45 protein-coding genes and 2 pseudogenes (2 of these 47 only partly in view) are annotated in these 57,671 nt (G+C 61.5%); 22 read left to right on the top strand and 25 right to left on the bottom strand.

What is annotated here, in order from left to right:
• The 6 genes from B3N48_RS17720 to B3N48_RS17745 all read left to right on the top strand — a co-directional run.
• Positions 1-2,822, top strand: partial view of a type VI secretion protein IcmF/TssM N-terminal domain-containing protein gene (locus B3N48_RS17720; protein WP_296185899.1) — the 3' portion only. Its footprint begins 1,102 nt before the window's first position; only the last 2,822 of its 3,924 coding nucleotides appear in the window; the start codon falls outside the window, past its left edge; it ends in the stop codon at positions 2,820-2,822.
• Between the two features lie 31 nt (positions 2,823-2,853).
• Positions 2,854-3,780, top strand: coding sequence for a type VI secretion system-associated protein TagF (gene tagF / locus B3N48_RS17725; RefSeq protein ID WP_296185902.1), 927 nt, complete (start codon positions 2,854-2,856; stop codon positions 3,778-3,780).
• Entirely contained in the window at positions 3,777-6,272 is a 2,496-nt protein-coding gene (gene tssM, locus B3N48_RS17730) for a type VI secretion system membrane subunit TssM (RefSeq protein WP_296185904.1), read from the top strand. Before tagF ends, tssM begins: the two co-directional genes overlap by 4 nt.
• A 163-nt stretch (positions 6,273-6,435) precedes the next feature.
• Positions 6,436-6,954: an Hcp family type VI secretion system effector gene (locus B3N48_RS17735; RefSeq protein ID WP_285424777.1), complete on the top strand. Its 519-nt coding sequence runs from the start codon at positions 6,436-6,438 to the stop codon at positions 6,952-6,954.
• A 101-nt stretch (positions 6,955-7,055) separates the two neighbouring features.
• Positions 7,056-8,156: a type VI secretion system protein TssA gene (tssA, locus tag B3N48_RS17740; RefSeq protein ID WP_296185910.1), complete on the top strand. Its 1,101-nt coding sequence runs from the start codon at positions 7,056-7,058 to the stop codon at positions 8,154-8,156.
• Positions 8,157-8,266: 110 nt separating this feature from the next.
• Complete coding sequence (locus B3N48_RS17745) at positions 8,267-8,695, top strand: DUF2628 domain-containing protein (RefSeq protein WP_296185912.1); 429 nt, start codon at positions 8,267-8,269, stop codon at positions 8,693-8,695.
• A 192-nt stretch (positions 8,696-8,887) separates the two neighbouring features.
• Here B3N48_RS17745 and B3N48_RS17750 read toward each other — a convergent pair whose 3' ends face one another.
• Entirely contained in the window at positions 8,888-9,580 is a 693-nt protein-coding gene (locus tag B3N48_RS17750) for a hydrolase (RefSeq protein WP_296185914.1), read from the bottom strand.
• 653 nt (positions 9,581-10,233) lie between these two features.
• On the opposite strand from B3N48_RS17750, the gene B3N48_RS17755 reads away from it, so the two are divergent.
• Positions 10,234-11,112: a LysR family transcriptional regulator gene (locus tag B3N48_RS17755; RefSeq protein ID WP_296185916.1), complete on the top strand. Its 879-nt coding sequence runs from the start codon at positions 10,234-10,236 to the stop codon at positions 11,110-11,112.
• Between the two features lie 51 nt (positions 11,113-11,163).
• Here the strand turns inward: B3N48_RS17755 and B3N48_RS17760 are convergent, their stop codons facing one another.
• Complete coding sequence (locus B3N48_RS17760) at positions 11,164-12,060, bottom strand: LysR family transcriptional regulator (RefSeq protein ID WP_296185918.1); 897 nt, start codon at positions 12,058-12,060, stop codon at positions 11,164-11,166.
• Between the two features lie 214 nt (positions 12,061-12,274).
• Here B3N48_RS17760 and B3N48_RS17765 point away from each other — a divergent pair, with 214 nt between their 5' ends.
• Positions 12,275-12,904, top strand: coding sequence for a hydrolase (locus B3N48_RS17765; protein ID WP_296185920.1), 630 nt, complete (start codon positions 12,275-12,277; stop codon positions 12,902-12,904).
• A 129-nt stretch (positions 12,905-13,033) separates the two neighbouring features.
• Here B3N48_RS17765 and B3N48_RS17770 read toward each other — a convergent pair whose 3' ends face one another.
• The gene (locus B3N48_RS17770; protein WP_296185921.1) at positions 13,034-13,936 is read right to left on the bottom strand and encodes a LysR family transcriptional regulator; all 903 of its coding nucleotides are present in this window, start codon (positions 13,934-13,936) and stop codon (positions 13,034-13,036) included.
• Positions 13,937-14,025: 89 nt separating this feature from the next.
• On the opposite strand from B3N48_RS17770, the gene B3N48_RS17775 reads away from it, so the two are divergent.
• Complete coding sequence (locus B3N48_RS17775) at positions 14,026-15,054, top strand: NADP-dependent oxidoreductase (protein ID WP_296185922.1); 1,029 nt, start codon at positions 14,026-14,028, stop codon at positions 15,052-15,054.
• An 82-nt stretch (positions 15,055-15,136) separates the two neighbouring features.
• Here the strand turns inward: B3N48_RS17775 and B3N48_RS17780 are convergent, their stop codons facing one another.
• On the bottom strand, positions 15,137-15,484 hold the full coding sequence (locus B3N48_RS17780; protein ID WP_296185923.1) for a hypothetical protein: 348 nt from the start codon (positions 15,482-15,484) through the stop codon (positions 15,137-15,139).
• 70 nt (positions 15,485-15,554) lie between these two features.
• Positions 15,555-16,433: a LysR family transcriptional regulator gene (locus tag B3N48_RS17785; RefSeq protein ID WP_296185924.1), complete on the bottom strand. Its 879-nt coding sequence runs from the start codon at positions 16,431-16,433 to the stop codon at positions 15,555-15,557.
• A 141-nt stretch (positions 16,434-16,574) separates the two neighbouring features.
• Here B3N48_RS17785 and B3N48_RS17790 point away from each other — a divergent pair, with 141 nt between their 5' ends.
• The 4 genes and pseudogenes from B3N48_RS17790 (at position 16,575) to B3N48_RS17805 (ending at position 20,052) form a co-directional block, all read left to right on the top strand.
• Complete coding sequence (locus B3N48_RS17790) at positions 16,575-17,198, top strand: glutathione S-transferase family protein (protein WP_296185925.1); 624 nt, start codon at positions 16,575-16,577, stop codon at positions 17,196-17,198.
• A 106-nt stretch (positions 17,199-17,304) separates the two neighbouring features.
• Positions 17,305-17,703 (top strand): tautomerase family protein, encoded by a 399-nt coding sequence (locus tag B3N48_RS17795; RefSeq protein ID WP_296185927.1) that lies wholly within the window; start codon positions 17,305-17,307, stop codon positions 17,701-17,703.
• A gap of 259 nt (positions 17,704-17,962) precedes the next feature.
• Positions 17,963-19,258, top strand: a complete 1,296-nt coding sequence (locus tag B3N48_RS17800) for an MFS transporter (protein WP_296185928.1) — start codon at positions 17,963-17,965, stop codon at positions 19,256-19,258.
• Positions 19,259-19,274: 16 nt separating this feature from the next.
• Positions 19,275-20,052, top strand: a pseudogene (locus tag B3N48_RS17805) (substrate-binding domain-containing protein).
• On the opposite strand, the gene B3N48_RS17810 reads toward B3N48_RS17805, so the two are convergent.
• The 4 genes from B3N48_RS17810 to B3N48_RS17825 all read right to left on the bottom strand — a co-directional run bounded on the left by B3N48_RS17810 (position 20,038) and on the right by B3N48_RS17825 (position 27,727).
• A complete protein-coding gene (locus tag B3N48_RS17810; RefSeq protein WP_296185930.1) occupies positions 20,038-20,946 on the bottom strand; it encodes a LysR family transcriptional regulator in 909 nt (302 codons plus the stop codon). The pseudogene B3N48_RS17805 and the gene B3N48_RS17810 overlap by 15 nt on opposite strands.
• A gap of 156 nt (positions 20,947-21,102) precedes the next feature.
• Positions 21,103-26,313 (bottom strand): DUF4011 domain-containing protein, encoded by a 5,211-nt coding sequence (locus tag B3N48_RS17815; protein WP_296185932.1) that lies wholly within the window; start codon positions 26,311-26,313, stop codon positions 21,103-21,105.
• Positions 26,314-26,708: 395 nt separating this feature from the next.
• Positions 26,709-26,963: a tautomerase family protein gene (locus B3N48_RS17820; RefSeq protein ID WP_296185934.1), complete on the bottom strand. Its 255-nt coding sequence runs from the start codon at positions 26,961-26,963 to the stop codon at positions 26,709-26,711.
• A 53-nt stretch (positions 26,964-27,016) separates the two neighbouring features.
• Complete coding sequence (locus B3N48_RS17825; protein WP_296185936.1) at positions 27,017-27,727, bottom strand: SDR family NAD(P)-dependent oxidoreductase; 711 nt, start codon at positions 27,725-27,727, stop codon at positions 27,017-27,019.
• Between the two features lie 79 nt (positions 27,728-27,806).
• Between B3N48_RS17825 and B3N48_RS17830 the strand changes: the two genes are divergently transcribed.
• Together B3N48_RS17830 and B3N48_RS17835 are read left to right on the top strand one after the other, a co-directional pair.
• Positions 27,807-28,691 carry a LysR family transcriptional regulator gene (locus tag B3N48_RS17830; RefSeq protein ID WP_296185938.1) on the top strand — a complete coding sequence of 295 codons (885 nt, stop codon included), beginning with the start codon at positions 27,807-27,809 and terminating at the stop codon, positions 28,689-28,691.
• Between the two features lie 211 nt (positions 28,692-28,902).
• Positions 28,903-29,049: pseudogene (locus tag B3N48_RS17835) on the top strand (amino acid permease); the annotation flags it as partial.
• A 102-nt stretch (positions 29,050-29,151) separates the two neighbouring features.
• On the opposite strand, the gene B3N48_RS17840 reads toward B3N48_RS17835, so the two are convergent.
• From B3N48_RS17840 to B3N48_RS17875, 8 genes are all read right to left on the bottom strand, one after another.
• Positions 29,152-31,776, bottom strand: coding sequence for a GAF domain-containing protein (locus tag B3N48_RS17840; RefSeq protein ID WP_296185942.1), 2,625 nt, complete (start codon positions 31,774-31,776; stop codon positions 29,152-29,154).
• Positions 31,777-32,039: 263 nt separating this feature from the next.
• Positions 32,040-32,978 carry an AraC family transcriptional regulator gene (locus B3N48_RS17845; protein ID WP_296185943.1) on the bottom strand — a complete coding sequence of 313 codons (939 nt, stop codon included), beginning with the start codon at positions 32,976-32,978 and terminating at the stop codon, positions 32,040-32,042.
• 22 nt (positions 32,979-33,000) lie between these two features.
• Entirely contained in the window at positions 33,001-33,834 is an 834-nt protein-coding gene (locus B3N48_RS17850; RefSeq protein WP_296185944.1) for an oxidoreductase, read from the bottom strand.
• A 92-nt stretch (positions 33,835-33,926) separates the two neighbouring features.
• Positions 33,927-34,835 (bottom strand): LysR substrate-binding domain-containing protein, encoded by a 909-nt coding sequence (locus tag B3N48_RS17855; protein ID WP_296185945.1) that lies wholly within the window; start codon positions 34,833-34,835, stop codon positions 33,927-33,929.
• Positions 34,836-34,871: 36 nt separating this feature from the next.
• Entirely contained in the window at positions 34,872-36,197 is a 1,326-nt protein-coding gene (locus tag B3N48_RS17860; protein ID WP_296185946.1) for an MFS transporter, read from the bottom strand.
• A 55-nt stretch (positions 36,198-36,252) separates the two neighbouring features.
• On the bottom strand, positions 36,253-37,044 hold the full coding sequence (locus B3N48_RS17865; protein WP_296185947.1) for an enoyl-CoA hydratase-related protein: 792 nt from the start codon (positions 37,042-37,044) through the stop codon (positions 36,253-36,255).
• 29 nt (positions 37,045-37,073) lie between these two features.
• A complete protein-coding gene (locus B3N48_RS17870; RefSeq protein WP_296185948.1) occupies positions 37,074-37,850 on the bottom strand; it encodes an enoyl-CoA hydratase-related protein in 777 nt (258 codons plus the stop codon).
• Positions 37,847-39,058: a CaiB/BaiF CoA transferase family protein gene (locus tag B3N48_RS17875; RefSeq protein WP_296185950.1), complete on the bottom strand. Its 1,212-nt coding sequence runs from the start codon at positions 39,056-39,058 to the stop codon at positions 37,847-37,849. Before B3N48_RS17875 ends, B3N48_RS17870 begins: the two co-directional genes overlap by 4 nt.
• A 259-nt stretch (positions 39,059-39,317) precedes the next feature.
• Here B3N48_RS17875 and B3N48_RS17880 point away from each other — a divergent pair, with 259 nt between their 5' ends.
• Positions 39,318-40,697 carry an NAD-dependent succinate-semialdehyde dehydrogenase gene (locus B3N48_RS17880; protein ID WP_296185952.1) on the top strand — a complete coding sequence of 460 codons (1,380 nt, stop codon included), beginning with the start codon at positions 39,318-39,320 and terminating at the stop codon, positions 40,695-40,697.
• Between the two features lie 257 nt (positions 40,698-40,954).
• Positions 40,955-42,082 carry a metallophosphoesterase gene (locus B3N48_RS17885; protein ID WP_296185954.1) on the top strand — a complete coding sequence of 376 codons (1,128 nt, stop codon included), beginning with the start codon at positions 40,955-40,957 and terminating at the stop codon, positions 42,080-42,082.
• A gap of 125 nt (positions 42,083-42,207) precedes the next feature.
• On the opposite strand, the gene B3N48_RS17890 is transcribed toward B3N48_RS17885, so the two are convergent.
• On the bottom strand, positions 42,208-43,128 hold the full coding sequence (locus B3N48_RS17890) for a LysR substrate-binding domain-containing protein (protein WP_296185955.1): 921 nt from the start codon (positions 43,126-43,128) through the stop codon (positions 42,208-42,210).
• Between the two features lie 207 nt (positions 43,129-43,335).
• On the opposite strand from B3N48_RS17890, the gene B3N48_RS17895 reads away from it, so the two are divergent.
• Positions 43,336-44,841 (top strand): aspartate/glutamate racemase family protein, encoded by a 1,506-nt coding sequence (locus tag B3N48_RS17895; protein WP_414704252.1) that lies wholly within the window; start codon positions 43,336-43,338, stop codon positions 44,839-44,841.
• Between the two features lie 82 nt (positions 44,842-44,923).
• Here the strand turns inward: B3N48_RS17895 and B3N48_RS17900 are convergent, their stop codons facing one another.
• On the bottom strand, positions 44,924-46,150 hold the full coding sequence (locus B3N48_RS17900; RefSeq protein ID WP_296185957.1) for an OprD family porin: 1,227 nt from the start codon (positions 46,148-46,150) through the stop codon (positions 44,924-44,926).
• Between the two features lie 227 nt (positions 46,151-46,377).
• On the opposite strand from B3N48_RS17900, the gene B3N48_RS17905 reads away from it, so the two are divergent.
• The 3 genes from B3N48_RS17905 to B3N48_RS17915 all read left to right on the top strand — a co-directional run bounded on the left by B3N48_RS17905 (position 46,378) and on the right by B3N48_RS17915 (position 51,012).
• Positions 46,378-47,310 (top strand): LysR family transcriptional regulator, encoded by a 933-nt coding sequence (locus B3N48_RS17905; RefSeq protein ID WP_296185959.1) that lies wholly within the window; start codon positions 46,378-46,380, stop codon positions 47,308-47,310.
• Positions 47,311-47,598: 288 nt separating this feature from the next.
• On the top strand, positions 47,599-49,044 hold the full coding sequence (locus tag B3N48_RS17910; protein WP_296185960.1) for a YfcC family protein: 1,446 nt from the start codon (positions 47,599-47,601) through the stop codon (positions 49,042-49,044).
• Between the two features lie 90 nt (positions 49,045-49,134).
• On the top strand, positions 49,135-51,012 hold the full coding sequence (locus B3N48_RS17915; RefSeq protein WP_296185962.1) for a CocE/NonD family hydrolase: 1,878 nt from the start codon (positions 49,135-49,137) through the stop codon (positions 51,010-51,012).
• Positions 51,013-51,082: 70 nt separating this feature from the next.
• Here the strand turns inward: B3N48_RS17915 and B3N48_RS17920 are convergent, their stop codons facing one another.
• From B3N48_RS17920 to metC, 4 genes are all read right to left on the bottom strand, one after another.
• On the bottom strand, positions 51,083-51,841 hold the full coding sequence (locus tag B3N48_RS17920) for an amino acid ABC transporter ATP-binding protein (protein ID WP_296185963.1): 759 nt from the start codon (positions 51,839-51,841) through the stop codon (positions 51,083-51,085).
• Entirely contained in the window at positions 51,838-52,488 is a 651-nt protein-coding gene (locus B3N48_RS17925) for an amino acid ABC transporter permease (RefSeq protein ID WP_296185964.1), read from the bottom strand. Before B3N48_RS17925 ends, B3N48_RS17920 begins: the two co-directional genes overlap by 4 nt.
• Positions 52,489-52,491: 3 nt before the next feature.
• Positions 52,492-53,316: a transporter substrate-binding domain-containing protein gene (locus tag B3N48_RS17930; protein ID WP_296185966.1), complete on the bottom strand. Its 825-nt coding sequence runs from the start codon at positions 53,314-53,316 to the stop codon at positions 52,492-52,494.
• Positions 53,317-53,419: 103 nt separating this feature from the next.
• Positions 53,420-54,571, bottom strand: coding sequence for a cystathionine beta-lyase (gene metC / locus B3N48_RS17935; RefSeq protein WP_296185969.1), 1,152 nt, complete (start codon positions 54,569-54,571; stop codon positions 53,420-53,422).
• Between the two features lie 117 nt (positions 54,572-54,688).
• Between metC and B3N48_RS17940 the strand changes: the two genes are divergently transcribed.
• On the top strand, positions 54,689-55,588 hold the full coding sequence (locus tag B3N48_RS17940; protein WP_296185971.1) for a LysR substrate-binding domain-containing protein: 900 nt from the start codon (positions 54,689-54,691) through the stop codon (positions 55,586-55,588).
• 24 nt (positions 55,589-55,612) lie between these two features.
• Here B3N48_RS17940 and B3N48_RS17945 read toward each other — a convergent pair whose 3' ends face one another.
• A complete protein-coding gene (locus B3N48_RS17945; protein ID WP_296185972.1) occupies positions 55,613-56,809 on the bottom strand; it encodes a GAF domain-containing sensor histidine kinase in 1,197 nt (398 codons plus the stop codon).
• A gap of 140 nt (positions 56,810-56,949) precedes the next feature.
• Positions 56,950-57,671, bottom strand: partial view of a Gfo/Idh/MocA family protein gene (locus B3N48_RS17950; RefSeq protein ID WP_296185973.1) — the 3' portion only. Its footprint extends 328 nt past the window's final position; the window shows 722 of its 1,050 coding nt (coding positions 329-1,050); its start codon lies off the right edge, out of view — the gene reads right to left on this strand; its stop codon occupies positions 56,950-56,952.

The raw sequence follows: 57,671 nt of genomic DNA on the forward strand, positions 1-57,671 counted from the left end.
AGACTGATCAGCAACTGACTCAGGTGTACGAAGACAATTTGGCGGAGTCCTTTGCGCTGCTGCCGGGGCAAGACGTTCTTGCCGTCGGCGAGACAAGCGGCAAAAAGGTCGGCGACCGCAGTTATTTCATCACCGACACCTTCCGCCGGGTCATTTTTGCCGATCGTGACCTGACCCGCTATCAATCGCGCACGGGTCGCGACACGTCGCTGAACCCGGCCGTGATTGCCTTGGCGGCACTGGCTGGCCTCGCCTTCGTTGGCTGGCAAGCGCTGGCGTTCAAGAACAACCGTACGTGGATCGCAACACTTGAACAGAACATCGGCGACCTGAACGCTGCTGCCGATCGTGATCAGCGCATGGCTGCCGGTGATGGCCTGGAACTGCTGCGAGATGAACTGACGCGGGTCGAACAATATCGCGCCAAGGGCGTACCGCTGACGTTGAGCGCAGGCCTGTACCGGGGTGACGATATCTTTGCGGCCGCCCAGTCGGCTTACCTCCAGCAACTGCGCACCCAGGCGCTGGAGCCAGTGGCATTGAACCTGCAAATGCAGATGCGCGCCTTCAATGGGTTTGCCGCGTCGATGGACCCGCAGAACGACGTGCCGGCCGCCGCCAGCAAGACGCCCGGCAAAGCCGGCAAGGGCCAGAAACTGATCGACCGAGGCCTGCAGAGCCTCGCCGGCAACGGGGCCAAACCGACGCTGAGCAGCATTCCGCGCAGCGCCGGGGACGCAGGCAATCGGCTCAAAGGCATGGCCAAAGGTGCCGTCGGAAAAACGCGCGACGGTGCCATGGCCGACCTGCGCAACCCTGCGACCGCCAGTGATGCGGCCGAGCTATCGGCGACCACCGGCGGGCTGTCGCTGTCCGAGGACATGCTGGCGCGTCTGGATGAGCAGCAAGTGGCATCGATCATCGAAGCCTACAACTCGCTCAAGCTGTACCTGATGCTGACGCAGCCCGATGCCCATCCGGACCCGGAATTCGTCAGTGCCGCGCTGCCGGTGGCCTGGGCCGACACCTCGACCGAAGCCAGCCCGGTCAGCGATCAAGTGATCGAGGACAACGCGCCAATGTATGTGCAGTTGCTCAAGAACGGTCAGGCCCCTGCCCTGCCGCGCAACGAACAACTGGTCGACAGCACGCGCAAAAGCCTCAAGTCGTTCATGATTTCCAGTTCGCTGGTTGACCGCGAATACCTGCGTCTTCAACTGGAATCCAGCCGCCAGTTCCCGGCCATCAGCCTCAACGATCTGGTGCCGATGCCCGGCCGCCAATTGCTGTACGGCAGTGAAGCGGTCCCCGCCATCTTCACCCGGCAAGGCTGGGACGGCTTCGTCAAACCGGAGTTGATCAAGCTGGTGTCGAGCAATCTGCGCAACGAATCCGACTGGGTGCTCGATGGCGAGGGCGGCGACAGCCTCGTGCAGAAAGCCAACTTCATGCGTGAATTCATGGCGCGTTACAAACGCGACTACGCACAGGTCTGGTACGGCCTGCTCAACGGTGTCGGCGTTCGGCATTTCACCGACATGGCCAACGCGACCGAACAATTGTCCTTGCTGAGTGACGTGCAGAATTCGCCGGTCAAGATCCTGCTCTCGGCAGTCAACGACAACACGCAGTGGGATCTGCCCGCTCCGCGCGAACCCCAGCAGCCGGGCAGCACGCCGGACGACACGTTCTGGGGCAAGGTGACCGGGCTGTTCGATGATCCTCAGAAGTCATCCGTGGCGATGCTCTCGCCGTTGCCGCCGGTGGACGACGGCAGCCTGGCGAAACGCTTCGAGCCCGTTTCCCGCGTGTTCGCTGCGCAAAACTCGGAGGGCGCCGACAGCACGATCATGGATCGCTATCTGGCGGCCCTGCGCAAGCTCAAGGTGCGGATGAACAACATTCAGCGCTCTCAAGACGTAGGCAAGAGCAGCAAACAGTTGATCAGTGAAACCCTGGAAGGTCAGCCGAGTGAGGTGACGAACGTACGCAATTACGTTGAAACCACCGTCGACACCAGCCAGGGCAGCCTCTCGGCTTCGCTGCAAAGCCTGTTCAGCCTGCCGATCCAGTTCGCCTGGGAAACCCTGCGCGACCCGGCGGGCCAGCAGATCGCTAAAGCCTGGGCGCAGCAGATCGCCAAGCCCTGGGAGCAGGTCATGGCCCACCGCTATCCTATCGCCGCTGGCAGCCGCAATGAAGCCTCGGTCAAGGACCTGCAGCGTTTCGTCGACCCCGAGTCCGGCTTGCTGCCCAACTTCAAGCGCAACGAGATCGGCAACCTCTCAGGCGGCGAAGGGCTGGGCATGAGCAGTGGCGCCAAAGCCGCGCCGTTGGTCAATCCAAATATGGTCAACAGCATCGACAAGGCCAGTTCTCTGGGCGAGGTCATTGCGAGCCTGTCCGACAAGGAAAACGGCTTTGAGATCATGCTGGAGCCGTCGGCTAACTTCACCGACATCATTTTCACTCTCGACGGTCAGGAACAGCACTACCGCAACGGCAAAACCAGCTGGAGCCGCTTCTCCTGGCCAGGCACCACCACAGCGCCCGGCGCACGCCTGGATGTTGTGACCCTGACCGGTGAGCGCGTCACCGTGTTCGACTACCCCGGGCGCTGGGGGCTGTTGCGGATGAACGACAGTGCTCGCGTCGCGGATCTGGATGGCATCCAGCAGCGGTTCAGTTGGGCCACCGCCAGCGGTCAGGTCAGCCTGACAGTGCGTAACTACGGTGGTGTTAAGCTGACTGACCTTGCCAACGTCAAGGCGCTGAGCGCGCTGAACACTCCAGTCAATGTTGCGGACGGGCGGACCAAGTGAGCCGGCATGCCTTGAACCTGAGGAGCGGCCGATGATCGGTTGCTTCGGAAAAATACCGGCCAGCGCCGACTTCGTGAGCCTGCATGGTGCCGCTGACGAGGCCTGCGAATTCGACGGCTGGCTCCAGGACTCGCTGGCGGCGATTCACCCGCGCGAGGACTGGCGCACGCTGTTCGATCGTCTGCCAGCGTGTTTCTTTTCCTACCGCGCGCGGTCGGGGAACTGGCTGCTGGGCGGACTGATCAGCTCAATGGACGCCAGCCAGCGACGCTATCCGCTGTTTATCTTCCAGACGCTCAAGGCCGCGGACACTGAACGCTTGATCAATCCGTTCACGCTGAGCGAGTTGTTTTGCGCGCAGATCAAACCGCTGCTGCACCTTGGTGCTCAAGGTGAACAGCCGAGGCTGCTGTTCGAAAAAATCAAGGCGCTGCGCCCATTGCAGGGCCAGGACTTCGCGCTGTTCCGCCAGGTGCACGAAAAGTTTTTGCGCAACTTCAACCTGGGTGACATCAGCGAGGCGCTGAAAAACGCCTATCCCGAGTTCATCACTCAGGCGGTGCTGACCCGATTGCATGCATTGCGTCGCCCGTTGCATCACGCCAACGCGCCGAGCGTCTGTTTGCCTTTGCCGGCCGAACGCGGTTTGAAAAACCCGACCGCCGATCTGTGGGTTGACTGGTTGACTCGGCTGAGCGCTAACCGGGTATCGCCACAGGTGAGCGTGCTGGCCGACGATTTCATGCGTCCGAAGCTGTTCTGCTTTCCGTCCAGAAGTGACCACAGCCTCTACGCCGTGCTGGCCGACAATGGCGCCAGCACCGGCCACTACGACGTGCTGGCGAACTTCGCGACGTTCGACGAACACCATCGACCGCCCGTATTTCCTGACGCCGAATGCCCCCTCTATGACGTCATCGACCGTATTGTCGACGCGCCGGATGTGAAGTCTGTATGAACAAGATCAAGTACTACTTTCTGCGCTATCAGCCCTACATTCTGGGGATCTGCTTCTTTCTGACGATCTTCTTGGTGTGGGCGATCGGGCGCGCGCTGGACTTCAATTCCCTGCACAGCCTGCTGGCCGGCATCGGCCTGTTCCTGCTGCTGTCCGCCGGTTATGTGCTGCTGCTCTACCGAGGTGCCTCACGGCACCACAATCTGGAAGGCCTGCTGCGCGATGACGCTGATCAGGCGGTGCTCAACGCCAGCCCTGCTGACCGCGAAGAGGTCAGCCTGTTGCGCGAGCGCCTGTTGCAGAGCATCGACCGCCTGCACACCAACAAACCGCGCGGCACCACCCGCCAGGACGCGCTCTATGCACTGCCCTGGTACTTGATCGTCGGGCAGCCCGCAGCGGGTAAAAGCACCATGCTGTATCAGTCCGGCCTGAATTTCCCTTACGCCGAACGTGAAGGCGCGCGTGTAGCAGGCTTGGGCGGTACGCGTAATTGCGACTGGTTTTTCAGCTCCGAGGCTGTGCTTCTGGACACGGCCGGGCGCTACATGAACAACCAGGAAGAAGCCGGCAAGTGGCGCGCGTTTCTGCAGTTGCTGCGTCAGCATCGCCAGCGGCGGCCGCTCAACGGGCTGATCGTGACGGTAAGTATCCATGACATCCTGCAGCGCTCATCGGAAGATCAGGAGCGCCTGGCCAAGCGTCTGCGCGAGCGTATCCAGGAAACCCACGCGTTGCTTGAAGTACGGTTGCCGGTCTATCTGGTCTTCACCAAGTGCGATCTGGTCCCGGGATTCAGTGCTTTCTACCGCCGTCTGGACGAAGTCGCCCGTGGCGAGGTGATGGGCAAGACCTTCACGCACAAGGATTACGAAAAGGCCGATTGGGGCCAGCGATTCGGCGTAGCGATGGACGAGCTGACCCACTATTGGCAAGGGATCGCTGATCAGCAATTGGTGTCGCAGGACATCCAGATCACGCGTCAGGACTCCGCCGTTTACCGCTTCCCGCTGGAGCTGGCGGCGCTCAAACCCCGGTTGCAGCAGTTCGTCGATGCCTTGCTACGGGCCAATCCGTACCAGAACGCAGAGCTGCTGCGCGGCTTCTATTTCACCAGCGCGCTGGACGCCGACGCGCCGGAGTTGGGTGGCCATGGGCGACAGGTCAGCGAACGCTTTCACCTTGAACCCGAACTGGCGAGCATCAGTGGCAACGCTCAGCCACAGCCGTTGTTCATCAATAGCCTGTTCCGCAAAGTCATCATCCCTGACCAGCATCTGGTCGCGCTGTACACCACCAATTTCCGCGAGCGTCGCCGCAAGGCCGTGTGGGTAGGCGGCGCAAGTCTGGTCGCGCTGCTGCTCTGCAGTCTGTGGGGCTGGTCGTACTGGAACAATGCCTCCGCCATCGAAACACTGTCGACGCAATTGACCGCAGCGGCGCAACAGGACCAGACCGCCCCGCAGCAGTACACGTCGTGGCAGACCCTGGACCGGCTGCGTTCCTGGACCGCTGATTACTACGCGCAGCATCACGATCAGGGCGTTCCGCTGCGTATGCGCCTGGGTCTTTACCAGGGCTACAAAATCGAGCCTGTGCTGCGCAGCCGTTACTTCGACCGGCTTGAAACGGTGATGCTCAAGCCGACCGCCGACAACCTGACCCGCTCGCTGTACCTGTTGACCACCATCAAGGTGTATCAGCGCAACGCCAAGGACCTGATGCCGGTCACAGGCGTGGACAGCGTCGAGCCCCGGGCGTTGCCGACGGACAATCGCGCGCAGTCGATTGCCGACTTCGGTAAGGCCACCCTTGAGACCTACGTGATGCTGTCGCGCTCACAACGGGAAAAAGCGGACCCGGCATTTCTCAAAGCCCGAATCCCGGATTACTGGTACCCGGCAATTGCCAGGCAGACCGGCAAAAACACACCTGCCATGGCGGTCACCCCGAACACGGGCACCGACTACGAACTGGCCAGCCGACAGGTCAATTTCTATAGCGATCAGATCCACGAACCTGACGTACCGCGCATTCTCGATAACGCCTTCCTAATCTCGAGTTCGCGCAATTACATCAACAGCCTGCTGTCGCAGTCGCTGCGCTCGATCGAGACCATCACCCTGGAGTCGGACACCTTGTTCGCGTTCGCCCGCGCCGACTTCCAGAGTCTGAAAACCGAGGGTCAGAACCAGCTCAGCGCCATCGCCGGCAAGCTGTTGAGCACGCCGAACATCGGCAAGATCATCATCGCCGGACATGCTGACCAACTGGGCGACCCACAGGGCAACCTTCAGGTGTCCCGGCAGCGCGCACAAACCATCAAGACCTACCTGGTCGGTAAGGGTGTGCCTGCCGAACTCGTGGAAGCCGTGGGCGAAGGCAGCGAAAAACCGCTGGTTAAATGCGACATGCAATTGCCGAGGGCGCAGCTCATTCAGTGCCTGGAGCCCAATCGGCGAGTGGAAATCGAGGTGCGCGCGCTCAATTGAGTGCGCTCATGGCTTGAAAGGAACCGGCGCCTGAGCCTCTGCGCGCGGAGGCTCAGGCAGCGGCAACAGACCTCTTGAATGATCAAGGAGGTCAACTAGAGGGGCTGAGATCTGGCCGCAGGTAAGGCTAGCCCTTAAATGTAAGAAAATGGAGACGTAAAAAATGGCATTTGACGCATATATTCAGATCGACGGGATTCCAGGTGAAGTGTTGGACGACAAGCACAAGGACTGGATCGAGGTCCTCGGCTACGAATACGGCGCCACTCAAGCGACCTCGGCGACTGCCAGCTCCTCGGGTGGTGCGTCCTCCGAGCGCGTCGCGCTGAGCGATTTCAGCATCCGCAAGGCTGTCGACAAAGCCTCGGCGAAGCTGTTCGAAGCCTGCTGCAAAGGCACGCACATCGCCAAAATCCAGCTGAACGTCAACCGTGCCGGCGGCGATAAGCTGACCTACCTCACCATCAACCTGGAAGAGGTTGTGGTGTCGTCGGTCAAGGCGATTGCCGGTGGCAACCAGGATGGCGAAGACAAGGCGGTCAGCGATCTGCCGATCGAAGAGATCAGCTTCAACTTTGCCCGCATTAAAACCACCTACACCCAGCAGAGCCGTGCCGACGGCCAGGGTGGCGGTAACGTGACGGGCGGCTGGGACCGTACCGCCAACAAGGTTTTCGCGTGATCGCGTAAGCACCCGGGGCCATCACCGTTGGCGGTGGCCCTCGTTCAACACCATGCCGATTCCGTCGGCGTGGTGTTCTTTTACCCATTTCCGAGTTGACCATGTCTGAATTTCTCAACGACCTTTCACTGGCCGAATTGACAGCGCCTATCAATGGAGGCAGCGGCGAAGACCTGAGCTTTTCCACGCTGTTCGACAACGTCAAAGAGGCTCGTCGGGCAGACCCTGATTACCTTACCCAGGGTGATTGGCAAACCGATCTGAAATCATCGGATTGGGACCTCACGATCACCTTGGCTGCACAGGGACTCGCTCAGCAGAGCAAAGACCTGATGCTTGTCGCCTGGCTGAGTGAAGCGCTGGCGCACAAATATCATTTTCCAGGGATCACCTTCGGGCTGACCCTGGCCGATCAAATACTGCAACGCTTCTGGGACGACCTGTTCCCTGCGCTGGATGAAGGGCTGGAAGAGCGCGCCGCGCGCCTCGCCTGGCTGAAGACCACGCTGACTGACGTCGTGGGCGGCCTGCCGATCACTCAGGGCGATCAGTTCGGGCTGTTGCGCTACGACGAGTCCCGCCACGTTGAAAACCTCGCCTTGCAGAATCAGCAGGCCATGCGCATCGCGCTGGACGAAGGGAAGATCAACGCCGAAATATTCCAGCGTTCGGTGGTGTTGACCGACACCGAACATTTTCTGCGAAAAGCGTCCGAAATCAACGACAGCCTGCAGGCCTGCCGCCAGTTGCAGACCACGGCTGACCGCCTGTTCGGTCACGAAGCCCCGAGTTTCGCCGGGCTTATCGAGATCCTGTCCCGGACGGCGCAACTCGCGGAAAAACTGCTGAAGGACAGAGGCGTCGAACTCACTGCCCCCGCACAACCGGCACCTTCGGCATCCGTTGCTGTATCGAACGACCCACCCACAGCAGGGCCCACGATGACCACCACTGTCAAGGACACGCCATCGGCGCCGTTGCGCACGACCCCGCTGACCCGCGATGAGGCATTCACGCTGCTGGCCGGGGTTGCGCAATTCTTCAAACAGACCGAACCGCAAAGCCCGGTGCCCTACCTGATCGAGCGGGCGATCAAATGGGGCAATATGCCGCTTGAGGGCTGGTTGAGCGATGTGATCAAGGACAGCAATGTCATTGATGGTATTCGCGATGTACTGGGCACCAAGGAACCGAAGGCTTGACCGCCATGGGATGCACTTGAACCTGCAAGACCGGAGGACGATGACGCACACACACGATGAATGGAATTCCCGGAAGAACACCCACATCAATGGAACAGAAGGACACCGCTATGAGCACCACTGAGCAGCTTCAGGGCACGCGTAAATACAGCGCGAAATGGCAGGAACGGTTCGACTTTTTCGACACCTACGGCGCCCCCAACGACCCGCGCTACAAGGCAGCACTCAAGGCGTTGCCAACCTTTCGTAACAAGCTGCTGATCAACGGCAATGTCATCGCGTTTTTCTTCGGGCCGATCTACCTCTTCGTCCTCGGTCTGTGGAAGAAAAACCTCGCGCTGCTGGGCTCGATGCTCCTGATCTATGCCGCGCTCACCGTCATCTTCGCCATCCTGGGCATCCAGTTCCCCAAGGCCCTGGATAACGGGCTGGGTCTGGGGTTTTCCTGCGCGTATGCGATCGTCACCAACTACGCCTATTACCTGAAGGAAATAAAAGGCGAGCAAGGTTGGAATCCGTTCAAAGGCATGCGTTTCTGACAGGTCGATGAAGGCAATCAACAGCGAGGCTTAGGCAAGCATCTGCGTGCGGTATACCGCACGCGGTGTGCTACAGAACTGAGTGCATCTTGCGGGGTTCGAAGCGGAAGCACTCGCCCCGCTGCCGAGGGCTGACCATGATCGGAAAGCCCCCGCCCCTTGTCTGTCCAACAGATCGCCTGCACGACAGCCCTACCTGGCCGGGTTGGGGCCGATGCGTTCGCCGTGCTGCACGCGCTCGGGGGCCTTGTGCACCATGGTATAGGCGTAATCCACGCCCATCCCGTAGGCACCGGAATGCGCCTGCACGATGGCCATCACTGCCTCATACGTCTCTTTACGCGCCCAGTCGCGCTGCCACTCAAGCAGCACCTGTTGCCACGTGACCGGCACGATGCCGGCCTGGATCATGCGGTCCATGGCGTAATTGTGCGCGTCAACCGAGGTACCGCCTGACGCGTCTGCCACCATGTAGATCTCGTAGTCCGTGTCGCGCAGGCAGGATAGCGCGAACGTGGTGTTGCAGACCTCGGTCCACAAGCCTGATACGACAATCTTCTTGCGCCCGGTGGCTGCCGACTGCGCCAACGCATCACGCACGTTCTGATCATCCCAAGAGTTCATCGAACTGCGTTCCAGGATCTTGTTATCCGGATACACCGCCAGCAGCTCAGGGTATGTATTGCCGGAAAAGCCTTCGGTTTCTACGGTGGTGATGGTCGCAGGGATGCCAAAGACTTTGGCGGCCTTCGCCAGCCCCACGACGTTGTTCTTCAACACCTGGCGATCAATCGACTGCACACCAAACGCCATCTGTGGCTGCTGGTCGATGAAAATGACCTGGCTGTTCTGCGGGGTCAGGACCTCTAGAAGCTGACTGGACATGGGGCATTTCCTTTATGGATAAACGGCTTCGAAAGCGGCGTCATGCCGCGTGGGCAGCGAATGCCCGTCACCGGTAGTCATCAACCCTCCTGATTAAGCTGTCGGGAGCTGGCGTGATCCGTCCTGGCATGTACTTTTTCGGCAACTTGCGCGAGCGCACTATGCCGTTCGACTGACGTGCTCCGCTAGTCGCTGCGAGTGATTAACTGTGTCGCCAAATCGGCAACACAGAGGCATTGATCGACGCCGCAGAAAACGACCCTGACCGCTCTAATGGGGCCAACTACCTCATCCATTCCGATGCGCTGGGAGCGTTGAACGAATGCCTCGGCTGAGACAGGCCGCCATCGCCGCCCGCTCGTACTCGCACTCATGCACAGGCCCGTGCGTTCCCCTTTTGACGACACAGTTTGGCGCTGCTCAGGGCTACAACCAAACGTATCGGGCTCCTACTATCGCTGCCCTCAGCGTGGCTGACCTCACCCTTGAGGGAGAGCACGGCCAGATAATTTCCATAAAAGACGGTGAGCCAATGGTTGATGTGAGCGGAAAACGTGCGGTGGTGACGGGAGGGTCGCGGGGGATCGGCAGTGGTCCCCACCTTTGAGCGGTGGAATGGATGTTGTCGATGTTATGTGTCAAGGAGTTATGTAGTGGACATTGAAGAGCTCCAAACCTTTGTTCAGGTGGCGGATGCTGGCGGCGTGTCGCCTGCTGCAAGGCGTTTGGGTGTTACGAAATCCGTTATAAGCCGCAGGCTCCTGCGGCTGGAAACCCAGCTCGGTGTGCAGTTGCTTGCCAGAACGACGCGAGGGGCCGCGTTGACTGACGCAGGCATTACGTTTCGTGAATATGCCGGGCGAATCGTCGCCGAGATCGAGGCCGCCAGAGATGCCATTCTTCCCGCGGGGGAACTGCAAGGACGCTTTCGCATCGCCGCGCCGATCTCCTTCGGTCCAACGCATCTTGCGCCAGTACTGGCGCAAATGGCGCGTCGTCATCCGCTCCTGAATATCCATACGAACTACAGCGATCGAACCGTTGATTTGATCGGTGAAGGTTATGACTGCGCTATTCGGGTGGGGCACCTGCAAAACTCCAACTTGATCGCGAAACGCGTGGGAAGTATCTACGGCAAACTGGTGGCGAGCCCGGAGTACGTGGAAGAGAATGGCGCGCCCGAGACACCTACCGAGCTTCTCGATCACCAATCGTTGATGCAAGGAACTGAAAGCTGGCGATTCGTCGACGGCGATAAAATCATTACCGTCAATCCACAGGGACGTTTCAAGGCCGACAATCCCGTCGCGCTGGTGGCGGCGGCCGTGGCGGGTCTGGGCCTGGGCTACCTTTCTGACAGCGTCACCGACGAACACATCAAAAACGGCGCGCTGGTGCCGGTCATGGTTCGATATCCGCCACTGCTGGCAGGCATCCACGTGGTTCGCCCACGCAGTCGGCATCCAACGCGAAAGATTCGAGTGCTCACTGAAATGCTGGTCGAGTGCCTGGATAAAACACCGGACGCATAGCGCGGGTCATGCAGCCTGATGCTGCTGTAGAAGAGCGACGCCGGGTCGCCCTCAGTGACGCACGACTCCGGCAAAGTGCGGAGACTGTCCGAAATACTCGATCAGGAGCTCCGTCAGCACGCGAATCTTCTGAGCGGGATGCTGACCTGAAGGGCGAACCACATAAGCGCCTGCAGGGGGCGCCGGGAAACGCGTCATGATCGGCACGAGCGCGCCGGCAATCACGCTGTCGTAGGTGAGGCAATCAGGCAGGTAGGCGATACCCAGCCCCGCCACGGCAGCGGCAACCAGCGCCATGCCGTTGTCGGCCCTGAAGCGTCCCCGTGGACGTACCGAGACCACCTTGTCGCCGTCCATGAATTGCCACGTCTCGGTCCCCGTCATGAGGGCCTGATGGGCCATGATCTCCCCTAGCTCCTCGGGCGCCCCATGGGTGTGGATGTAACCCGGACTGGCGAGCAGACTCGCGTTGATCGGGCCGATGCACCGTGCGACCAGATTCGAGTCCTGAAGATAGCCAACCCGTATCGCACAGTCGAAACCTTCCGCGATGACATCAACGAAGCGATCGCTGTAGCAGGCCTGGACATGAAGCTCAGGATGGCGTCGGGCCATTTCCGCGAGTATCGGGGCAAAATGGGTCGGGCCAAAAGACAGCGGCGCAGCCACCCGCAGTCGGCCTCGCAGCGCGCCCGTAGGCAGCATCGCCTCCTTGGCGATCTCCATCTCCACGCAGACCCTGGCGGCATGGTCGCGGAACGTGGCGCCGGCTTCCGTCAATGCAGCCCCGCGCGTGGAGCGTGCCAGCAGCTGCACACCAAGCTCCGCTTCCAGCCGCGCCAGCCTGCGACTCACGATGGATTTGGACACGCCCAGCCGAATCGCGGCAGGCGACACCCCGCCCGCATCGGCCACCTCAACGAATGTCTGAAGCTCTTCAATATCCAACTGGGTGTTCCTCTCTGCGCAACACAGTTCGTTGCCGGATGCTACTACCGAAGCACATACAGGAACAGCAAAATGCGCCGGTCTCCTCTGGCGGATCGTGGTTGACGCATGCCGTTCGAATGGCTGCATCGGCATCCGCAGCGTGCTGCCTGGCGACCGTCGCCTCAGGAGGCGCCTCTTACGCACATGAATCAACAATCATAAGGACCGAGTAATGGCGAGCGAAACGACCCGCAATGCGCACACCGATCAGCTATTAACCCCGGAAAATTCGGCGTTGATCATCATCGATTACCAGCCGATTCAGGTGTCCTCGATCCGCGCGATGGGCCGACAAGAGCTGATCTTCAATATCACCAGCGTTGCCAAGGCCGCGCTGACCTACAAGCTTCCCATCATTCATTCCACCGTCAACGTCCAGACCGGTCGCAACAAGCCACCGATACAGGAACTGCAAGACGTGATTGGCCACCTGCCGACTTACGACCGCACCTCCATCAACAGCTGGGAAGACGTCGAGTTCAAGCAGGCGGTCAAAGCGCTTGGCCGCCGCAAGCTGATCATGACTGCGCTCTGGACCGAGGCCTGCCTGACCTTCCCTGCACTGGACGCGATCCAGGAAGGCTACGACGTCTATGTGCCGGTCGACGCAGTCGGCGGCACGTCAGTCGCCGCACATGAAGCAGCGCTGCGCCGCATCGAGCAAGCGGGCGTAAAACTCATCAGCCGCGTGCAGATGTATTGCGAACTCCAGCGCGATTGGTCACGGGAAGCGACGGTTCCAGGCTTCATGGGCGTGTTCGACAGCTTCGACGGCTTCAACCCCGAGAAGGCCGCCGAGTGAGCCCGTGGGCGGGCTAACGATTCACATTCCATGAAAACGGCGCCCGATCGCCGTGAGGATGGCGAGTCCATCCTCACGCATGGGTGCGGCTCACATACTCGCGGGCAATTGGATAAGGGATGGTGCCTTTTAGCGAACCTCGATCAGCACATCCAGAAAGGCGCGCACAGCAGGGTGAGAGCGGCGACTCTCCGGCCAGACCGCCGTGATGTTGCGCCGCGTCACGGCGAACTCGGACAACACCGGAACCAGTTCTTGCCGACTGACCCTCGGGGCTGCCACGAAACTGGCAGCCATCCCGATGCCTGCACCTGCTGCCATGGCCGCAAGCACGGCCTCACTGGCATCAACGATGACAGCCGACGGTGGCAGTAGCTCGATCTCCTTGCCCGAGATCCGAAACGGCCAGCGTAACGCCTGACCGGAGCCTTGATAGCGCAGGTTCACCGTCTCATGCTCCGCCAATTCATCCGGATGCAGAGGCGTTCCGTGCCTGGCCAGGTAGTCGGGCGAGGCGTAGCAGCAGAGGGTGTACGGCATCAGTCTGCGGGAAAGCAGCGAAGAGTCCGAAAGCTCACCGATGCGTATGGCGAGATCAATGCCCTCCTCGACCAGGTTCACCATTTGGTCACTCAAGCGCAGGTCGATCATGACCTTGGGGAAGCGCGAACGAAACTCGGTGATGGCGGGCGCGAGCATGTGCAGCCCGACAGGAAGTGACGCCGCAATCCGTAACGTGCCTGCAGGCTCGGAACGCGCAGACTTGGCGAGCTGTTCAATCTCTTCCGCCTGACGTAGCAATATCAACACACGCGCGTGTAGATCGCGGCCTTCTGCTGTGAAGGTCAGCGAGCGCGTGGTGCGAGTGAAGAGCGCAAGCCCGAAATGACGCTCCAGCCGCTGGATGCTTTTACTCACGGCGGAAGGCGAAATCGATAGCGAGCGAGCAGCGGCCCTATAGCTGCCGAGAGAGCCTGCGCGGGCAAATGCAATCAACCCGCTGAGTCGTTCGAATCCGATAGGTTCCTTCATGGCAGTATTGAAACGAATCCTGACCTCATTATCAACGTGGGCTTCTCCGAATAGGCTTAGTTACTCCCACTGAGACAAACGAGGTTGTGATGAGCGAAACGATGAAAGCGGTGAGATTGCATACATTTGGCGGCCCTGACGTCTTGCAGTATGAGGATGCGCCCAGGCCTGTCCCGCTGCCCGGCGAGGCACTGGTCCGTGTACGCGCCGCAAGCCTCAATCCGCCTGACCTCTACCTGCGGGACGGCTATCGCGCCCTCCCCCCTGAATGGCGGCCTGATGGGAATTTCCCGCTGATTCTGGGCACGGATATCTCGGGGGAAATCGTCGCAATCGGTGAAGGGGATTGCCCATTCAACATCGGGGACGACGTTTATGCGATGGTCCGCTTTCCGGAGGATGTGATGACGGGCAGCGGCGCCTATGCCCAATACGTACGTGTGCCCGTCGCCGAGTTGGCGTTGAAACCTCGTCGAGTGGATCACGTCCAGGCCGCTGGCGCGCCCATGTCGTTGCTCACTGCCTGGCAGTTTCTGATCGAGGTCGGTCATGACGCGCCGAATCCATTCCAGCGCTTTCAACATGCCCCCGTTTCGCTTAAAGGCAAGACGGTCCTTATCAACGGGGCGGGAGGCGGCGTTGGGCATTTGGCCGTACAGCTTGCCAAATGGAAGGGCGCTCACGTGATCGCGGTCGCCTCAGGCAAGCATGAACGGCTGCTTCGCGATCTGGGCGCTGACGCCTTCATCGACTACACCCAGACTGCGGCCGAAGCGAGTGTAAAAGACGTGGATCTGGTGCTTGATGCCGTCGGCGGTCCACAGATGGAGCGCTTCCTCGGCGTCATCAGACCCGGTGGCGCCCTCTACCTGGTCAACCCGCTGGGTTTTTCCGGACACGCCAAGGCCAGTGAATCAGGGATCACGGTGTCTTCTACGCAGGTGCGCGGCAATGGCGCTCAGTTGGAAGATGCCGGCAGGTTGCTCGACGACGGCACCCTTCGCGTCGTAATCGACAGCACATTCCCGCTTGCGAGGGCGTCGGATGCACACCGCAGAGCGGCATTGGGCAGCATCCAGGGCAAAGTGGTGCTTGTTGTCGGTGATGAGCGGTATTGAGCCACACGGCCTTTGACTTGCAATCAGCCAGATAACTCAGGCCGTGATGTCGACACCCGTGAGGGCTGTCTGCCGGGACCGGTTATACGGATGGAAGTGTGCTGTCAGCGCGCTGGCTGAAATGCTGCGTGTCAGCAGCCACGGATGCCGGGAATTCAGTGTTCACGAGCGGGGTGTAGCCGATGTCGACAAAGCGCGTCCCGTCGATCACGGGCTGGGCGCAGGCGCTGGCGCCGAAAGCCCGGGCAAGTTCGGCGTCCTCTGGGGCAAAGAACACGATCGTCTCCACCGTGAAGGTATCGATGACCAGTACATAGGGATGAAGTACCGAGGGACACATTCTCGAAGACAACAAGTTCAAGTCATGGATCGCGGTGTAAACGGCTGAGGCAGTGCCTAGCGACTTGCTGTACCAAGTTTGCATCTTCAACAACCCAATCGTGGAGTTCCGATGTGACACCTGCGTCGTCGATGAGGTTCCGCAGTGCAGACGCACCCGGTCAGGTCGTCAGTGTCGCGGCGATGATGTCACCCATCGCCGTCAACCGTTCTCGGACCTTGCCGCTGCCGTTGATCACGGGCAGCAAGACCATGTCTGCGGTGGGCAACGGCGGGAGCGGGATACCGGAGACCTCCACCATATCGGCCTCGATGAACGCCGATTCATTGAGACACGCGATGCCGATGCCCGCCACGACTGCGGCCTGCAGTCCAGCGACGCCTGAGGCCACGTAAGCGACGACGTGAGGCAGGTCGCAGGCGTCCAGTTTGCTGCGCACCAGCCGGTGCAGCGAGCACGTTTCCGACAGCAGTGCGAGTTCGACGACGGTGTCCTTGACCGCAATGGGCTTGTCCCGCGAGGTGGCCCACAGCAGACGTTCAGTGCGCAACGTGCGGGCCTCGCTGGCAAAGGGATACTCCGACCCGGACGCGCGCATGATGATCGCCAGGTCCAGAGACCCACTCCCATGGGCCGCGGCAATGTTGTCGCTTTTGTCGATCTGAGTTCGCATCCGCAAGCCGGGATAATGCAGCGCAATGCGTGCCAAGAGTTGCGCCAGTTGACTTGGTCGGAAGTAATCGGAAATGCCGATGTGCACCTCCCCCGCCAGCGGCACATCGTGCATATCGCGCCAGGCGGCATCTGACAGTGCGAGGATCTCCCGGGCATGCGCGACCAGGCGCTGACCCGCAGCGGTCGGCGTGACCCCCGACTTGCTGCGCACGAGCAGCCGTTCACCGGCGGCCTCCTCCAGCTTGTTGAGCTGCTCGCTCAGGGCGGACTGCGACCGAAAGCGCAACTGCACCGCTGCCGTGAGGCTGCCTGCGTCAACGGCGGCCACCAGGGTCTTCAATTGATCAAGGTCGAATCCGTGCATGTCATCCACCGGCTAAAACGATGGCAGCCATCGTATCTTACTGCTTTTCCGATGGGAAGCCGTTGAGCACACTGAACGCCATCCAACAGGCCGACCTCGCCTTCAGCCTGTTTTCGTAGGGGTCTGACGGAGTACATCCTGATGCTTAAAATCTGGGGCAGGATCAATTCCGCCAACGTGCGCAAAGTGCTGTGGATTGCTGAAGAGCTGGGGCTGCCATACGCGTCGATTTCCGCAGGTGGCGCGTATGGCATTAACGACCAGCCGGATTACCTGGCGAAAAATCCCAACGGTGTCGTTCCACTGATCGAAGACGACGACTTCATCCTCTGGGAATCGAATGCCATCGTTCGCTACCTTGCGGCGCAATACGGCGGGGATTCAGGGCTGTACCCCTGCGATGCACGCATCAGAGCCTGCGCCGACAAATGGATGGACTGGACGACGTCGACCCTGACAGAACCCTTCCGAGCCGTGGTGAGAGGCGTCGTGCGAACGGCGCCCGATAAACAGAATTGGGCCGAGATCAACGACAGCATCAAGACCGTCGAACGTCTGCTGGTCATGGTTGATCGCGAGCTGGCATCTCGGCCGTACCTGTCCGGCGACACGTTCGGCATGGGAGATATTCCGATGGGGTGTTTCGTTTATGGCTGGTTCGAAATGCCCATTGAACGCGCAGAGATGCCTCATCTCCGTAAGTGGTACGAATGCCTGAAACAACGCCCCGCCTATCAAAAAGCAGTGATGACACCCTTCACTTAGTTCAACGACGGGCGCAGGCGTCGCTCACATCGTCCGACTGCTCGCCGCCCCCTGCGCTGTGCGATTCAACACCCCCTGAATGCATGAACCGACCGAGGAAAACACAATGCCCTTCGTAAGAATATCGCTGCTCAAAGGCAAACCTTCCGACCAACTCCAGGCCATCGCCGATGGCGTTCACCAGGCACTGGTCGACACCTATTCCGTACCGAAGGACGACCGCTTTCAGGTCATCGACCAATATGAAAAAGGCACGCTGTTCTACGGTAAACGCTTTCTCGATATCGAACGAACGGACGACGTCGTTCTCATCAATATTCTGGCGAACCGATGGCGCGACACCCCCACCCGCCAGGCCCTGTATCGCGCCATTGCCGAGCAACTTTCATCGCGAACGGGTATGCGGCCGGAAGACGTGCAAGTGTTCATTTCAAACAACGACACACCTGATTGGTCGTTCGGAAATGGCATTGCCTCGTATGTGCCACAGGATGACGCGGTCTGACACCATCGCCCCTCTGAACAGGATGCAACCATGATCATTTTCGTGACAGGCGCGACGTCTGTCCGGTTGAAGGAATAAACGCGTCGAAGCCGAGCGACGAGACGTAGAGCTCGTCGCGGGCGATGCCTGCTGAAATTGCCATTGATCGCTTCTATGCATCAATCCATGAATATTCAACGTTTATCGCTCAGACGTTTTTGCCCGAGAATCTCCAGTTACAAGCGCTTACAAAACACTCTAAAAAACGCTGGAGAGCACTATGCCTACATCGAGCCCCGCGGCCACTGGGTCGTCCAAGGCCGCCACGGTCTTCCGGGTGACGTCCGGAAACTTCCTGGAACAATTCGACTTTTTCCTTTTCGGCTTCTATGCCACCCAGATCGCCGCTGCATTCTTCCCCGCCAGCAATGAATTCGCCTCGCTGATGATGACCTTCGCCGTGTTCGGCGCAGGTTTCCTGATGCGCCCGCTTGGCGCCGTGCTGCTGGGGGCGTACATCGATGACGTCGGTCGTCGCAAGGGGCTCATCGTCACGCTGGCGATCATGGCCAGCGGCACGTTGCTCATCGTGTTAGTCCCCGGTTACTCCACGATCGGCCTATGGGCACCGGCGTTGGTGTTGCTGGGGCGACTGCTTCAGGGCTTTTCAGCAGGCGCCGAACTGGGCGGCGTGTCGGTTTACCTGGCGGAAATGGCGACACCGGGACGCAAAGGCTTCTTCGCCAGTTGGCAATCCGCGAGTCAACAAGTCGCCATCGTGGTGGCGGCGGCGCTGGGCTACGCCTTGAACCTGTGGCTGACACCGGCTGCCGTGTCGGAATGGGGCTGGAGGATTCCATTCGCGGTGGGCTGCCTGATCATCCCGTTCATTTTCGTGCTGCGTCGCAGCCTGGCGGAAACCGAAGCCTTCTCGGCTCGCACGCATCACCCGACGATGAAAGAGGTGATTGCGACCCTCTACAGCAATGCGGCGATTGTCATTCTGGGCATGCTGATGGTCGCCATGACCACCACCGCTTTCTACATGATCACCGTGTACGCGCCGACATTCGGCAAGTCCGTGCTGCAACTCAGCACCGCGGACGCCCTGTTGGTGACGCTGCTGGTCGGCGTTTCCAACTTCGTCTGGCTGCCCATCGGCGGCGCCCTGAGCGACCGCTTCGGCCGCAAGCCGTTGCTGATGGCGATGTCACTGCTCACCCTGATCACGGCGTACCCGGCACTGTCGTTTTTGGCGCAAGCGCCCAGCTTCTCGCACATGCTGGAAGTGCTGCTGTGGTTCTCGTTCCTCTACGGGCTTTACAACGGCGCGATGATCCCGGCACTGACTGAAATCATGCCTGCGGAGGTTCGTGTCGCCGGTTTCTCCCTCGCGTACAGCCTGGCGACCGCTATCTTCGGTGGCTTCACGCCCGCTGTTTCGACCTGGCTCATCCACGTGACCGACGATAAAGCCGCGCCCGCTTTCTGGATGATTTTCGCCGCCGGTTGCGCGTTCGCCGCCACCCTGCTGCTGTACCGCCGCCTCGCTGCACAGTCCCCTGTCACTGCTTGAAATGAAGGAAGTCGTTATGAAACTGTTATCCCAATCCCTCACCGCCTGCCTGATCGCCGGGTGCGCATTCAGCGTCGCGGCTCAGGCCGAGGAACTGACTGTCATGACCTCGGGGGGCTTTACAGCAGCGTATCAAAGGCTTGCGCCGGAGTACGCCAAACGCAGCGGCGACACGCTCAAGACCGTGCTCGGCCCGTCGATGGGCAAAGCGCAAGAAGCCATCCCCAATCGGTTGGCCCGGGGGCGAACACGCTGATGTGGTGATCATGGTCGGTTACGCGCTGGACGATCTGATCAAGCAGGGCAAGGTCGATCCCGCGTCCCGCGTCGAGCTGGCGGATTCGCGCATTGGCATGGCAGTCAAGGCCGGGGCGCAGGCGCCTTCGATCAAGACCGACGCGGAGCTGAAACAGGTGTTGCTGTCGGCAAAATCTGTCGCCTACTCCGACAGCGCGAGCGGCGTCTACATCCAGAACGAACTGTTCAAGAAGCTGGGCGTACAGGCGCAGCTGGCACCGAAGAGTACGATGGTCGAGCGGATTCCGGTCGCCTCCGTCGTCGCCAAAGGGGATTACGAAGTCGGCTTCCAGCAAGTGGCCGAACTGCTGCCTGTGCCGGGCATCACCTTCGCCGGGAAGATTCCGGAAGACCTGCAGTCTGTCACCCGCTACGCCGCCGGCATTCCGAAAAACGCCGAGCACCCGGCCGAAGCCAGGAAACTGCTGACCTACCTGGCGTCGCCGGACGCGCAAGCGACCGTTCGGGCCACGGGTCTGGATTCAGTGCCGCGCTAAACGCTCGGGCAATTCGCGAATCAACCGTTCCAACTCCAGCGCTGCGGACGTCAACGTGCGTCCGCGGCGTTTCAACAGCCCTACCTGGCGCACCACCTCAGGCTCGATCAGCGGGACACTGGTCAGAATGGGATGGGGCGCAACCGGCAGCGCAATGGAAGGCACCGCCGCCACACCTAGTCCCGCCTCGATCAGTCCCAGCGCCGTGGTCACGTGCCGCGCTTCGCAGATGCTGCCCTTCTCGACCTGAAAGCCCGGCAGCGCGCGGTCGAGGACCAGACGGTTGCCCGATGACCGATCGAGGGTGATGTAGTCGTGCTGGTAGGCCTGAGCCCATGTCACGGACGACTGTGCAGCGAGCGGGTGATCATGTCGGCAGGCGATGACGTAGCGCTCTTCCATCAACAGGCTGAATTCGACCTCGGGCGCGAGATTGCCAGTAAAGCTCAGGCCGAAGTCGGCTTCCCCGGACGTCACTGCCGCGCTGACTTCATTGGCAGAGGCGTCGATCAGCTTGATCTTGATCTTCGGGTATTGGCCATGAAAGCTGCGGATCGCGTGGGGCATGAAATAGTAAGCAGCCGAGGGCACGCAGGCGACGGTCAAGGTCCCTGTGCGCAACGCCGCCCCTTCCCCCACGCTCAATAACGCAAGATCAAGGTCGTCCAGCAACCGTTCCACCTGCGGCAAGAAAGCACGGCCGACATTGGTCAACGACACCTTCCGTGTGGTCCTTTCGAAAAGCTTAACGCCCAAGGCGCTTTCCAGCTTCTCGATGCGTCGGCTCAATGCCGACTGTGTGATTCGTATCGAGTCGGCCGCGCGCCGGAAACTGCCCTGTTCCACCACGCCACGAAAGGCCACTAAATCGTTTAGATCAAAATGTATGCTCACCGGCTAATCCGTATTTGATCGAATGCAGGGATGAAGGGTAATGGGTTACGAGTCAGGTCACCCGTCGGACGACGCCCAACGAGGCCTCGGCATCGGGAATTGCGCTGTGATCCAGGGCCACGGCGGGCCCGGGTTCACGTTGTGCTATCGACACCCCTAGGCACCGACGATCGGCTCGGGTTCATCCGACGGATGCGAAGCGGTCGCCAACCTCGATTCAGCCAGCAGGTCATTCAGCGCTGCATGCAGTGTTTGCAACGCGCCTTCCTTGTCCACCCACCAATCTGTGGACCACAACCGCACCAGGTTCCAGCCGAGGCCCTTGAGAATCATGCCCCTGACCTTGTCACGATCCCGCGCGGTGGCGGCGCTGTGGTACGTGGCGCCGTCGCATTCCACACCGGCCAGGTAATCCCCCGGTCGATCGGGGTGAACGATGCCCAGATCGATGCGGAAACGCGATACGCCAATCTGCGGGACGACCTCCCAACCCAGACGTCGCAGCCCCTCGGCCACCGCTTCTTCGAACGGAGAATCGTAGCCACCGACCGAGCCGTGGACCGCTTCGGCCAATGCTTTCGGACCACGCTGGGCGAATTCGATGAAGTGCTTCAAGTCCCGCACGGCGCGAGCATTGGTTCTGTTCAGATCGATCATCGACGGATCGAAGGAGGAGAACACCAGCATTTCGCGGCGCGAGCGGGTGATAGCAACGTTCAGCCTGCGCCATCCACCCTCCTTGTTGAGCGGGCCGAAGTTCATCGACATGACCTGCGCATCGGGTTCGGTCGGCCCGTAGCCTATGCCAAGCATGATCAAGTCGCGCTCATCGCCCTGCACTGTTTCCAGGTTTTTGACCACCACCGGCTCGGTCTGCGTGTCCTGGAAGAAGGGTTCGATTTGCGGATACTGCTGGCGTGCCGCGTCCAGCAGGTCGTTGATCAGCTTTTGCTGATCGGCGTTGAGGGTGATGATGCCGATCGAATGACCTGCCGCGACGAACGCAGGATCGGTCAGCCGCTTGACGGTCTCGCTGACGATGGCTTCGGCTTCAGCCTGGTTGTAACGCCCTTTGCCTTTCGCGTAGACGCCCTGAACCCTGCGCCACTCGACGGCGCTGGCACGGGTCTCGGCGGCCGGGAAGGTGATCAGGTTGCTGTCGTAGTAGCGGTGGTTGGAAAACGCGATCAGGCTTTCGTGACGACTACGGTAGTGCCAGCTCAGGCTGTGGCTCGGCACCCCGGCCCCCAGGCACTCATCGAGGATGCTCTCCATGTCCTCGGCGGTGTCATCGTCACCGGCGTTCGGTCCCCGGTTGAAGAAGTTGGTCGGCGGCATCTGACGCGGGTCACCGGCGATCACCACCTGTTGACCGCGAGCAATCGAGCCAATCGCATCCCACGGCGCGATCTGCGAAGCCTCGTCGAAGATGACCAGATCGAAAGGCGGCTGGTCAGCGGGCAAAAATTGCGCGATCGACAACGGGCTCATCAGCATGCAGGGCGCCAGGCGATTCAGCGCATCGCCCATTTCAATCGCCAACTGGCGCACGGGTTTGTGCCGGCGAGACTTCTGCAACTCGTGCTTGAGCGTGGCAAAACCACTGCCCTTGGGAATGTCGTTTTTGGAAGGGATCAGGCCACACAGCTTCGCGCGGATATAGCGGACCGTCAGTTGCGCCAGTTCGTCATCGAGACGAATAAACGTGCTGATGTCACTCATGTGTTCAGCCGCAACGAAGTTGCGCAGAAGCGGCTCGCCATCGATGCCCTGTGTGGCAAACCAGTGGGAATAGGCCGTGACAAAAGTGTCCTCCGTCGCGCTGGGCGACAGGCTGCCTGCTTCCACTGCCTGGGCCAGAGTGGCCAGTCCGGCGTGCGTAGCCTGCTCCCGCACCCGACACCAGTCGCACCAGGCTTTGAGCTGCTCTTCCTGCTGTTGAATGGACAATGCGGTGGCGCGCAACTCAGCAACGCCAGGCCGCGCGTCCGGCGCTGTTCCCGCCAGACCGGCGAACAGCCGCGCAGCCGCATCATAGCGGGCCAACGCCTGCTGCAGTGCCGACGACGCGGCAGCCAGTTGTCCATCCGGTCCCAACATCTCATTCGCCTCGACGACCAAACGCGCAACGGCCCCGCGCAATGACACCAAGTGGTCGGGCGACTCGGCGAGCGCACTCAATAGCCCGCGAAGGCGCTCGGCCAAGGCGACGGCGCGGAGTATGCGAGCGGTGTCGCTGGACAGCCCCTGCCACCCCGGGATCGATTGCACGTCACTCGACAAGGCATCCAGTTCCACAAGCTGGGCCTGCAACCGCTGCAGAATCGCAAGGTCGCCGGGTGCATCGGGCAGACCCGCTGCGCCACCCAGCGCGGCCAATTTTTTGGCCACTTTCTTCTTCGCGAACGTGGCCAGAAACCAGAACTTGCCTTCGGCTTCACGCCAGTCGTTGAGCATCGTGTCGAACGGAATACGGCGGCACGCTTCGTCGGCGTAATTGAGCGAGAGACTTTCCTCCAGTTCCCTGTAGCTCTCGATCAACTGGCATGCGCGGCGGGCAGCCTCGATACGCGTGGCGGCATCGGGTGCGAACGCGAACGAAAGGTTCACGCCATGGGCTTGTGTGATCAGGGACAGCAGTTCATTGAGCTGTTGGAGCTGAGGCACTTCGGCCGCAGGCAGCGCCAGGTGCGTGAGGCCCAGCACCCGCTCACTGGCGGCAGTCAGTGCGTCCAGCGCCTGTGGCAGCTCGCGGGATACGCCCGCCACCTCTGCTTGCCAGGCGTTCGACCATTGGCTGTGCGACAGCAGCCCGAACCGGCCCGACAGCGCCCGTGCGGCACTGCCGTTCAGGCCGAGGCGACGCGCGAGGTCGAGCAGATGGCCGTATTCGGCGGCATCGTGCCGAGTGGTCGATGGCCACGTCAGCCTTGGCGTCTGAGGGCGATGGTCGCGGACGACCCGGCCAATCGCCTGATGCAAGGAAAGACCGTTGGGCCAGCGTCGATGAAGCACCTCCACCAACTGGTTGAGCCGTGAACGCAGGCTTTGCAGTCGCCCGGCTTCATGCGCCCATTCCTCTGCGCTCAAGCCGTCCCTGACGTCCCAGGCCCGATCCAGCTGCTTGAGCACTTCGACCTTCGAGGCCTTGCTCGAATGCAGCTCCAGGCAAAACTCGCCCAAGCCTTTCTCGGCCAGGCGCCGATACACCACGTCCAGTGCTGCGCGCTTCTCGGCGACGAACAGCACGCGACGGCCGAGGGCCAGATTGTGGGCGATCATGTTGGCGATGGTCTGCGACTTGCCGGTACCGGGCGGTCCATCCATCACGAAGCTTCGCGTGCCACCGGAGGCGACCACCGCCGCCAGTTGGGAAGAGTCGGAAGGCAGCGGGGCGAACAGCTGCGCAGGTGTCACCGTGGCATCGAGACGCTCGGGCTTCGGAAAATCGTCGGCCCCGGAAAAACCCTCACCGGCCTGATCAGGCTCCAGCAGATGCCTGACCAACGGGCTTTGCAGCAACTGCGCGGCGTTGGCATTGAGGTCTTTCCACATCAGGTATTTGGCAAACGAGAAGGTACCAAGCACCAGTTCGGTACTGACCTCGAAACCCGGCACATCGCGCACGGCACGTCGCACCCGGTTCCAGATGCCTGTCACATCGATACCGGTTTCATCCCCCGGCAGCTCGCCATCGAGCCCCGGAATCAGCAGTTCGAAGTCATGCCGAAGCAGTTCGAGCAGGGTCAGGTTGAAGCGCGGTTCTTCGTCGAGCAGGCCCAGCGTCACCCCGGACAGCGCGCTTTTGCGCTCGAGCTTGACCGGCAGCAAAATCAGCGGGGCCGAGTAGGTCCTCGGGTCGTCTGCGCTTTTCTTCCACTTGAGGAAGCCGATGGCCAGGAACAACGTATTGGCCCCGCCCTCCTCCAGATCGCTGCGCGCCTTGCGGAACAGATCGATCAGCGTCGCTTCGAGCCTGGTCTTTTCCAGGGTCGCGAGGACCTCGCCCCGCGCGAGCGCCTGGCGTGCGACTTCATCGATCAGGCTTTCATTGTTCTGCTGTTCATAGAGCGCGATGTCACGACCGCTGCTGTTCAAATCGGGCACGGGGACGATACGAATGCGCTGACCGCTCGACAGCAGGTCTTCGAGCGCGGCGGGATCGGCACAGACCAGCCGTACGCCCTTTGCGCTATCAGGCAAATGCAACAGGCGGTTACGGGTGGTCAGGTCGAGGAGCTTGCGTTGCCAAAGCGTGAGTTTGCCCGCAGCACCTGCTTCGGTTTCATTGAGCTCGACATCGAAACCGGGTAGCGCCGGGGCTTCCTCCAGGCTTTCAGCCGCGGGCAAGTTCTCATTGGCCTCCTTCGCCGGGTCGGTTGCAGTGACCAGAGCCAAGGGTCGAATCTTCTGCATGCGCGCGCGATGCACATCGATCGCCATGATGAACTGCTCGTCATCGAGCTGGCGTTCAGCGGCGGCCACGGCCTGACTGAAGCTCGGCGGATGGGCCTGGGTCGCCAACGTGGTCTCGAACACCAGCATTTCTTTCAGATCGAGGCGTTTGCGGACGGCCGACGCTTCGTCGGTCAGCAGCTGCGAGAACTCCTGCGGCTGCAACCAGACGCCGGCGAACGCGTGCCCTTTGGTCATCAAGAGCAGCGCGTTCAACCCTGCCTGTTCCAACGCGGCAGCGAACAGCAGAGCGGTGTCGAGGCAGGTGGCGATGCGATTTTCCAACACCACACTCGGCGGCCTGATCTTCTGGCCCTGTTGCTCGAAGCTGGCCGGCGGCAATGCGTAGCTCAGCTCAAAGCGGCACACCCCCGACCAGATGGCAGAGGCGAGCTCCCACGTCCGAGTGCGTGATTTGCTTTCATAGCCCTCGATGCCGTCTTTCTTGCCTGCCCGGCGCAACACCTGCGAGGCCGCCTTGAGCACACGATCCACCGCAGGATCATTGGGCATGCAGAACGCAGCGAGCAACTCAGGCATTGCATTCAAACCGCCCCACTCGGTCCGGGCCAGCAGCTCGGTGGGAAAGCGCTGTTCAACGAGTAACTGTTCACCTTGGCACAGCCGCAACACCACGTCCGCCGTGAGACTTTCGCTCAAGCCGGACAGGTACCCGGCGTTGAGTTTGATGTCGCGTTCGGTGATGCTCAGGCGGTCGCCGGCAGCGAGTCGGTCGAGGTGCCAGGTCCGGCCCTCAACGAATTCAGGATCACTGCTCAGCGTCAGGGTCAGGTTCTCAAGCGGAGTGTCTTGCTGATTGCTGATGCTCAGTTCACGGACCAGTGGAACGGCATTCTGGTGAGAGGCGAAGCCGATTTTTCGGGCGATCAGCGCCTCGATCTCGATGTTCATTCATGGGCTCCTGCAGCGGCGAGCGCGCGCCTCGTCAAGAGGCCGCCAAATGGCGCCTATAGTCCACGAGTCAACACGGGTTGGAAATGTGTTTGTGCGCGAATGTGCGGGCGATACGCAGTCGAGAGCGCTGTAACGCGTTAGTCGGCCACCTCACTTGGGGGCATGGACGCTGACCGATACCTCCAAACCCCGCTATCAACCGGAAAGTCCGTTAGCAATCATCGGATCTTACGGCGTTTCCAATAGGTAGCGTTGAGGGCACACTTCAAGCGTCAACTTTATATAAGGAACGCGCCATGCCATCGATCACGCTGCAGCTTTCCGGTTCACGCAATCCCGAACTGGGTCAAATACCCATGTTCGGCCCCGCGCAACTGACGAAGTCACAGCAGCTACGGCGAGCCGATGCCTGAAGCGGTGCTTGCAGCCCGCTGTTGACGATAGAGGGCCAGCGGCACGCCACCTTGGCTGATGTTCTCGATTTCGTGCTCATGGAAAATCACTGTCGTGTCTTCACGGGGTTTACCCATGACGTTGAACAGCAAATCGGTAATGCCTTCATAGACGGCTGCTTTCTGAGCGGCGGTGGTCCGGTGTGCACCAGGCGTTGTGCCTTCGCGAGTCACCAGGATATTAACGATGGGCATGGATGTTCTCCGAAAGGATGCGGAGAGCGGTGTCGCCGCCCTCCTCGCCTGGATCAACGGCCGGCGATGAGGCCGCCGTCGACGTGAAGGATTTCGCCCGTCGAGAAGGCAGCGTCCTCGAGATACAGCACGGCACGGACGATGTCCTCGACTTCCCCTAATTTTTTCATCGGGTGGAACGCGGCCAGTTGCTCGACCATCGCAGGGTCGTGCATTGGCGTCCGGATCACGCCGGGGGCCACGGCATTGACCCGAATGCCCTTTGTCGCGTACTCGATGGCCAGGCTTTTGGTAGCCGAATTCATGCCGCCTTTCGTCAGCATGGCGATGAAGGCCGGGGACAGTGAGCTGGCGAACTCGGCGGTCGAGGCGGTGATTTGCACGACATGGCCGGTGCCTTGTTTCAGCATCACCGGAATGACCGCTTGGGTCGCGAAGAAGAACCCGTCCAGGTTGGTCTTCAACTTCAGGCGGTAGTCGTCTTCCGTGTAGTCGGTGAACGCTTTGCCGATGAAGATGCCCGCATTGTTGACCAGCGTATCGATGCGGCCGAACTGCTCCAGCGCCGCTGTGACGAGCCGCTGACTGGTCTCAGGATCGCCAATGTCCCCGGCCACGGTGATCAGTCCAGAATCACGGGACGGCTGAATCGTGCGGGACGTCGCGACGACGCCGTAGCCCCTTGCCCGGTACGCTTGCACGATGGCCTCGCCCATGCCTTGGGAGGCGCCGGTGACGATCGCTACTTTCTTGAAGTCTGACATTGCTGAATTCCTCGATGCTCGTTGAGTGAGCGAACGATAGAGCGTTGCCAGCTGTCCGAAAATTCCCTATCTTCGATCAATGACTGATCAAAAACGCACAGCCCTCGATTGGCAGGATGTCAGTGTCTTTCTGGCCCTCGCCCGCCATGGCAGCCTCTCTGCAGCAGCACGAATGCTGTCCGTCAGCCATGCCACCATTGCGCGACGCCTGCATTCCCTGGAGGACAGCCTGGGCGAAAAGCTGGTGGAGCGACGCCCGGACGGCTACGTATTGACGCTGGCCGGCACCCATGCGCTGCAGGCTGCGAGCGATATGGAACACGCGGCTGAAGCGCTCAAGAATGGTCTGCACGATGGAACGCCATCGGGGCTCATCCGCATCAGTTCCTCCCCTGGCCTGTCCAGCGGCTTTCTCATCGCCCGCCTGCCAAGCCTGACTGTCCGGTTTCCCGGGCTGAGCATCGATCTGGCCCCTGCGCTTCGTTCGGTCAGCCTCGAGCGGCATGAAGCGGACATCGCTATTCGTGTCGACAAACCGAAAGACGGCGACGTGATTGCCCGCCCGTTGACCACCATCGGCTATGGGTTCTATGGGACGGAAGAGGCGTGTCGCGCGGCTGAAGCGGGGGGCGATCGGGTGTTCATCGGCTTCAACGAAGCCGATGCGTACCTGACCCAGGCGGCGTGGATGACCAAACACTTTCCACGGGCGCGAGTGGCTTTCCGTGCCAAGGATCAGTTCCTGCAATCCGTGGCAGCCCGCTCGGGCATCGGTCTCGCGCTGATTCCCCATTACATTGGCCGAGCGGATCCCGCGCTACGAATCTGCGACCTCGGTGCCCTGCCGTCGAGCAGAGACGTGTACCTGCTGACGCGAAGCCGCGACCGCAAGAACGCGTCTGTCCAGGTGGTCGCGGAGGCGGTCGCCGACATGTTCGATGAGGCGCGGGATATGTTCGTCTGATGCCCGCGCCGGCAATCAACGTGCACGGCGTGAGGCGGCCATGCAAAAAGCTGAATCTTCCCGGGTTGCCACGATCTTTCTATTAGCCGTGTGTCATCTGCGGTACGTCGGTCGAGATTCCCTCACGGACAGGACGAAAGCAGGGAGTGGCACATGTCCAACGAAAACGTCTCAGCCTCGCACGGCGCTCAAACGAGCGGTCAGCGGGCCCATGTTGCTGTTGTTAATACTGGGCGACGTGCTGGGCGCGGGCGTGTATGCACGGGCGGGCACCATTGCCGGTCAAGTGGGCGGCGCGCTCTGGGTACCGTTGCTGATCGCCCTGTGTTTCGCATTGCTGACCGCAGGGTCTTACGCACGGGCGACCCGGGCCTGGGCAGAGCGCTCACCTTCAAGCCCGGTAAATCCGGCGATTGCCGTGCTGAGCGCGGCGCTGCTGGCCTTCTATTCGTTCGTCCTGTCAGCGCGCGGTGATCGCGGCCTCGGGCGCTTCGTCGCGAGCATCACCGCGCAATTGATCCAGGCTGACCGCGAGTTCGCTCTTGCGAAACGGCTTGGTAAGGCGCGGCAGGTCCGGGTCGAGGCCTTCGCGCTCCGCATAGCCGGAGACAAGCAGGATCGGCGTTCCAGGCCGGGAGGCGCGGACAACCCTGGCCAGATCGGTGCCATTGATGCCCGGCATCAGATGGTCGGTGACGAGCAAGTCGAACGCCTCGCCGCTGTCCATCAGCGCCATCGCCTCTTCCCCGGAAGCGGCCTCGATAACGCGATAACCCAATTCCGCCAGCATGTACGACGTGCTGGCGCGCACCAGTTCTTCATCGTCGACCAACAGCGCGATGCCACGTATCAGCCGCGGCTCCGAGGCTTCCACCACCCGCAACAGCGGGGTCGGCTTCGAGAGGCTGCGCGGAAGCCACAGCTCGACGTTAGTGCCCAGGCCAGGCGCACTCTGAATCGTCAGGGCACCGTTCAACTGCGAGGCCAACCCATGGACCATGGAAAGACCGAGCCCCGTGCCTTTGCCGACGCCTTTGGTGGAAAAGAACGGCTCCACCGCCCGCGCGAGAGTGGCGGCGTCCATGCCAGTGCCCGTGTCGGCAACGGACAGACACAGGTATTCACCTGCCGCAAGCTTCGAGCGGTGCCCCTGGTCAACCTGCTCGGTGCTGGCCGAGATGCGCATGGTTCCGCCCTCAAGCATCGCGTCACGGGCGTTCACGGAGAGATTGAGCAGCGCCATTTCCAGCTGGTTGAGATCCGCGATGGCCGCCGGCAGATTATCCGGGGCATCGACGACCACTTTGATTTGCGGCCCTGTGGTGCTGGCCACCAGATCGCCCATATCGCTGACCAACTTCGCCACGTCGACAGGCACCGTCTGCAACGGTTGCCGGCGGGCGAACGCCAGCAACCGCTGCACGAGCGTCTTCGCCCGTTCCGCCGATTGCATCGCGCCCGAAATGAGCCGCTGTTCGCGTTCGCCGCCCACACCTCGTCTTTGCAGCATGTCGAGGGTGCCAACGATCGGGGTCAGCAGGTTGTTGAAGTCATGGGCCACGCCCCCGGTGAGCTGCCCCATGGCTTCCATTTTCTGACTCTGGCGCAAGGCCTTCTGCGCCTCTTCCCGTTCAGCGATGGCTTGAGCCACCCGCCCTTCCAGGGTGGCGTTGAGTTCCCGCAATTCTTCCTCGGCCGCCTTGCGCGGGGTTATTTCGATCGCCGTGCCGGTCACGCGCAAGCAACACCCGGCGCTGTCGAACACGCCTCGCCCCTTCGCCGCGACCCAGCGCACGATGCCGTCCTCGCGGCCGATCGTGCGATAGTCGACGTCGTAAAGCGCGCGGCGTTCAGGGTCGCAGGCCGCCGTGAAAGCGCCGATCGTTGCCTCCCGATCATCAGGGTGCAGACCGTCGTAGAAATCCTGCAGCGTGACCGACACGTCCGGCGAGATGCCAAACATCGCTTTGGTCTGTGAGGGCCAGACCAGCGTGTTTTGCACGAAATCCACATCCCAGAAACCCACGTCAGCGTGGTCGACCGCCAGGCGCAATCGGGCCTCACTGATCCGTATGGCGGAATCCGCCCGAGCGCGGTGCACCACCAGCCCGACCGTCTGGACCACGAAATCGATGATCTCGATATCCCCTGCCACCGGCTCACGCCGCTCACTGTGATACAGGACGATGACCCCGAGCAGCGCCCCTTGCGTGGAACGGATCGGAATTGACCAGCACACGTGCAGACCCTGTTCGAGGGCCACGTGCCGCAACACTGTCCAGCGGGGGTCATTCGCAATGTCTGCCTTCTCCATCACGGCGCTAGACCCGGCGACCTGCGCCGCGAGGACGAGGCCCTCGACGGCTGCATTGTAAGCAGGGGGCAGGCTCGGGCCTGCGCAGTGCTCGACGCGTTCGCCGTCTTCGTCCAGCAGCAGGATGCTGCCTAGAAAGCCTGACGAGGACAGCGCTTCCACCTCACGGACGATGGCGGCCAGTGTGGCATTCAGGGCCGTTTCTTCTACGGCGAGTTCGAGGATCCGGTTCTGCGCGGCCGCGAGTGCGGCCCCGCGATTACGCGCCTGGGTCAGACGCGCATTCTCGATCGCAATGGTCGCGAGTCGCGCCAGACTTTCCAGCCGATGGATCGTGTCAGGGTCATGGTCCCGAACCTCCGACCAGTAAGCGCCAAGCGCGGCCACCGGAACCGGTCTGCCGATGGGCACCATCACCAGGCTGCGAACGAAGGTGGGCGTATAGGCCTCCTGCGGAACCCTTGGATCGAGCCGGACGTCACGAATCGCCACCGTTTCGCGGTGCTGCATCGCCCAACCCGAAACGCAGTGGTCGAACTGGAAGCTCTGACCCTGCCAAAGCGCAGAGACCGCGTCTTCAGCCACATAAGCGCAGCGTCCGTTGTGTTCGATAATGACCGCAATGCCTTCCGCGCTGACCGTGGCGCGGGCCGTGTCCCGCAACACATCGACGACTTCGCCTACCGATGCTGCGCGGGCGAGGCGCTCACTGGCATTGAGTACATGAGACAAGCGTTCGTCGGCGCGTGAATCCACGGGAACAGTCAGCAAATGGATCTCCCAGCGACCACGGAAGCGTTTTCCGCCGTCGGGTTGGAATTGGAGGTGGGAAAGAGGGCTGAAGCGTGGCGCGCTCTTTCGGCAGGGTCGGCTTGCAGTGTGTCAGAAAAGCCACCTGCAAGCATCACCGGGGCGCGGGCGTGCGACCGGCGTCCTGCCACCCGTTTGAACAGGGCTATTTCAGCGAGCCCACATGCAAGAGCGAAGGCATCTGGTCTCCCTGCCCTCGCAGTCGAGGAGCCTGCGGGTCGAGGCTAGTGCGAGGAGACGAAGATCGACGGCGTACTGGACTCCGGCAACGCGTACGTCGCTTTCATCCAGGCAATCTCGGCGTGCGGGGTCCGTCCGAAGAAGCGTTTGAACTCCCGGCTGAATTGCGACGGGCTTTCATAGCCGACATCAAACGCCGCGGCGGCCGCCGATATGTCATTACGCAACATCAGCAAGCGTGCCTGGTGCAACCGCGTCGACTTCAGGTACTGCATGGGCGATGAATCGGTCACCGTGCGGAAGTGCAGATGGAAATTGGGCACACTCATGCTGGCTTCCTGGGCCAGTGTCTCGACGTTCAGCGGCTCCTGGTAAGCGCTGTGAATCTTGCGGATGGCGCGATTGACCTTGCCGAAATGCCCCTGTTTGCCAAGCGCGGCACGCATGGAACCGCCTTGTTCGCCGGCAATGATGCGGTAGTAGATCTCCCGCACCAGCGACGGGCCGAGAATCTGCGCATCGACCGGATGGCTCATGGCGGCGAGAAAGCGCAAGGTGGACTCGCGCAAACGCTCGTCGATCGGTGAGGAATACATGCCTCTGGGCGCAGCCGTGGTCGGGCCGAATGTCTCGTCTATTTCCAGGAGCAACTCGCCAGCGAGCTTGAAATCCAGCCGCATGTACACGGCGAACATCGGTTCATCTTCGCTGGCGTCGGTTTCCATGGTGAACGGCACGGGCACCGACACCACTAGATAGTGCTGGGCGTCGTAGAGGTAGACGTCATCCCCCAGGTAGCCGCGCTTGCGTCCCTGACACAGGATCACGATGCCAGGCTCATAGAGCACGGGAGTACGGGTCAGTGGTCGGTTGGAACGCAAGAAGCGTATGTCGTCCAGGGGACTCAAGTTGTAGCCTTCGAGCGGCGCCAACTGCTCCATCAACTCCACCATGCGCCGGGTGGTCTGTGCCTCACTGTCCATGCTCACTCCTTCTTTGACGGGTTCAGCCATCGGTAGACCGGGTCAAGGCTTCCCATTGTTCGAGGTCTTTCAGCGACTGCTCGAGCTTGCTGCGAACCAGCCCCAGCGCGTCGCTGCCCAGCAACAGATGGGCGGGTGGCGCGGCGCTGTCGATCAATTGCAGCATCGCGAGGGCGGCTTTCTGCGGATCGCCCAGCTGCTTGCCGCTCTTCTCTTCACGGGCCTGACGCACCGGGTCGAAGCTGGCATCGTAGTCGGCAATGCTGCGTGGCGTACGTTGCATCGACCGGCCGGCCCAGTCGGTGCGGAACGAACCCGGCGCCACAGCTGTGACGAAGACATTGAACGGCGCGAGCTCCTTGCTCAAGGTGTCGGAGATGCCTTCCAGGGCGAATTTGCTGCCGCAGTAATAGGCGATCCCCGGCATCGTAATGGTGCCGCCCATCGACGTGATGTTGATGATGTGCCCGCTGCGGCGCTGGCGAAAATACGGCACGAACGCCTTGGTCACGGCGACGGCACCGAACACGTTGACGTCGAACTGGCGGCGCATGTCGTCGAGTGGCGATTCTTCAAAGATGCCCTCATGCCCGTAGCCCGCATTGTTGACCAAGACATCCACCGGCCCATGACGGCGCTCCACATCGGCCACAACGCTGTCAATGCGGTCGAAATCGGTCACGTCCAGGATCACTCCGTGGGCCCGCTCCGCCGACAACGCCTGAAACGCCTGTAGCGCTTCCTGATTCCTGACGGTACCGATGACCCGATGCCCGGCGGCCAATGCCTCGCTGGCCAGCGCCTTGCCGAAGCCACTGCTTATGCCGGTGATGAACAGGGTTTTGCACTGATTCATGAGATTCTCCTCTCGGGTTGACTGATGCCCATGGTAGTGAATCGGCGCATCCCGACCTATGCCGGATCATCTGCAAGCCTTGCCTATTCCTATCAGGACAAAGAGTCATGACGCTGGCCAAGCCACTGGCGGAAAGTGGTGAGGGCCGGCGATTCGGCCTTGTTGAGAGGCCAGGCGAAGTAATACGAAAAGCTCTGCCGGTCGATCACCAGATCGAACGGCATGCGCAGCAGCCCTGCCTCCAATTCTTTGCTCACGAGCGATTTCTGCGCGATGGCCACACCATGACCTTCGAGCGCCGCCTGGTACGCCAGCAGCGAGGTCTCGTAACGCATGCCGCGATACGGATTGACCTGAGTCGCGCCCGCTTCGCGCAGCCACAGCGCCCAATCGTCAAGCCGGGCCAGGGAATGCAAAAGCACCTGGTCGGCCAGCTGTTCCGGAGCCTGCAGATTCGCCGCAAAACCCGCGCTCACCACAGGCACCAACTCGTTGCGCGTGAGCATCTGGGTGCCGATCCCCGGCCAGTCACCGCCGCCCAGCTGGATGCCGCCGTCAAGGTCTTCGTGCTCGAAATCCAGCGCCGCAGGCGACGTCGTCAGCTGCACGTCAATGGCCGGGTGCGCGATGTGGAAGCCCGCCAGACGCGGAATCAGCCAGCGCACCGCGAAGGTGGCCGGGGCGCGGATCTTCAGCAATTGCCGCCGCGTCGAGCCACCGACGATGGCGTTGGTGGACTCACGCAAGGCATTGAACAACGGCACGATATCCGCCAGGTAGCGCTCGCCTGCCGGCGTCAGCTCAAGGCCGGTGGGCATGCGCCGAAACAGCTGCACTGACAGGTAATCCTCAAGCGCCTTGATCTGTCGGCTCACTGCCGCCGGCGTCACCGAAAGCTCGTCCGCCGCGCGGGTGACACTGAGGGACCGCCCCGTGGCCTCGAACGCTTTGAGCGGATTGAGCGGCGGCAGCGGCCGGGAATTCACAGCAGGGGTGTTCACGGGACATCTCCAGGCGGACGCCGGTCATGGCGACGCTTATTGAGGCTCGGAATGGCGCTGGCGGTCAATGCGTACACCCCAGACCGCTGCCACCACAATGCACGGCAACAGCGACACGATCGAATAGACGATGCCGGCCAGCGGGTTGCCGCTCCAGTTGACCAGCGCCAGGCTGATCATCGGCAGGAAGCCGCCGAACAGGATGTTGCCGATCTGCTGCGACAGCCCGAACCCGGTGGTGCGGCTCTGCGGCGGAAAGCTGTCGGCGATGAACGCGGGCAGCGGGGCCATGACCATTGCCGTCAGTGCGGCAAGCAACGTCACGCAGGCAATCACGGCAGGCCAGGCCTGAGTCTTGGCCGACGCGACAATCTGGGCAAAACAGGGGTATGCGGCCGCGGCCCACAGCATCATGCCGATCAACATGATCCACGCCCGCCCATAGCGGTCGCTCAGGGCGCCGAACAACGGGTACAAAGGCGCTGCGATGAGGATCGCGACGCCAACACACAGATTGGCTTCGAACACCGGCACGGCCAGCACGTTCTGCAGGAAATACAGCATGTAGATGATCGAGGTGTAGAGCGTCACCGAGGTGCCGCCTTGCGCACCGAACACCGCCACCAGCAGGTTCTTCCACGAAGCGCGGCTGGTCAGGGTGTCCGCCAGTGGCGAGCGCGACACCCCACCCTCCTCCTTGAGCGCCTGGAACACCGGCGTCTCTTCCATGCCGAGGCGGATGTAGGTGGCGACGAGCACAATCGGCGCCGAGACAAGAAAAGGCACCCGCCAACCCCAAGCGGCGAAGTCGGCGGGTGTGAGGTAAACATTGAGCAGCGACACCACCAGCAGCGCCAGCAACAGGCCCAGGCTGGCGGTGCTTTGCAGGAAACTGGTGAACAGCCCGCGCCGCGCATGGGGCGCGTGTTCCATCACATAGACCGCCGCCGAGCCATATTCGCCACCCAGCGCAATGCCCTGGACGATGCGCAACACAAGCAGACAGACCGGCGCAAACAGCCCCGCCGACCCATAGGTGGGCAGGCATCCCATCAGCACGGTGGAACTGCCCATCAACACCAGCGTGATGACGAACGCGCGCTTGCGGCCGATCCGATCGGACATGGGGCTGAAGATCAGCGTGCCCAACGGTCGCGCCAGGTAGGCCACGCCGAAGGTGCCCGCCGTCAGAATCGACGACACGAAGGGATCGAACTCGGGGAGAAACAGCGCCCGCAAGGTGCTGCCCAACGCGACGTAGACAAGGAAGTCGTAGTATTCGAGCATCGTGCCGAAGCTGGCAGTGCCAACCACGCGCGACATGCTGGGCCGATAAGACGCGGCGATTGCAGCGATGTCCATGGGTGAATCCTCTTATTGTTATAGGGGTGCAGCGAGTGAGCAGCGCGGCCTCGCGTTACCGAGACGAAGCGAGGAACGCGGAAACGGCGGCCTTGTGCTCGGCACCACAGAGTAGAATGGCCTGCACGCTGCCCGCCGTTTCCAGTGCTTGCGGCAAATCACTGCTCGCCGCCTGACGCACCAGGCGCTTGGCCAGGCGCAGCGCCTTGGGCGGCGCGCTGGCAATCGTGGTCGCCAATTGCTCGACGGTGGCGTCAAGGGCCTCTGCCTCGACCACGCGATTGATCAGCCCCATCTGCAGGGCTTCTTCAGCGCTGTGAAACTGGCTGGTCAAGGTCATTTCCATGGCCTTGGCCAACCCGACCGCTCGAGTCAGGAACCACGCGCCGCCGATGCCCGAAATGAGCCCCAAGCGCAGAAAGCTTTCCGCCAGGCGCGCGCCTGTCACCGCGACGCGCAGGTCACACATCATCGCCAGGTCCAGACCGGCGCCGATGGCCGAGCCATTGATCGCCGCGATGATGGGGACTTCGATGGCCTGCATGGCCAAGGTGATGCGGTGCAGATAACGCCGCAGGCCATCGAGCACGTCTTCGGTGCTGCCCTGCATCAGGTCTTCGCCCTTCTGCATGTCTTTCACATTGCCGCCGGTGCAGAAATGCCGGCCACTGCCGCGCAACACGACGCAGTGGATATCGGCGCGGCCGTTGACGCTCTCCAGCGCTTCGGCCAACGCCACGCACATCGGCGTGGTCAGCGCGTTACCGTTTTCGCCGCCGTTGAGGGTCAGGTACAGCACCGCAGCGCGTTGTTCGATCAGGATCAGGTCTGCTTGTTCAGGGTTCATGGAAGCTCACTCTCTTGAGAATCGTCGGGTTATCGATGGTCGAAGTGCGGCACGCGCCGTTCAAGGAACGCCTCGCAGCCCTCACGCTGGTCGTTCAGGGCAAAGCAGCCGTGAAATGCACTCCGTTCGTAGGCCAGGCCTTCCGCCAGGGAGGTCTCGAAGGCGCGCGCCGTGGCAGCCTTGACTGCCAGCAACACCGGCAACGAATGCCGCGCGATGGACTGCGCGACTGACAGGGCCACGTCCACCACGTCCTCGTCCGCCACCACTCGGGAAACCAGCCCTGAGGCCAGCGCCTGGGTTGCGGTGATCGGCTCGCCGCTGAGGTTCATTTCCATCGCCAGCGACTTGCCGACCGCGCGCGGCAAGCGTTGGGTTCCGCCTGCGCCCGGCACCAGGCCGAGCTTGATTTCTGGCTGACCGAACAGCGCGTTCTCGCCGGCCACGACGATGTCGCAGATCATTGCCAGCTCGCAGCCGCCGCCCAACGCATACCCTCGCACCGCCGCAACGAGGGGTTTGCGCAGCGCACTGACGGCCTGCCATTCGGCGGCCAGGTAGTTGTCCTGCACGGCATGGGCGTAGGTCATTCCGGCCATGGCCTGGATGTCGGCACCGGCGGCGAAGGCGCGCGGGGAGCCGGTCAATACGATGGCGCGGGTTTCGCTGTCGTGGTCGAGGGCTTGCAGCGCCGCGCCCAGCTCTGTCATCAAGGCGCTGGTCAGCGGGTTGAGGGTGTTTTGACTGGCCAGGGTGACCAGGGCCACGGCGCCGTGCCGCTGCAAGGTGACGTTCGCGTCGCTCATGCCATCGACTCCTGAGGCAACCGGACACCCACGGCACCGGCAGCGGCCAAGTCTTCGATCTGCCGTTCGCTGTAGCCCAGCGCCAGGAGGATTTCGGCGGTGTGTTCACCCACCGCAGGCGGCGGCTTTAACGGCGCGCCCGGATGGCTGTTGATGGCAAACCCCGGCATGCGCAATGTCCCGGCGTCCTCATGCGGGACATCGACCTGCACACCGCTCTGGCGGTAGTGCTCGCTGCTGACCAGTTCGTCATAGCCGGCGACAGGCGCGCACAGGATGTCGAGCGCTTCCAGGCGCTGTAGCCAATCTTCGGAACCTCTGCGGATGAATCGCTGTTCGAGCAAGGCATGCAGGGCCGCGCGGTGTTTGACCCGCGCCGGGTTGTCGATGAAGCGCTGATCATCCGTCAGCTCAGGCACCTCCAGCAGCGTGCAGAGCGTCGTCCAGCGCGCCGGGTGATATGCGGCCACCATGATCCAGCCGTCAGCGGTCTTGAACGCTTCGTTCGGCGCCGCGTACGGCGCCGCGCTGCCGGTTTTTTCCGGCGCCTGGCCGGTGGACAGAAAACTGCTCAACGACAGGTGCTGCAACATCAATGTGCAGTTGTACAGACTCACGTCCAGATGCTCGCCCTGCCCCTGCTGCCCCACGCCGTGCAACGCGGCGAGAATGGCGATCGCCGCGAGGTAGGCGGTCACCATGTCGGCGATCGGAATCGGCACTTTGGCAGGGGTCGATTGAGGGTCGCCGAGCATGCTCATCAGCCCGGTCACTGCCTGGATGATGCCATCCACGCCCGGACGGTCGTGCCAGGGACCCGTCTGGCCGTAGGCTGACACCGAGCAATACACCACGTCCGGATTCAACGCTTTCACCGTGTCGTAGCTCAATCCCAGCTTGGCCATCACTCCCGGCCGAAAGCTTTCGATCACCACGTCGGCGTCAGCCATGAGCGCCAACGCGATGCTCCGGCCCTGCTCTGTTTTCAGGTCCAGAGCGATGCCGCGCTTGTTGCGATTGACGCTCAACGCCGTGACGCTTTGCCGCTGCTGCCATGGCGGCCCGATCGCCCGACCCAGCTCGCCGCCCAGTGGCTCAACCTTGATCACGTCAGCACCCATGTCGCCCAACAGCATGCCGCACACCGGCCCCGCGACAATGTGGGAGAAGTCCACGACCTTTATGTTTTTCAAGCTGTCGCTCAGCATCTTCAACACCCTGTTGCGCACCCTGAAAGGTGCCCGTTCTCATCGTGGGTCGAGGATAGGGAAAGCGTGCTGCTGGCAGCCATCGACTTTATGAGCGAGGGGCGTTGAGTTTTTGTAAAGGGGGTCCGGCGCGATATCGAGGGTGATTGGATTAGGCAAGGAATGGAGACGAAACGGCATTCGCAGGCTGTGCGCTCGATCGTAACGTGGGCACTCAGCGTTTGCGCTGAATCACTGTTCAACGATTGGAGATCAGCCCATGTTAGTCGTTTACAACCCTGCGGATGGCAGTGAAGTCGGTCGTGTTCCGCACAGCGATGCCGCCGCGGTCAGCGCCGCCATCGACCGCACGTGCGCAGCCTTTCCGGCCTGGTCCGGCAAACTGGCCAAGGAGCGCGGCGACATCCTGCGCCGCTGGTTTGAAAGCGTCAGGGCGGACAAGGAAGCCTTCGCCGAACTGATGTCGAAAGAAAACGGCAAATGCCTGTCCGAAGCCCGTGGCGAGATCGACTACGGCCTGGGTTTCATCGAGTGGTATGCCGAAGAAGCCAAGCGCGTGTATGGCGACACCATCCCCACCCATGACAAGAACGCCTCGGTCATCGTGACCAAGGAACCGGTCGGGCCTGTGGCGGCGATCACCCCGTGGAATTTCCCGTTCATGATGATTACTCGCAAGGTGGCCACCGCCTTGGCGGCAGGCTGCACGATGATCATCAAACCGGCGGAAGACACACCGCTGACCGCTTTCAAATTGCTGGAACACGCCCGCAAGGCCGGCATTCCAGAAGGCGTTCTGGAGGTCGTGGTCGGCGATCCGAAGCAGATCGGCGAGCTCATCACCGCAGACCCGCGCATCCACAAGGTGTCGTTCACCGGCTCCACCAACGTCGGTAAACTCCTGGCCGCGCAGTGCGCGCAGACCATCAAGAAGATGACCCTGGAGCTGGGTGGCAATGCGCCGTTCATTGTCTTCGACGACGCCAATATCGAAGAGGCCGTCAAAGGGCTGGTAGGTGCCAAGCTGCGCAACTCCGGTCAGGTCTGCATTTCGCCGAACCGGATCTTCGTCCAGGACACGATCATCGATGCGTTCCTGGACAAGATGAAGGCGGCGGTGCAGGCCATCGACGTCGACCAGGGGCTGCGTGAAGACTTCGTGGTCGGTCCGATGATCAACAAGGCCGGCTTCGAGAAAGTCGCTGCGCTGGTTGAGCAGGCCAAAGCCGCCGGGGCGAACGTGCTGCTGGGCGGCAAACCCCACGCCAAGGGCGGACTGTTCTATGAGCCGACCATCCTGACCGGCCTCACCGACGACTCACCGCTGGCAAAGAACGAAATCTTCGGGCCGGTGTTCGCCGTGTACGCATTCTCTACCGAAGAAGAGGTGATCCAGCGCGCCAACCAGACCGAATTCGGCCTGGTCGCCTACGCCTACACCAGCGCGTTGGGACGTTCGCTGCGCCTGTCCCGCCAATTGGAAGCCGGCATGGTCATCCTCAACTCGGGCTCGGTGGGCACGGTGTCGATTCCGTTCGGCGGGATCAAACAATCCGGCTATGGCCGTGAAGGCAGTTACTACGGCATCGAGGAATACGTGCATGTGAAGTACGTATTGATGGCAGGCGCTCAGTTGTAAGGTGACGTGCCACGGCGCGGAGTGCCACGAACCACTCCGCGCTGCCTGTCAGCCGGTCACCCGCGCCCTGGGCGTCGCGTCCGTTTCTCTTCTCTCCAGAGGCTCACTGTGGCGCTGCGTGCGGCGGCGGCCTGGCTCTGTGGTCACGGAAGTCTGAACGTATCCACCCGGCGGTTGATCCTAATCTCTCTGTCACGGCGCTTTCAGCGCGTTTTGCGCGGCACGTGTCCGGATCACGCAGTCACGGGAGCCTTCCGATGTTTCACCTCATGTTCAGCACGCCTTGCCTGTATGTGATCGTCCGCTTCATCTGGCCGATGCCATGGCCGTTGCCGGTCAGGCTGGTCTCCGCGCTGGTGCTGCTGCTCGCGTCGCAGTATCACCTGTACGCGAAATTCTCGTCGGGGAGCGTGTTCTCCCCGGAATTCCCCCGCGCCGCAGTGGTGTTTTTCAACTGGGCGTTTGGCGCAATCTTGCTGATCGCGGTGCTGCAGATCGTGGTCGATCTGGGCACTGTGCTGACGATGCTGGTGCGGCAAAAGTGGCTGACCATCCCGGCCTCGTTGCGCTACACCCTGGGCACGGCAGCGCTGGTGCTGGCAGGCATTGGCGTGCAGCAGGCGATGCGCGTGCCGCCGGTCAAGGACATCGAGGTGGCGATCCGAGACCTGCCGCCGCAGTTCGACGGGTACACGATGGTGCAACTGACAGACATGCACATCAGTCGCCTGTTCGACGAGCGCTGGGCGCGGGCCGTGGTCGAGCGCTCGAATGCACTGGGGGCGGACCTGATTGTGATTACTGGTGACCTGATCGACGGCCCTGTCAGCGCGCGCATTCGGGATGTGGAACCGTTGCGAGCGTTGCACGCGCCAGACGGGGTGTACGTGATTCCCGGCAACCACGAATACTTCTTCGACAACGAAGCCTGGATGCAGCACTTCGCCTCGCTGGGCATGACTCGGCTGAACAACAGCCATGCGCTGATCGAGCGTGGGGGCGCGCAGCTGACACTCGCTGGGGTCACCGACCTGAGCGCGCCACACGCCGGTTTGCCAGGCCCCGACCTGAAGCAGGCACTGGCCGGCGCGCCGGCGCAAGCGCCAATCATCCTGCTCGACCATCAACCTCGCAATGCGCGCTTCTCCGCGACCCAAGGGGTGGCGCTGCAACTGTCCGGGCATACCCACGGCGGCATGATCCGCCCGCTCGATCTGATCATCGCCCGTGCCAACGAAGGCTTTGTGTCAGGGTTCTATGACGTCGACGGCATGCAGTTGTACGTCAACAACGGCACGGCGCTGTGGCCCGGTTTCGCCCTACGCTTGGGGGTGCCCTCGGAACTGACGCGTATCACATTGAGGCGGGCGCAGGCGCCGGGCTGAGCCTCTGCGCTTTACCCGAACACCTCGTGCTCACTTTCCAGTGGCAGGTCCGTCAGGTCCATTTCGAGCCAGGCAAAGGGCCCCGCGTTGTATTCAGCCGACGAGCAGCGCGACGAATGTCTTTCTCAAGACCGCGCAGATCCATGGGAGGCGGTCTGCAGTGCCTCCCAGAACTGCCGCATGGTAGGGTTTGGATTGGAGGTCGAGCAGTAAGACCGGATGTCGAGGCGAGTGCACCACGCATCGGGGCCTGCCCTCACCAATCGCCCATGCTGCAGCTCTTCGGCCGCGGCGCTTTCGGGCAGCCATGCCACCCCATACCCATCAATGGCCATGCGCATGAGCAGCAGTGCCATGTCGGCCTCGTAACAGCGTTCCAGTGCGGGCGCAGCAGGCCCATTCTTGATCACGATATCGGCCACTCGCCCCAGAAAGGTAGTGGCTGTATAGGCGAGATACGGGATCGGTTGGCCAGCGCGACCCGGTAGCTGGAAGAGCGGCCGCCCGTGCTGGTCCGGCGCACACAATGGAATGAACGTATCGTGGCCCAGGGTGAGGCTATGGAATCTGTCCGGATTCAGAACGATGGGTGCCAGCGGATGGTGATACACGATCATCAGATCGCAGCTCCCTTCTTCCAGCGCGATGACGGCGTCATGAATGTTTGCCGCCACGACACGGGTGTTGAACGGCTCGTTCTGGCGCTGGAAAGGTGTGAGCCATTTCGGCAGGAACGTCATCGAGAGGCTGTGTCCTGCCGTGATCTGGATGGATCGACCCGGCATGCGCTCAACCTCGCGGAGACTGGCGCGCAGCCTGAGCAATCCGGCGAGGGCTTCGCGACCCTCCTCGCTGAACCTTTTACCTGCGGACGTCAGTTGCACCGGGTAGGTGCCGCGATCGACCAGCTCGACGCCGGCCCATTCTTCGAGTGAGCGGATTCGACGAGACAGCGCTGATTGCGTGACGCACCTGATTTCCGCCGCCCGGGAGAAGTTCTGCCATTCGGCGATTGCCAGAAGATCGTCCAGCCACTTGATTTGCATAACAAGCCCTCATGCCAGCAGTGCGCAGTCTAATGCGGTCTGCCTGCCGCGCAGGGCCGCTCGCTGAAACTATTCCAAAATCGCATCGGCCAATCGGGATAACTCATCACGACTGAAGGGGCGCCTCCCTAGAATGGCTGCACACAATGATGTCGCGAACGTCATCTGTTCCCTCACTTGCGTCACTCCTTCAATCCGAGAATTGTCATGAAGCGTGCGTCTACATCCGCCAATAGTCACTCAATGGTATGCAAGGTCGGCATCGTGGGCGGTCTGGGGTCTCTCGCTGGCGGCGATTTGTTTCACAAATTGCTCAAGTCCCAGGCCGTGCTCGAAGATCAGGAGCGCTTTCACTTCTTGTTCGAACAACACCCTTTCAGCGGTTTGTCCCTGCCGCTGGAGCAAGGCGCGAGCATGACCTCCCGCAAGTTTTACGTCTTTGATGTGTGCAAAACCTTCGAACGCAGTGGCGTCGATGTGGTACTGCTGCCCTGCTTCGCCAGCCACACGTTTCGGGACGAAATCCAGCAGGAGCTGGCTATTCCTGTGTTGGACTTGATGGATGCGTTGAGCCGGCATCTCGAGCAGACCGTGGCGTCTGGCACGACCCTGGGTGTCATGGCCTCTGACTTCGTCCGTCACTCGGGTCTGTTTGAAAAACACCTCGCCGACCGCTTAAACCTCGTTTACCCGAGCGCAGACGAACAAACGTCGCTCATGCACGCGGTGTACGAGGCCGATGGCATCAAGCATGGGCAGCTCGAAGGGGCTGCGGTCGAGGCGGTGTATCGGGTGGGCCTGTCCTTGCAATCCCGGGGCGCGACCCTCGTCGTGCCAGGCATGACGGAACTGTCGCTGGTGTGCTCGGCGCTGCAGTGGCGCGGCGTGGCGCTGCTGGATGCCAACGCGCTGTACGCGAATGCTGCGACGCGGGACCGGGGCCCGGTCAACCGCCCGCCTTTCAAACTGGGGATTGTCGGCGGTGTCGGGCCGGCGGCCACGGTCGACTTCATCGGGAAAGTCGTCCGGCATACGCCGGCCACCAGGGATCAGCAACACATCAAGATGGTGGTCGAGCAGAACCCGCAGATTCCTGATCGCACGGCCCACCTGCTGCACGGTGAGACAGACCCGACCCTGGCCCTGTTCGCCACCTGTAAACGCCTGGAAAGCGCCGGAGCCGAGGCCATCGCCATTCCCTGCAACACCGCCCACGCCTTCGTGGCGCGGATCCAGCCTCACCTGCACATTCCGATTGTGAACATGCTGACCCAAACCCTCGAGTGGATCGTCAAGACCCACGGCAGGAGCGCGACAGTCGGACTGCTCGCAACGTCCGGTACGGTCCACAGTCAGGTGTACCAAGCGGTGGCCGGGGATTTCGGGGTGCAGATCATCGTGCCGCGACCGGACTATCAACACCTGGTGATGGAGGCTATTTATGGCGAGCGCGGGATCAAAGCCGGGTTCACCGACGGACTGTGCAAAACACAGTTGCTGCTGGCCGCAGAGCATCTTTGTGAAGTCGGTGCCCGCGTTCTGATCCTCGGCTGCACCGAACTGCCGCTGGTGCTGGAACACGACCCGCAATTCAATCTCAACGGCCACACCGTGGCACTGGTGGACCCGACCACCCTGCTTGCCCTGAGCTGCATATCGCGGGTGCCAGGCATCCAGTCGGGCACGGCTTGCGACCCTACTCGGCCGGGCTGACCGCCGCCACGTGGGCGGCCCTGATGCCAGGGCGTCCATCCACCGACGATCGGGCAGGCAGCAAGCCGCTGCCGGCGCCGTCTCACCACAAGGCTATTTCATAGGTCAGGTAGATACGATAATTGTCGCGGTCGTCCGAGTAAGTCGAGCGGGAAATCGCGTGGCTCAATTGGGTGCCCAGCCCTTTGAACGTGCCACCTTGCACCACGTATTTGAGGCTGGTGTTGGTTTCATGCTCCCGCGCTTCGATCGCCTTGTACGCACCATGATCGCCTTTGTAGTAGCGGGTCATGAGGCTCAATCCGGGAAGTCCGAGGGCAGCGAAGTCATAGTCATAACGCGCCATCCAGGTCTTTTCCCCAGCCTGAATGAACTTGCCGATACTGGCATTGCTGAAGGAATAGACCGAGCCGCCATTGACATAGGGCAAGGCGCTGTCGCCGAACAGTTTCTGATAACCGAAGCCCAAGGCGTGACCCCCGAATCGGTAGGTGAACAGGCCGCTGATCATGTCGGCATCGACCTTGCCGTTATAGGCACGGCCGGCATCCGCGCTGTTGAAATAACGCAGATCACTGGTAAGGCTGCCGCCGCCTACCCGCCATTTGTGGACCACGCCAAGAAACCCCTGGCGATAAAAGTCGCGCATTTCGCCGTAGTAGCCCGTCAAGCTCAGGTTGGGATTGATTGCGTAGGTGGCGCCGCTGAAGTCGAAATCGGTGCCGTCATTGCCGCGGTAGCCAGACGGCGTCAGGTCGACGCTGTCCGTGGAATTACGGGTTTTGTTCTTGTCGATGTGGCCCGCGTGCAGATACAGATTGGGTAGGCCGGTGTATTCGATTTGAGTACCGCGGAAGGTTTGCGGCACGAGCCGGCCGTCGTTGTACACCAGCACCGGAATGCGGGTGAGCAAGGTGCCGCTTTTGATCACCGCATCGCCGACACGCATCTTTGCCGTCAGGCCCAGGGACGAAAACTCATCGGCGGCATGCCCGTTGTCATGCACGGGCAACAGGCCGGTGTCGGCATGGGCCGGGCTCGAATCGAGCTTGACTCCCATTAGCCCGAGCGCATCCAGGCCGAAACCGACGGTGCCGGGTGTGAATCCGGATTGCAGGTCGAGCAGAAACCCCTGCGCCCATTCCTTGCGGTCTTCGTCGCCATCGCGATAGCCATCGTTGAAGTAGTAATTGCGCAGTTCCAGTGAGCCGTGGCTGTCGGCAATGAAGCCGTCGGCTCGCGCCTCCATGGCGCTGGTCGAGGCCAGGCCGGCGCAAGAAACCAAAGAAGTCACAAACAGTTTTCGCATCACGCTGTCCTCATCGGAGTTGTTGGTTTTATGGCAGCGAAAAAGACGCCCGCAGGCACTCAAGACCCTGATCTCGTGCCGGTGTGATCACTGGACGCCAGGTGGCTTTGCGGCGGACACTAGCGGCTGCTGTGCCCCCTTACAACGTTATGCGCAAGGCGCATGGGGCTATGCGTGAAAGGCCGTTTCAGGCAACACGAATGTGCGTTTCTAGGCCAGGAAAGTCGATGAATTTCAAACAGTTGGAAGCCTTCAAAGCCATCATGGAAACCGGCTCGACCATTGGCGCAGCGGCGCGCATGGACGTGTCGCAGTCCGCCGTCAGTCGCTTGTTGGGACAGCTGGAGGAAAGCCTGGGCGTCGCGCTGTTCTTGCGTCGAAACGGCCGTCTGACCGCTACGCCGGAAGCCGATGAATTGCTCGCCGACATCAGCGGTTTGCTCGACGGCATGCAGCGCATTCAACGCCGGGCTGACGACCTGCGACTGGGTCGTTCCAGCAAGACGCTGCTCAAACTCGGCGTGCCCCCGAGCATGACCCAAGCCCTGATCCCTCGACTGGTCGCCGCCTACCTGCGCGACCGTGAGGACATCGTGATCGAGTTACTCATCGGCTCCAATGCGTACCTGGAACGCGCCGTGCTGGATCGCGCGGCGGACCTGGCGCTGGTGCGTTTGCCCACCGAAAACGAGGGACTGGATATCACCCCGCTGCTGGAGGCCGAGGGTGTCTGCGTCATGCCGCCGGGGCATCCGCTGTCGCACAAAGCGGTGGTCGACATCACGGATCTGCGCGGCGTGCCCCTGGTCATGCTGGGACGTCAGCGCGCGTTACGGGCGGAACTCGATCTGCTGTTGCGCGGAGCTCGCGTGGCGCCGCAAGTACGGGTCGAAGTGCATTCGGTGAGTGCGGCCTGTGCGTTCGTGGCCGAAGGGGTCGGGGTGTCTATCGTCAACGCCTTTCTGGTCAGCCTGTTCAGCGATCTGCCCATCATCACGCGCCCGTTCAGACCCCGCCTGCCCCACGCCTTCGGCTTGATTGCCCGGCATGGGCAGCCACGCTCCCGCGCACTGGAAAGCTTTGCCGAGTACCTGCGCGAGGAGCTTGCTCGGGCCGCTCATGTGTTCGAAAACACCCGCGATCAGGCTGCAGAGAAGTGACGAAGTGAATAGCGTTATCCGCTTTACGCATAACGTTGTGCGCTTTCGGAGCTTGTCATAAGTTCGGTGTCGTTCGCCGCCCGCCCCCATGCAACGGAAAGGCCCGGACACCCGAAAAACAAAAACGAGAGCCTGTCATGTCGCCCTTCGATCGCTTCCCTGTAATGACACCCGGTGCTCCTGAGCGACGGTTATCCCGCGCCCTTTTGTTTGTCTGCCGTTGAACCGCGCAAGCCGCCCTCCGCGCCTTCGCTCGACCTGAATCAAACATTTGCAGAGCCCTTTCACATGAACGAAACCCTGAAACCTACCCTGCCTATCGATACGCCCGCCTCCGGCGCCGTGTCCACACCCCGCGCACGGCGGCAAACTAACCCCGCTGTCATCCTGCTGGTCATCGTTTTCCTGGCCATGGCGATGACTTACGTCGTGCGTTCGGGCGAGTATCAACGTCACGGCATCATCGTCGTGCCCGGCTCGTACAAGACCCTGGAGAAAGACGCGTCGCTCACCCAGCTGTTTTCCGTGCCGGTGCGCACACCCGACGATACTCATGCGCAACCGGTCAGCCTGACTGAAGCGTTCATGGCGATTCCGCAAGGGATCGAGAAAAGCGTCGGCCTGATTTTCATGGTGCTGTTCACCGGCGGCATGTTGGGTGTTCTCAATCGCGCCGGCGCCATCAATGCCGGGCTTGAGCGGCTGTTGGGGGTGACCCGTGGCAACGTTTATGTGCTGGTGCCCTGCCTGATGCTGGCGTTTTCAGCCGGAAGCACATTCATGGGCATGGCCAAGGAGTACATCGTTATCGTGCCGTTGATGGTGGCCCTGGCCAACCGCATGGGGTTGCCGAACATCGTCGGACTGGCGCTAGTGGTGGTGCCGCTGAAGATCGGCTATCTGGCCTCGATTTCAAGCCCCGTCGCGTTGTCCGTGGCGCAACCGATTGTGGGCCTGCCAGTGTTCAGCGGGATGAGCATGCGCGTGGCCGCGTACGTCATCATGCTGCCGGTGGGCATCGCGTTCATGTTCACGGTGCTGCGCCGATTCGGTTTCGATCGGGCGGTAGCGCTTCAATTCGACAGTCAGCGTTTGTCCTTTCGTCATAGCCTCAACATCGTGCTCCTGGGTGTGGGTATCGGTTTTCTGATTTACGCCTCCAACACCTGGCATTGGCATTACACCGCCCTCTCGGCTTATTACCTGGCCTTGAGCGTGCTGTTTGCGACGGTCGCAGGGCTGGGCGCCAGCGAAGGCTGTGCCGCGTTCATTGAAGGCATGCAAAAGGTGCTGATTGCAGGGGTCATGATCGGGCTGGCGACGGCGGTGCAGATCGTTCTGTCGACCGGCGACGTGCTTGACACCATCGTCGATGGACTGGCCCATTTGATGGGCAGTCACGGACCGATTCTCTCGGCACTGGGCATGTTCTTCAGTCAGCTGCTATTGGAACTGCTGATTCCCTCGACCTCGGGTCAAGCCGCCGTCACCATGCCGATTTTCGGGCCGCTGGCCCAACTGTCCGGTGTCTCGCCGCAGACCAGTGTCTATGCCTTTCTGCTGGGGCACGGCCTGACCAATATGATCAGTCCCACCTCAAGCGGTTTGCTGGTGCTACTCGCCGCTGCCCAGGTGGGCTGGGGTGCATGGGCGCGCTTCATCCTTCCGTTGCTGCTGGTGTTCGCCGCGATCTCCATCGCGCTGCTGATCACTGCCGTGGTCATCGGCTACTGACGCCACACCCTGAGTTCGACCCTGTCATTCATTTTTTCTGGCGCGACGTCCCTGCATCAGACGGGGAACCTGCGTCCACAAGGTCCTTGCATGAATACGTTTTCCGACCGTTCTTCACCTCAGCTGCACATCACGCGTGACATTGCCGTGCCCATGCGAGACGGCATTCATCTGGCCACCGACGTTTACCTGCCGGCCGACGCTCAGGGCCCGCTGCCGGTGGTGATCGAACGTACGCCTTACAACAAAAGCATGGCCTCGCGCTCCGAGGTCCGTCTCGACGGCCATCACCTCTCGCGCGAGGAGATGGCGGCAGCCTTCACCCAGGCAGGCTTTGCGGTCGTGTTCCAGGATTGCCGAGGACGCTACGGCTCCGAGGGCGTGTTCACCAAATACATCAACGAGGCCGAGGACGGTTTCGATACCCTGGCCTGGATCACGGGCCAGGGCTGGTGCAACGGGCGTGTCGGCAGCATGGGGCTTTCGTATGCCGCGCATACGCAACTGGCCATGGCGTGCCTGAACCCACCCGGTTTGACCACGATGGTGCTCGACTCGGGAGGCTTTCATAACGCCTTCCACTGCGGCGTCCGCCAAGGCGGCGCGTTCGAACTCAAACAGGCGACCTGGGCCTTCCGCCGGGCCAAGGAAAGCCCTGCGGCGAAAGCCGACCCTGTGCTGCGCCAAGCGCTGGAAAGCGAAGACATCCACCACTGGTTCAGGCGCATGCCGTGGCGCCCTGGGCACTCCCCCCTCAGGCATCTGCCGGAGTATGAGGCCTACCTGCTGGATCAATGGTCGCGGGGACGGTACGACCGCTACTGGCAGCAACTGGGCATCTGCGCCGAGGCGTGGTTCGAGGCCATCCCGGATATTCCGGTGCTGTTCATGTCCAGTTGGTACGACGCTTACGTCAGCTCCACGCTGGCCAATTATCAAGCGTTCCGTCAGGGCAGGAAGGCGCCTCAACGGCTGATCATGGGCCCCTGGCTGCACGGTGATCGCAACATCACTCACAGCGGCGACGCGGAATTCGGCCCGGAGGCGGCGTTCGACGGCCAACTGGCGCCCGACTGGCTCGCGTACCGTCTGCAATGGTTCGAGCAACACCTCAAGCCCCACGCCAATACGGACTGTGAAGCGCTTGGCGTGGCGGTTTTTCTCATGGGCACAGGCACTGGACGGCGCGACGCCAACGGCCGTCTGGAGCATGGCGGTCGCTGGCTGAATGCCGCGCAATGGCCTTTGCCTGAGAGCCGCGAAATGGCGCTCTATCTGCACCCTCAGGGGGAGCTGAGCGTCGACGCCCCCACCGTTGCGCAGGCATCGCTGAGCTATCAGAGTGACCCGGATCACCCCGTTCCGACCCTTGGCGGTGCGTTGACATCCGGCGCGCCGATTTTCGCGGGCGGCGCGTTCGATCAGCGGGAAACCGCAGACTTCTTTGGCGCCAACGGCGATGGTCGTGCACTGTCGTCCCGGGATGACGTGCTGACCTTCCAGACGCCCCCTTTGCCGCATGACCTGGTGGTGGCCGGGCCGATACGTGTCGAGCTTTGGGTCGAAAGCGACGGGCCGGACACCGACTTCACCGCCAAGCTGGTCGACGTCTACCCGCCGAGCGATGACTACCCGCAGGGATACGCCATGAACATCACCGACGGCATCTTTCGCTGTCGATACCGGCAGGCCTGGGACGCACCGACACTGCTCACACCTGGCGAACGCTTTCCCATCACCCTCGAGCCGTTCGCCACATGCAATCTGTTCAAACGGGGCCACCGCCTGCGCGTGGACATTGCCAGTAGCAACTTTCCACATTTCGACGTCAACCCCAACAGCGGCGAGCCCGAGGGGCAAGCGTTCAACAAGCGTATCGCGACCAACACCGTGCACATGGGCGCCCTGCACCCGTCACGAATCGTGCTGCGGGTGCTGGACCAGACTGAGGCGACGCAAGATCGCTGAGTGCACGAGTGGTCGTCAGGTCATGCGTTTGCTGCGCGCCCTGTGAATGGCTGAACAAGCGCCACGGCAATCAATACCGCCGCAGGAATTGCTGAATGCGTTCGCCGCTGTCGGCACCGAAAAAGACCTCGGTGGGGCAATCCTTGACCACCCGACCGTTCTCCATGAACACCACGCGGTCTGCCGCTTCCCGGGCGAAACGCAGCTCATGGGTGACCACGAGCATGGTCATGCCGCTGTTCGCCAGCTCACGCATGACGCTCAGGACCTCGTCACGCAGTTCAGGGTCGAGAGCCGAGGTCGGCTCATCGAAGAAGATCACCTCGGGGTCCATGGACAACCCGCGGGCGACGGCAACCCGCTGCTTCTGTCCACCGGACAACTTGGCAGGGTAACTGTCGGCTTTCTCAGCGAGGCCCACCTGAGCCAACAGCTGACGTCCGCGTTCGGCAGCTTGCGCTCTTGGGACTTTCTTCACGCTGATCAGGCCTTCGATGACGTTTTCCAGGGCGGTCATGTGGGGGAACAGATTGAACGACTGAAACACCATCGCGGTTTTCTGCCGCAGCAGCGCAACCTGCTTGCGCGTTGCCCGGTCGAACCGCCCGTGACTGGGAATGTCGATCCGATGCCCGCAGACCTCCAACGTGCCTGCATCCGGGGTCTCCAGCAGGTTCAAGGAACGCAGCAGGGTGGTCTTCCCCGAACCCGAAGGCCCGAGAATGACCACCACCTGTCCCGCCTGGACTTCAAGGTCTACATCTTTGAGTACCGCCAGATCACCGAAGGACTTTTTCAGGCCCCTCACTCGCACGCTGCTCGTGTTCATCGCATATGCCTCGTCCAGCGGCCTTCCAGCCAGGTTTGCAGAATGGTCAACACCTGATTGATCAGCCAATACATCGCCCCCACCATCAGGAACATTTCCATGTAACGGAAAGTGGACGCACCGATCTGTTCAGCCACGCGGGTCATTTCCATGACCGTGATTGTGGACGCGAGCGAGGTGTCTTTGATCAACGCGATCAGCCTGCTTCCCATCGTCGGCAACGCGATGCGGAACGCTTGAGGAATGATGATGCGTCGAAGACATGTCCAGTAACCCATGCTCATTGAATGGGCGGCCTCCCACTGGCCGCTGTCCACTGCACTGATGCCTGCGCGGAAGGTTTCGCTCAGGTAGGCGGCCGAAAACAAGGTCAGGGCCAGCAGCGCCGAAGGGATCGGCGTCATGACGATGCCGTAATGGGGCAGCCCGAAGTAGATCAACAGAATCTGCACCAGCAGCGGCGTTCCGCGAAAAATCGACACGTAGCTGAAGGCGAGCATGCGCAACGGGCGCACCGCCGAAATCCGCATCAGGGCGATCATCAAACCAAGGCAGGTGCCCAGGACAAACGCGCCCAGCCCGAGGCCCAATGTCATCACGATCGCTTTTTGCAGCAGCGGCAAGGCGCGTAGAAAGAGATCCCACATGGCCTACTCCTCGGCCAGTTCAGCGAGGGCAGCCTGGATGCCACGGGTCATGTGATAGTCAGGGCCGATCCATTCCCTGGCGACCGCATCCACCGTGCCATCGGCAATCATCGAATCAATGGCCTGGCTGACCGCATCGCGCAGGCTGTCCCTGCCCTTCGCCATGGCAGGCGCAGACAACTGATACGTCAGCGGCTCGCCCACTGCCTTGATCGGCAACTGGTTGACCTTGCGGTACTTTTCGCCGCCGAACAGCGAGGACAGCACCGCCTCGACGCGCCCGATGGCCAAGTCGTTGAACACCAGGCCGCCGTTCTCATACGCGTGGATATCGGAGCTGGTCATGTGCTTGCGGGCCCAGGATTCATTGCTCGTGCCCGACGTCACGCCGATGGAATGCCCCGGCATGTCCTTGATGCTGTGAACCTGCTCATTGTCGTTGCGAACGAAGATGTAAAACTCCTCGACGCCGTAGGGACTGGCGAAGTCCACCTGTTTCCTGCGCTCATCGGTGGGGGTGAGGTCGTTCATGACCAGATCGTATTTGTCGGCCTTCAACCCCTCGACAAAGCTTTTGAAACTGTCAGCGATGAACTCGACCTTGGCGACGCCAATGCGCTTGGCAAGCTCCTTGGCGATGGCCACGTCATACCCGGCGGGTTGATTGTCTTGTCCAAGATAACTCCAGGGTGGGCTGGCCTGGGTATTGGCGATGCGAATCACCCCACGGTCGCGCAGGGTCTGCAAGGATTCCTCAGCCAGTGCAACCGAGCCAATGCCAAAAGACACGATCATTGCCAATGCGAAACGAATGCCGTTCTGTTTCATTGTTATCCATCCTCAGTGTGAGTGTGCGGCCTCGGTGGTCGCGGTAGTAACGGCAGCAAAATCTTCTCGGGCCACCGCGTCTGACGCGCGGCGTGCCACGTTGTCAACGGGCTCGGGCGTAGGCCGCCAATGCCTGGGCCAGATCGGCGATCAGCAGCGATTCGTCCTCAAGGCCGATAGAGATCCGCACGATGGGTTGATCCGTTGGCGAAAATGCCCGCGCCTGTTGCTGTGACGCCGGGTAGTAAGCGATCAGACTGTGGGTCCCGCCCCAACTCGCGCCAATCGGGAACAGCTGCAAGGCATTGAAAAATGCGCCGAACGCACGTTCAGCGTCGGACGGTTCCAGGATGATCGAGAGCAGGCAACCGCTACCTTCGAACTGACGCTTCCACAGGGCGTGACCCGGATCGCTTTCCAGCGCAGGGAACAGCACCTGTCGTACCTGAGGCTGAGCCTCCAGCCACCGCGCCACGGCCAATGCCTTGCGGCTCTGCTCGCGTAATCGAAGCTCGAAGGTCTGCAGCCCGCGCTGGACCAGGAAGCAATCCTCGGGACTGGTGGCCTGACCAAAGATGCTTTGGGTTTCCCGCAGCGTGGCGTAGCGGTCCGGATCATTGAGACTGACGGTGCCCATCAGCAGGTCGGAATGGCCGCCAAAGTATTTGGTCGCCGCCTGCACGACGAAATCCACACCGTGCTCGATGGCCTTGAAGTACAGCGGGCTCGCCCAGGTGTTGTCCATCATGGTCAGTACGCCATGCTTCCTAGCGATGGCGGTGATGGCGCCAATGTCTTGCATCTCCATCGTCACCGTCCCTGGCGCCTCCATGCAGATCATGCGGGTCGTCGGGCGGATCAGCGCTTCGATCCCGGCGTCCAGCGTCGGCGGATAGAACTCAACGTCGACCCCCAGTTGCGCCAACCATTGGCGGCCGAAGGTCTTGAGGGAGCCGTAGCAGGAGTCCGAGATCAGCAGATGGTCGCCTGCACGAACGAAGGCCATCACCGTGGTGATCAGCGCCGAGGCCCCGGTGGGCATGATCACGCAATGGCGAGCACCTTCAAGGTCAGCGACCTGACGCTCCAGCGCGCGCGAAGTCGGGGTGCCCGTGATGCCATAGCTGTAGCCGTCGGGTTGGCGGCTCTTGCGGCTGACGAAGTCTTCGAACGAATCAAACACCACCGTCGAACCGCGCCACACACCGGGCGAGAGACTGGCATAGGGACTGCCGGCAGGGTCTACCACTTTCATCTGGATGCGCCTTTTGAGTCATGAACAGTGAGGCGCATTGTTCAATAGACCCTGCATCGCGGCTACACGTAGAATTATTAACTCGATAAGCAACGGTTATAGGTCGCAGTGATGGGTGTGCGCGAGATTGAAATTTTTCGAGTGGTGATGAACGCCGGCAGCACCAGCAAGGCCGCCAGCATGCTCGGGATCTCCCAGCCGGCTGTCAGCCAGGCCATTCGCAAACTGGAAACCTCGGCAGGACTGGCTTTTTTTCATCGCATTCGTGGCCGGCTGGTGCCGACGCAAGAAGCTCACGCCTTGATGGTGGACGTCGACAAACTGTTCACCGGGATGGACGCCATCGAACACCGGATCAAGAGCCTGAAGCAGTTCGGCACCGATCGTCTGGCCATTGCCGTGCACCCCGCCCTCGGGAATGCCTTCATGCCCAGAGCCCTTTCAACATTCGATTTGGCAGCGCGTGACATGCGGGTGTCGCTTCGGGTGCTGAGCTCCAGGGAGGTGCATCAGGAGGTGTCTTCCGGCCAATGCGATTTTGGCCTGATGGCTGACGAAATGCCGGTGATGGGCCTCGAACATTCGCCATTTCTGGACTCGCCGGGCGTCATGGCGATGCCGCCTGATCATCCGCTGGCGCGGTTGTCGGTCATCACGCCCCAGGACTTCGGCCAACACGATTTCATCGCGCTCAACCCCGAAGACAGCAGCCGTCGACGGCTCGAAGCGGCACTCGCGCCGCACGGCGTGCGACCGAACATCAGAGTTGAAACGCCCTATGCCCATACCGTCTGCGAAATGGCGGTGCACGGGATGGGCTTCGGTTTTGCCAACCCCGTCGCCGTGGTCGATTACATCGACCGCGGCCTGGTGATTCGTCCGTTCTCGTTGACGGTCAACTTCACCAGTCTCCTGTTATTTCGCCCAGGGAAACCGCTGGCAGACAACGCGCGCAAGTTGATCTCGGCGTTACGCATCCAATTGGGAAAAGATTTGAAGCGTGTGCAAACCCGGTGAACCGATAACGCGCCATGCGTGCGCTCAAAGCACCCACTTTATGTTTGCAGGGAATCTCGTCGTGAACGTCGTCCCCGCCTCCAGGGTCGAGGTGACAGTCAACGTACCACCGTGCGCTTTGGCAATCTGAGAAGCGATGTAAAGCCCAAGCCCGAGGCCTTCTCCGTGCAGTCCAGCCTCAGAGCGGGTGAAGGGTTCGAACAGGAAAGGCAATAGCTGATTCGCGATGGGAGCCCCCTGGTTCAGCACCGAGATGAAAATCTCCCCATCCTGGCTCCATGCGTTGACGTGAACAGGCGCCGTTTTGTCACCATGGGTCACGGCATTGCCCACGAGATTTGAAAGCAGCTGCGACAGACGAAGGGCGTCACAGTAAATTCCCGCGGGCACAGCCAGCGAATCGACGAGAATCGCATCGGGGTGAGAGACCTCCACCTCGCGTATGGCCCGTTTGAGCACATCCGCCAGATCGTCGACCCGCTGCCGTTTGACCGGAATGCCACCACCCATCCGACCTCGGGCAAAGTCGAGCACATTCTCTATCAAAAGCCCCATGCGGTTGGCACTGTCTCGAATGGCCGTGATGAGTTTGGCCGACGGTTTTTCGGTGGCCCTGCTTTCAAGTAAATCGGCACTCATCCGGATCGCGCTGAGGGGGGTTCGCAAATCGTGCCCGAGCACTGCCACAAACTGATCGCGCAGCCGTCCATGCTCATTCGCGACATCCAGCGCGGTCTTCGTGGCTATCAGGTCGCGTTGCGAATCAAGGCTCATGGCAATCAACTGCGCGAAAAGCGTCAGCGTCTGCTTCAGTTCCGGGCCTTCTACGTCTGCCGGTACGGAGTCGATGGCGCACAGCGTCCCGAAAAACTGACCGTCACCGGTAATGATCGGGATGGAGACGTAGCTTTCCAGCCCATAAATCCTGGGGGTGTGGTGCTGGGAAAAAACGGGATGAAGGCTGGCGCGACCAAAAATCACCGGGCGTCTGTGCTGCCGGATCTCATGGCAAATCGTCGACTCCAGCGTCAATTCGCTCCCCGGCTGCAAGCCAAAATCTATCGAATCATCGACCGCGCACGCCACCCAATGCGTGTCGGTGACCCTGGCCACGGCGGCGAAGCGCATTCCGGTCAGATGCTTGACCAGCTTCAAGATCGTCGGGACCGCATCGATCGAGTGCACGGCGTGGAGGTCGGCAGAAAAGTCCGTCCTGGTCATCAGCCCATGGATCCTCAAAGAAATTGAGCAAAGGTGCTAGGTAGCGCGAGGAAACAAAGGTTAGCACGATGCGCATCGTCTGCGGCTGGAAGCGTCAACCCGTCCTTGTAAGACACCCCGCCATAGGCAAGCGATAACCCCTAGGCCTTGGCCAGCACCTGCTCAATCAGTTGGGTGAGGCGCACGGCGTGATCGAAACCAAGAACCTTGGAGGACCCTGTTCGGATGTCATCCCGGAGTGCGCTGTAGAGGCCCGCCACGTTCACCGCACTGTCCGACAACGCAGCCAGTGAACCTTCGTCGATGGGTGCGCGCGCGCCGTCGCGCAGCACACCCACCCGTCCGGCTTGCAAGCCGCGCAGCGCCCCACCGTCCAGGCGAAGGGTGCCGCGCTCGCCGACAATGTCGAGGTAAAACGGCGTGCCCTGTTGGCGTCCTCCGGCCACTTCGACGGAAAACGGCACGCCGCAGGCCAGCCGGCCTTGCACCAACAGATGGTCGAAGGTGCGGCGCTCAACGGGCTGGGGCGGTTCGCCAAGCTGCAGGTGGGGATACTGGCGCGAGGTGAGTGCCGAGAGGGACGTTGGCGCCCCGCCGAGCGCCACGACCAGATCGAGGGTGTGGGCGCCCTGAATCGTCACCAGATTGGCGAAATTATTCGGGTCTTCCAGGTACGCAAATAGAGGCGGTACCTGCGGCCCAAATCCCGCCGTGGAGGAATAGGCTCTGACGCTCAGCACCCGACCGATCGCGCCTTGCGCCAGGCACTGTTGCGCGTATTGCACCGCTCGACTGCCACGCAGTTGCAGGCCGATCGCATGTTTGACCCCCGCCACACGCGCAGCGTCAGCGATCTGGCGCG

Source organism: Pseudomonas sp. UBA1879 (assembly GCF_002338065.1).
In the GTDB taxonomy this organism is placed as follows: Bacteria; Pseudomonadota; Gammaproteobacteria; order Pseudomonadales; family Pseudomonadaceae; genus Aquipseudomonas.

Excerpts from the sequence above, each read along its gene's own strand:
- tagF (WP_296185902.1), top strand. The coding sequence starts at position 2,854 with ATGATCGGTTGCTTCGGAAAAATACCGGCCAGCGCCGACTTCGTGAGC.
- tssM (WP_296185904.1), top strand. The coding sequence starts at position 3,777 with ATGAACAAGATCAAGTACTACTTTCTGCGCTATCAGCCCTACATTCTG.
- B3N48_RS17735 (WP_285424777.1), top strand. The coding sequence starts at position 6,436 with ATGGCATTTGACGCATATATTCAGATCGACGGGATTCCAGGTGAAGTG.
- tssA (WP_296185910.1), top strand. The coding sequence starts at position 7,056 with ATGTCTGAATTTCTCAACGACCTTTCACTGGCCGAATTGACAGCGCCT.
- B3N48_RS17745 (WP_296185912.1), top strand. The coding sequence starts at position 8,267 with ATGAGCACCACTGAGCAGCTTCAGGGCACGCGTAAATACAGCGCGAAA.
- B3N48_RS17750 (WP_296185914.1), bottom strand. The coding sequence starts at position 9,580 with ATGTCCAGTCAGCTTCTAGAGGTCCTGACCCCGCAGAACAGCCAGGTC.
- B3N48_RS17765 (WP_296185920.1), top strand. The coding sequence starts at position 12,275 with ATGGCGAGCGAAACGACCCGCAATGCGCACACCGATCAGCTATTAACC.
- B3N48_RS17770 (WP_296185921.1), bottom strand. The coding sequence starts at position 13,936 with ATGAAGGAACCTATCGGATTCGAACGACTCAGCGGGTTGATTGCATTT.
- B3N48_RS17775 (WP_296185922.1), top strand. The coding sequence starts at position 14,026 with ATGAGCGAAACGATGAAAGCGGTGAGATTGCATACATTTGGCGGCCCT.
- B3N48_RS17785 (WP_296185924.1), bottom strand. The coding sequence starts at position 16,433 with ATGCACGGATTCGACCTTGATCAATTGAAGACCCTGGTGGCCGCCGTT.
- B3N48_RS17790 (WP_296185925.1), top strand. The coding sequence starts at position 16,575 with ATGCTTAAAATCTGGGGCAGGATCAATTCCGCCAACGTGCGCAAAGTG.
- B3N48_RS17795 (WP_296185927.1), top strand. The coding sequence starts at position 17,305 with ATGCCCTTCGTAAGAATATCGCTGCTCAAAGGCAAACCTTCCGACCAA.
- B3N48_RS17800 (WP_296185928.1), top strand. The coding sequence starts at position 17,963 with ATGCCTACATCGAGCCCCGCGGCCACTGGGTCGTCCAAGGCCGCCACG.
- B3N48_RS17815 (WP_296185932.1), bottom strand. The coding sequence starts at position 26,313 with ATGAACATCGAGATCGAGGCGCTGATCGCCCGAAAAATCGGCTTCGCC.
- B3N48_RS17820 (WP_296185934.1), bottom strand. The coding sequence starts at position 26,963 with ATGCCCATCGTTAATATCCTGGTGACTCGCGAAGGCACAACGCCTGGT.
- B3N48_RS17825 (WP_296185936.1), bottom strand. The coding sequence starts at position 27,727 with ATGTCAGACTTCAAGAAAGTAGCGATCGTCACCGGCGCCTCCCAAGGC.
- B3N48_RS17830 (WP_296185938.1), top strand. The coding sequence starts at position 27,807 with ATGACTGATCAAAAACGCACAGCCCTCGATTGGCAGGATGTCAGTGTC.
- B3N48_RS17845 (WP_296185943.1), bottom strand. The coding sequence starts at position 32,978 with ATGGACAGTGAGGCACAGACCACCCGGCGCATGGTGGAGTTGATGGAG.
- B3N48_RS17850 (WP_296185944.1), bottom strand. The coding sequence starts at position 33,834 with ATGAATCAGTGCAAAACCCTGTTCATCACCGGCATAAGCAGTGGCTTC.
- B3N48_RS17860 (WP_296185946.1), bottom strand. The coding sequence starts at position 36,197 with ATGGACATCGCTGCAATCGCCGCGTCTTATCGGCCCAGCATGTCGCGC.
- B3N48_RS17865 (WP_296185947.1), bottom strand. The coding sequence starts at position 37,044 with ATGAACCCTGAACAAGCAGACCTGATCCTGATCGAACAACGCGCTGCG.
- B3N48_RS17870 (WP_296185948.1), bottom strand. The coding sequence starts at position 37,850 with ATGAGCGACGCGAACGTCACCTTGCAGCGGCACGGCGCCGTGGCCCTG.
- B3N48_RS17875 (WP_296185950.1), bottom strand. The coding sequence starts at position 39,058 with ATGCTGAGCGACAGCTTGAAAAACATAAAGGTCGTGGACTTCTCCCAC.
- B3N48_RS17880 (WP_296185952.1), top strand. The coding sequence starts at position 39,318 with ATGTTAGTCGTTTACAACCCTGCGGATGGCAGTGAAGTCGGTCGTGTT.
- B3N48_RS17885 (WP_296185954.1), top strand. The coding sequence starts at position 40,955 with ATGTTTCACCTCATGTTCAGCACGCCTTGCCTGTATGTGATCGTCCGC.
- B3N48_RS17890 (WP_296185955.1), bottom strand. The coding sequence starts at position 43,128 with ATGCAAATCAAGTGGCTGGACGATCTTCTGGCAATCGCCGAATGGCAG.
- B3N48_RS17895 (WP_414704252.1), top strand. The coding sequence starts at position 43,336 with ATGAAGCGTGCGTCTACATCCGCCAATAGTCACTCAATGGTATGCAAG.
- B3N48_RS17900 (WP_296185957.1), bottom strand. The coding sequence starts at position 46,150 with ATGCGAAAACTGTTTGTGACTTCTTTGGTTTCTTGCGCCGGCCTGGCC.
- B3N48_RS17905 (WP_296185959.1), top strand. The coding sequence starts at position 46,378 with ATGAATTTCAAACAGTTGGAAGCCTTCAAAGCCATCATGGAAACCGGC.
- B3N48_RS17910 (WP_296185960.1), top strand. The coding sequence starts at position 47,599 with ATGAACGAAACCCTGAAACCTACCCTGCCTATCGATACGCCCGCCTCC.
- B3N48_RS17915 (WP_296185962.1), top strand. The coding sequence starts at position 49,135 with ATGAATACGTTTTCCGACCGTTCTTCACCTCAGCTGCACATCACGCGT.
- B3N48_RS17920 (WP_296185963.1), bottom strand. The coding sequence starts at position 51,841 with ATGAACACGAGCAGCGTGCGAGTGAGGGGCCTGAAAAAGTCCTTCGGT.
- B3N48_RS17925 (WP_296185964.1), bottom strand. The coding sequence starts at position 52,488 with ATGTGGGATCTCTTTCTACGCGCCTTGCCGCTGCTGCAAAAAGCGATC.
- B3N48_RS17930 (WP_296185966.1), bottom strand. The coding sequence starts at position 53,316 with ATGAAACAGAACGGCATTCGTTTCGCATTGGCAATGATCGTGTCTTTT.
- metC (WP_296185969.1), bottom strand. The coding sequence starts at position 54,571 with ATGAAAGTGGTAGACCCTGCCGGCAGTCCCTATGCCAGTCTCTCGCCC.
- B3N48_RS17945 (WP_296185972.1), bottom strand. The coding sequence starts at position 56,809 with ATGACCAGGACGGACTTTTCTGCCGACCTCCACGCCGTGCACTCGATC.